Source organism: Pseudoalteromonas sp. MTN2-4 (genome assembly GCF_042848605.1).
GTDB lineage: Bacteria > Pseudomonadota > Gammaproteobacteria > Enterobacterales > Alteromonadaceae > Pseudoalteromonas.
Genome location: NZ_BTGK01000015.1, coordinates 1 through 49,229, shown reverse-complemented (window position 1 = coordinate 49,229; position 49,229 = coordinate 1). Strand labels below are relative to the sequence as shown.

At 41.8% G+C, this 49,229-nt stretch carries 37 protein-coding genes and 3 tRNA genes; 18 read left to right on the top strand and 22 right to left on the bottom strand.

From position 1 onward, the window contains the following. Positions 1 to 136 precede the first annotated feature (136 nt). On the bottom strand, positions 137 to 1,000 hold the full coding sequence (gene tesB, locus ACGHEH_RS21140; protein ID WP_390449590.1) for an acyl-CoA thioesterase II: 864 nt from the start codon (positions 998 to 1,000) through the stop codon (positions 137 to 139). 124 nt (positions 1,001 to 1,124) lie between these two features. Between tesB and ACGHEH_RS21135 the strand changes: the two genes are divergently transcribed. Continuing rightward, positions 1,125 to 1,589 (top strand): EVE domain-containing protein, encoded by a 465-nt coding sequence (locus ACGHEH_RS21135; protein ID WP_390449587.1) that lies wholly within the window; start codon positions 1,125 to 1,127, stop codon positions 1,587 to 1,589. Positions 1,590 to 1,646: 57 nt separating this feature from the next. On the opposite strand, the gene ACGHEH_RS21130 is transcribed toward ACGHEH_RS21135, so the two are convergent. Then, positions 1,647 to 2,711, bottom strand: a complete 1,065-nt coding sequence (locus ACGHEH_RS21130; RefSeq protein ID WP_390449584.1) for a potassium channel family protein — start codon at positions 2,709 to 2,711, stop codon at positions 1,647 to 1,649. Positions 2,712 to 2,885: 174 nt separating this feature from the next. Here ACGHEH_RS21130 and ACGHEH_RS21125 point away from each other — a divergent pair, with 174 nt between their 5' ends. The 5 genes from ACGHEH_RS21125 (at position 2,886) to ACGHEH_RS21105 (ending at position 10,168) form a co-directional block, all read left to right on the top strand. After that, a complete protein-coding gene (locus tag ACGHEH_RS21125) occupies positions 2,886 to 3,830 on the top strand; it encodes a chemotaxis protein CheV (protein ID WP_390449581.1) in 945 nt (314 codons plus the stop codon). A 149-nt stretch (positions 3,831 to 3,979) separates the two neighbouring features. Beyond that, a complete protein-coding gene (gene uvrD, locus ACGHEH_RS21120) occupies positions 3,980 to 6,145 on the top strand; it encodes a DNA helicase II (RefSeq protein ID WP_390449578.1) in 2,166 nt (721 codons plus the stop codon). Further along, positions 6,123 to 8,189 carry a GNAT family N-acetyltransferase gene (locus ACGHEH_RS21115; RefSeq protein ID WP_390449575.1) on the top strand — a complete coding sequence of 689 codons (2,067 nt, stop codon included), beginning with the start codon at positions 6,123 to 6,125 and terminating at the stop codon, positions 8,187 to 8,189. The genes uvrD and ACGHEH_RS21115 overlap by 23 nt, the downstream gene beginning before the upstream one ends. A gap of 46 nt (positions 8,190 to 8,235) precedes the next feature. Next, a complete protein-coding gene (locus tag ACGHEH_RS21110; RefSeq protein WP_390449572.1) occupies positions 8,236 to 9,276 on the top strand; it encodes an ABC transporter substrate-binding protein in 1,041 nt (346 codons plus the stop codon). Positions 9,277 to 9,319: 43 nt separating this feature from the next. Beyond that, complete coding sequence (locus ACGHEH_RS21105) at positions 9,320 to 10,168, top strand: CZB domain-containing protein (protein WP_390449569.1); 849 nt, start codon at positions 9,320 to 9,322, stop codon at positions 10,166 to 10,168. Positions 10,169 to 10,262: 94 nt separating this feature from the next. Here the strand turns inward: ACGHEH_RS21105 and typA are convergent, their stop codons facing one another. Further along, positions 10,263 to 12,086, bottom strand: coding sequence for a translational GTPase TypA (gene typA, locus ACGHEH_RS21100; RefSeq protein ID WP_058031200.1), 1,824 nt, complete (start codon positions 12,084 to 12,086; stop codon positions 10,263 to 10,265). 278 nt (positions 12,087 to 12,364) lie between these two features. On the opposite strand from typA, the gene ACGHEH_RS21095 reads away from it, so the two are divergent. The 11 genes from ACGHEH_RS21095 to ACGHEH_RS21045 all read left to right on the top strand — a co-directional run bounded on the left by ACGHEH_RS21095 (position 12,365) and on the right by ACGHEH_RS21045 (position 25,517). After that, positions 12,365 to 13,723 carry a sigma-54-dependent transcriptional regulator gene (locus tag ACGHEH_RS21095; protein ID WP_390449565.1) on the top strand — a complete coding sequence of 453 codons (1,359 nt, stop codon included), beginning with the start codon at positions 12,365 to 12,367 and terminating at the stop codon, positions 13,721 to 13,723. Next, positions 13,710 to 14,993 carry a sensor histidine kinase gene (locus ACGHEH_RS21090; RefSeq protein ID WP_390449562.1) on the top strand — a complete coding sequence of 428 codons (1,284 nt, stop codon included), beginning with the start codon at positions 13,710 to 13,712 and terminating at the stop codon, positions 14,991 to 14,993. The genes ACGHEH_RS21095 and ACGHEH_RS21090 overlap by 14 nt, the downstream gene beginning before the upstream one ends. A gap of 135 nt (positions 14,994 to 15,128) precedes the next feature. Further along, entirely contained in the window at positions 15,129 to 16,370 is a 1,242-nt protein-coding gene (locus ACGHEH_RS21085; RefSeq protein ID WP_390449559.1) for an HlyD family secretion protein, read from the top strand. A gap of 21 nt (positions 16,371 to 16,391) precedes the next feature. After that, complete coding sequence (locus ACGHEH_RS21080) at positions 16,392 to 17,120, top strand: ABC transporter ATP-binding protein (RefSeq protein WP_390449556.1); 729 nt, start codon at positions 16,392 to 16,394, stop codon at positions 17,118 to 17,120. 8 nt (positions 17,121 to 17,128) lie between these two features. Then, positions 17,129 to 19,564: an ABC transporter permease gene (locus ACGHEH_RS21075; RefSeq protein WP_390449553.1), complete on the top strand. Its 2,436-nt coding sequence runs from the start codon at positions 17,129 to 17,131 to the stop codon at positions 19,562 to 19,564. A gap of 537 nt (positions 19,565 to 20,101) precedes the next feature. After that, the gene (gene glnA, locus ACGHEH_RS21070) at positions 20,102 to 21,508 is read left to right on the top strand and encodes a glutamate--ammonia ligase (protein ID WP_058031201.1); all 1,407 of its coding nucleotides are present in this window, start codon (positions 20,102 to 20,104) and stop codon (positions 21,506 to 21,508) included. 203 nt (positions 21,509 to 21,711) lie between these two features. Then, positions 21,712 to 22,221, top strand: a complete 510-nt coding sequence (locus tag ACGHEH_RS21065) for a DUF4124 domain-containing protein (RefSeq protein ID WP_390449550.1) — start codon at positions 21,712 to 21,714, stop codon at positions 22,219 to 22,221. A gap of 68 nt (positions 22,222 to 22,289) precedes the next feature. After that, complete coding sequence (gene glnL, locus ACGHEH_RS21060; RefSeq protein ID WP_390449547.1) at positions 22,290 to 23,372, top strand: nitrogen regulation protein NR(II); 1,083 nt, start codon at positions 22,290 to 22,292, stop codon at positions 23,370 to 23,372. Next, positions 23,369 to 24,769, top strand: coding sequence for a nitrogen regulation protein NR(I) (gene ntrC, locus ACGHEH_RS21055; protein WP_390449544.1), 1,401 nt, complete (start codon positions 23,369 to 23,371; stop codon positions 24,767 to 24,769). The genes glnL and ntrC overlap by 4 nt, the downstream gene beginning before the upstream one ends. A gap of 20 nt (positions 24,770 to 24,789) precedes the next feature. Then, the gene (locus tag ACGHEH_RS21050) at positions 24,790 to 25,248 is read left to right on the top strand and encodes a cyclic nucleotide-binding domain-containing protein (protein ID WP_390449541.1); all 459 of its coding nucleotides are present in this window, start codon (positions 24,790 to 24,792) and stop codon (positions 25,246 to 25,248) included. 98 nt (positions 25,249 to 25,346) lie between these two features. Further along, positions 25,347 to 25,517: a hypothetical protein gene (locus ACGHEH_RS21045; protein ID WP_390449538.1), complete on the top strand. Its 171-nt coding sequence runs from the start codon at positions 25,347 to 25,349 to the stop codon at positions 25,515 to 25,517. A 56-nt stretch (positions 25,518 to 25,573) separates the two neighbouring features. On the opposite strand, the gene ACGHEH_RS21040 is transcribed toward ACGHEH_RS21045, so the two are convergent. The 7 genes from ACGHEH_RS21040 to nudE all read right to left on the bottom strand — a co-directional run bounded on the left by ACGHEH_RS21040 (position 25,574) and on the right by nudE (position 30,395). Then, positions 25,574 to 26,812 (bottom strand): cysteine desulfurase-like protein, encoded by a 1,239-nt coding sequence (locus ACGHEH_RS21040; protein ID WP_390449535.1) that lies wholly within the window; start codon positions 26,810 to 26,812, stop codon positions 25,574 to 25,576. A 9-nt stretch (positions 26,813 to 26,821) separates the two neighbouring features. Further along, positions 26,822 to 27,454 (bottom strand): 2OG-Fe dioxygenase family protein, encoded by a 633-nt coding sequence (locus ACGHEH_RS21035; RefSeq protein ID WP_390449532.1) that lies wholly within the window; start codon positions 27,452 to 27,454, stop codon positions 26,822 to 26,824. A gap of 841 nt (positions 27,455 to 28,295) precedes the next feature. Then, positions 28,296 to 28,372 (bottom strand) — tRNA-Met (locus ACGHEH_RS21030). Positions 28,373 to 28,429: 57 nt separating this feature from the next. Continuing rightward, positions 28,430 to 28,506: transfer RNA gene (locus tag ACGHEH_RS21025), tRNA-Met, on the bottom strand. Positions 28,507 to 28,564: 58 nt separating this feature from the next. Beyond that, positions 28,565 to 28,641 (bottom strand) — tRNA-Met (locus tag ACGHEH_RS21020). Positions 28,642 to 29,027: 386 nt separating this feature from the next. Further along, positions 29,028 to 29,828, bottom strand: coding sequence for a 3'(2'),5'-bisphosphate nucleotidase CysQ (gene cysQ, locus ACGHEH_RS21015; protein WP_390449529.1), 801 nt, complete (start codon positions 29,826 to 29,828; stop codon positions 29,028 to 29,030). A 3-nt stretch (positions 29,829 to 29,831) separates the two neighbouring features. Further along, complete coding sequence (gene nudE / locus ACGHEH_RS21010) at positions 29,832 to 30,395, bottom strand: ADP compounds hydrolase NudE (protein ID WP_390449526.1); 564 nt, start codon at positions 30,393 to 30,395, stop codon at positions 29,832 to 29,834. Between the two features lie 61 nt (positions 30,396 to 30,456). Between nudE and yrfG the strand changes: the two genes are divergently transcribed. Further along, positions 30,457 to 31,113, top strand: coding sequence for a GMP/IMP nucleotidase (yrfG, locus tag ACGHEH_RS21005; protein WP_390449523.1), 657 nt, complete (start codon positions 30,457 to 30,459; stop codon positions 31,111 to 31,113). A gap of 8 nt (positions 31,114 to 31,121) precedes the next feature. Here the strand turns inward: yrfG and ACGHEH_RS21000 are convergent, their stop codons facing one another. From ACGHEH_RS21000 to ACGHEH_RS20945, 12 genes are all read right to left on the bottom strand, one after another. After that, entirely contained in the window at positions 31,122 to 31,742 is a 621-nt protein-coding gene (locus tag ACGHEH_RS21000) for a dUTP diphosphatase (RefSeq protein WP_390449520.1), read from the bottom strand. Positions 31,743 to 31,794: 52 nt separating this feature from the next. Beyond that, positions 31,795 to 34,137 carry a fatty acid cis/trans isomerase gene (locus ACGHEH_RS20995; protein ID WP_390449517.1) on the bottom strand — a complete coding sequence of 781 codons (2,343 nt, stop codon included), beginning with the start codon at positions 34,135 to 34,137 and terminating at the stop codon, positions 31,795 to 31,797. After that, entirely contained in the window at positions 34,137 to 34,502 is a 366-nt protein-coding gene (locus ACGHEH_RS20990) for a hypothetical protein (protein WP_390449514.1), read from the bottom strand. Before ACGHEH_RS20990 ends, ACGHEH_RS20995 begins: the two co-directional genes overlap by 1 nt. A gap of 107 nt (positions 34,503 to 34,609) precedes the next feature. Beyond that, positions 34,610 to 35,275 (bottom strand): SDR family oxidoreductase, encoded by a 666-nt coding sequence (locus ACGHEH_RS20985; RefSeq protein ID WP_390449511.1) that lies wholly within the window; start codon positions 35,273 to 35,275, stop codon positions 34,610 to 34,612. Between the two features lie 56 nt (positions 35,276 to 35,331). Continuing rightward, on the bottom strand, positions 35,332 to 36,135 hold the full coding sequence (locus tag ACGHEH_RS20980) for a VOC family protein (RefSeq protein WP_390449508.1): 804 nt from the start codon (positions 36,133 to 36,135) through the stop codon (positions 35,332 to 35,334). A 112-nt stretch (positions 36,136 to 36,247) separates the two neighbouring features. Further along, entirely contained in the window at positions 36,248 to 40,723 is a 4,476-nt protein-coding gene (locus ACGHEH_RS20975) for a hypothetical protein (protein WP_390449505.1), read from the bottom strand. A gap of 937 nt (positions 40,724 to 41,660) precedes the next feature. Beyond that, positions 41,661 to 42,650: a hypothetical protein gene (locus ACGHEH_RS20970; protein ID WP_390449502.1), complete on the bottom strand. Its 990-nt coding sequence runs from the start codon at positions 42,648 to 42,650 to the stop codon at positions 41,661 to 41,663. Between the two features lie 2 nt (positions 42,651 to 42,652). Beyond that, complete coding sequence (locus ACGHEH_RS20965) at positions 42,653 to 43,591, bottom strand: autotransporter outer membrane beta-barrel domain-containing protein (protein ID WP_390449499.1); 939 nt, start codon at positions 43,589 to 43,591, stop codon at positions 42,653 to 42,655. Between the two features lie 387 nt (positions 43,592 to 43,978). Continuing rightward, on the bottom strand, positions 43,979 to 45,040 hold the full coding sequence (locus ACGHEH_RS20960; RefSeq protein WP_390449496.1) for an OmpA family protein: 1,062 nt from the start codon (positions 45,038 to 45,040) through the stop codon (positions 43,979 to 43,981). Between the two features lie 125 nt (positions 45,041 to 45,165). Then, entirely contained in the window at positions 45,166 to 46,956 is a 1,791-nt protein-coding gene (locus ACGHEH_RS20955) for an ABC transporter ATP-binding protein (protein WP_390449492.1), read from the bottom strand. Beyond that, positions 46,956 to 48,377 (bottom strand): YdiU family protein, encoded by a 1,422-nt coding sequence (locus tag ACGHEH_RS20950; protein WP_390449488.1) that lies wholly within the window; start codon positions 48,375 to 48,377, stop codon positions 46,956 to 46,958. Before ACGHEH_RS20950 ends, ACGHEH_RS20955 begins: the two co-directional genes overlap by 1 nt. Then, positions 48,377 to 49,075: a DNA-3-methyladenine glycosylase I gene (locus ACGHEH_RS20945; protein WP_390449485.1), complete on the bottom strand. Its 699-nt coding sequence runs from the start codon at positions 49,073 to 49,075 to the stop codon at positions 48,377 to 48,379. The genes ACGHEH_RS20950 and ACGHEH_RS20945 overlap by 1 nt, the downstream gene beginning before the upstream one ends. Between the last annotated feature and the right edge of the window lie 154 nt (positions 49,076 to 49,229).

Here is a 49,229-nt window from a genome sequence, read left to right as displayed (position 1 = left end):
TCATTTTTTTGATCAACCCCTTTTTGCAATTAATTTTAAGAAATGAGTTCAACCGCTCAAAAAGAAATCAAAACTCTGTTTTTAGTCGCTTTTTGCTAACATTTAATACAGCTTATTTGCATTTAAAGCCTAAGATCTAGTTAGATCTTAGTCTCATCACGCCTTCTTGTATGGTGGAAGCAACTAATTCACCTTTTCTATTAAAGAATTGCCCCCTTACTAAACCACGGCCACCACTCGCACTTGGACTATCGACAGTATATAGCAACCATTCATCCATTCTAAATGGACGGTGGAACCACATAGCATGATCTATCGTTGCAACTTGCATATTCGGTTGTAAGAAAGAAAGCCCGTGCGGCTGCAAAGCCGTTGGCAAAAACTCAAAGTCTGACGCATATGCTAGTAAGTAGTTATGTATACGTCTGTCATCAGGCATTGTGCCATTAGCTCTAAACCAAACATGCCTCTTAGCTTCAGTGCTTTTTGGTTTAAACGGGTTCTGAAAGTTTACCGGACGCATTTCGATAGGCATTTCGCAGGTAAATTTATTTCTCAGTTGCTCAGGAATTAGATCCGCGTGCTCTTGGTAAAACTCAAGTGAAGACTTAAGGGTTTCTGGTGCTGGCACATCAGGCATCTCTGTTTGATGAGATAATCCCTCTTCATCCCCCTGAAAAGAAGCTGTCATATAAAAGATGGGTTTACCATATTGGATTGCGCAAACACGACGTGTACTGAAACTTCTCCCATCTCTGATAATTTCAACATCATAAACAATTGGCTTGCTTGCATCGCCCGGACGTAAAAAGTATGAGTGTAAAGAATTAACATAACGATCTGCTGGCAACGTATATTTGGCTGCTGATAGGGCTTGCCCCATTACCTGGCCACCAAACACTTGCGGAAAACCTAAATCTTGGCTTTGCCCTCGATAAATCCCTTGTTCAATTTCTTCTAATGAAAGAAGTGACAGCAAATTATCTAATACCTGACTCATAGCTCATTATCCTCAAACAACATAATGCTTTAATCATACTACACGTATCTGTTTATTGTGTATTTACCTTGCTCAGCTTTGTCATTTAATCAACAATATTAAAAAACACTATCTGAAGATTTTTATGGCTTATTGGTTATTCAAAACAGAACCCGATGTATTTTCTATTGATGATTTAAAGAATGCACAAGAGCAAAGTACTTTTTGGGAAGGCGTAAGAAACTATCAGGCGCGAAACTTTTTAAGAGATGATGTCAAACTAGGTGATCAGATCTTTATTTATCACTCCAGCTGTAAAGTGCCTGCAATTGTCGGGATCGCAGAAGTGACAAAAGAAGCACACCCAGATCCCCATCAATTCGATCCGAGTAGTGACTACTTTGATGAAAAGTCTAAGCCAGACTCCCCAAAATGGTTTGGTGTCACTGTTCAGTTTAGAGAAAAGTTAAGGCCTATCTCTCTGAAACAAATTAAGGCAGACCCAAGAATTATTGATTTACCCCTCAAAAAAGCTGGCAGATTGTCTATCATGCCTGTTACAGAGGAAGAGTTCTTATTTTTAAAACATTACCATAATAGCGAGCAATGATAGTTGTTCGCTATTATCTAATGTAAAGCAATAACTATTATTACGACTTCAAAAATACTATTTGATTTCTTTCCACTTTACTTCTGACGGTAAAATACGCTCAGGTGAAATATAGTGAAGAATATCACCGCCTTTAATTTGATAATGCAGAGGTGGATTTAAGTCCATATTAAATGCATTCAGATCGTGAGCAACTCCCAAAATAATTGCATCGTGCTTTTCTTTGAAATAATGAAAGAAAGCAGAGAAAGGTAGTGCTGCAATATTCTCAGGTAACCGCACACTAAACTGAGTGTCGCCATGTAAAGTTGAAAGTAATTCCTCTTGCACTCGGCTCGAACCAGGATCTTGCATAGCGCGCACTAAGATCTCAGCTGACTTGGTACTAGAACACTCAACATTCTTACAATGAGTGCGAAGCAGGCTGACTTTACTCTCATCAATGAAATGCGCACTAATATGAGCTGCTTCTTTTATTAACGGACTTATCATTAATGCAGTGGTAAAGGTCTGATCGTCATCTTTGCCATCTATGATAATTTTATCAGCTTGAGAGATTGCAATACGCTCGAGCTCTTTTTCATCTGTAAAACTCGTCAGATGCGCAAACTCAACTTCAGAATAGTTAGCTAGAGGGTGCTCTTCAAGATCATTTACAGCGAGAATAATCTGTCGATCTTTTCTTTTATTGTCGGCCAGTATGTAATCAACAATCTTTTTTGTTCTCTGCTCATGCCAGCCAAAGATAACGATGTGATCAGTTAAGTGTGCTAAGTTTTTGTTTCCCGTCATTGCTCTTTTTACCCAAAATGTAACTAACTGCCCGACTTTACCAAGCAAGACACCAAATAATGCTAAACCAAATGGAATTTGGAATAATGCAACCACCCATCGACCCATAGGCGTTACGGCACTCATGTCGCCATATCCTACCGTTGAAGTGGTAACAACATAATAATAAAAATAGGTGTTGAGCCCTAATAGCTCGGTTTCGTTTGCAGCAAGAAGCAGTAACCAAGTCGCAGCTATGTGCAACACTGTTACTGCCATTAATAGCTGCCAACTAGCTTTGTCTATATGTGCCCTTAAGAGCATGGCTAGTTTTTTAAAATACAGAGGCATAGCTAAAACAATTGAATTTAATGATTTTTGTTCACAATACGCGATATCTATTTGCTTGCAAATACCACTTTAAATAAATCTAGGATAGACTTATAGATGACCTCATTTTAGGTTTATTAGATTTCTACCTCGTGTTAGGTATACTGAATTTATCTTCTTCTAAAGGATAACGACATGGCTGGTGTTTTAGCTTCTGTAGATCAAAGAACTCAACTGGTGGGTGAAAACCGACTTGAGTTGTTGTTATTTCATTTACATAGCCGCCATCTATTTGCTTTAAATGTCTTCAAAGTAAAAGAAGTTGTAAAGCTACCACACCTAAACATCATGCCAAACGCGCATCCGAAAGTATGTGGTGTAACTAGCATTCGTGGAGAGTCCATCCCAGTTATCGACCTTCGTAGAGCAATCAATTTGCCAGAATGTCAGCGTGATGAAGACTGCAATCTCGTTATTACTGAATACAACCGCACTGTTCAAGCTTTTCTAGTCGGTAAAGTTGACCAAATCGTCAATACCACTTGGTCGGATATTATGCCTCCACCAAGTTCTGTGGGTAAAAACCATTATCTTACTGCCTTCACAAAACTAAAGCGTGACGGCCAAGAGCACCTCGTTGAAATTATCGACGTAGAGAAGGTATTGGCTGAGATTATTAGCTACGACATACAAATATCAGACGATGTACTAGATGAATCAATCCTGCCTGAATTTCAAGGTAAGAAAATTCTTCATGCGGATGATTCACCAACTGCACGTCGCCAAGTGTCAGACACGCTTGCACAATTGGGGATTGAAATTATTCCGGCAACTGACGGGCAAGCCGCGCTTGATATACTCAAGCTATGGGCTGATGAGGGTAAAGATGTTACACAAGAAATTCTTGCTGTAATAACTGATGCTGAAATGCCAGTGATGGACGGATACCGCTTAACCTATGAAATTAGGAATGATCCTCGCCTTAAAGATCTTTATGTCATTTTGAATACGTCTTTGAGTGGCAGTTTTAACCAAGCTATGGTTGAAAAAGTGGGCTGTAATGCGTTTCTATCTAAATTCCAACCTGACTTATTAGTTGAAGAAGTTCAAAATCGCTTAAAAGAATACATCGGCCAGTAAACTGGTTATTTATACAGTTCAATTTATTTTCATTCTTCATATATTTCAAAAAGTTAAGTTTTTACGCATAGTAAAAATGTGTGTCTTGCTGGGAAATAGACGCTAGCCTAGGTATACTTTGCTGCATTCTGATTTGGCAAGGTAACCTAATGGACGTTTCTGATTTAATTGACGGCTTAAACGATAAACAACGCGAAGCTGTAGCTGCTCCTTTGCAGAACATGCTGGTGCTGGCTGGCGCAGGCTCAGGTAAAACGCGAGTACTTGTTCATCGTATTGCATGGTTAATGCAGGTAGAGCACGCCTCTCCTTATAGTATTTTTGCTGTGACCTTTACCAATAAAGCCGCCAAAGAAATGCGTACCCGTGTTGAAGAAACACTCAAATCACCTGTCGGCGGTATGTGGATCGGCACTTTTCACGGTTTATCTCACCGAATCCTTCGCGCTCATCACCGTGAAGCTAACTTACCCGAAGCGTTTCAAATCTTAGACACTGACGACCAAGTACGTATGATCCGCCGTCTATTGAAAGCCATGAATATTGATGAAAAGAAGTGGCCGCCAAAGCAGATAGCCTGGTATATCAGCGCTCGTAAAGATGAAGGTCAACGTCCAAAAGATATTCAAGCTTATGATGTAAACGAACAACTGATGTTGCGCGTTTATACGGCTTATCAAGAAGCCTGTGATAGGGCGGGTTTGGTCGACTTTGCTGAAATCTTATTACGCTGCTTTGAATTGCTACAACAGCAGCCGACATTACTACGCCATTATCAACAGCGTTTCCGTCATATGCTGGTAGACGAATTCCAAGATACCAACAACATTCAATATCGCTGGTTAAAACTACTTGCTGGCGGTGACAGCAATATCATGATCGTAGGCGACGATGACCAAAGCATTTACGGCTGGCGTGGTGCTAAAATCGAAAACATCAAACGCTTTTTAGATGACTTTGATGCAGAGACTATTCGCCTTGAACAAAACTATCGTTCTACGGCAACCATTCTAAAAGCATCTAACGCGCTGATTGAAAACAACGCCGAGCGAATGGGAAAAAGCCTTTGGACCGATGGCAACCAAGGCGAGCCTATTTCGATTTATGCTGCCTTTAATGAGTTAGATGAAGCCCGTTTTGTAGTAGGTAAAATCAAAACTTGGCTGAATGGGGGTAATGCTTTACAAGATTGCGCCATTCTTTATCGTAACAACGCCCAGTCGCGTATTCTTGAAGAGGCAATGTTACAAGAAGGCTTAAAGTATCGCATTTATGGCGGTATGCGCTTCTTCGAACGCCAAGAGATCAAAGATGCTTTATGTTACCTACGCCTGATATGCAACCGTCAGGATGATGCTGCATTTGAACGAGTTATTAATACCCCAGCGCGTGGTATTGGTGACAAAACCTTAAGCCATATCCGTGACTGTGCACGCAATGAATCAATGCCATTGTGGTACGCCGCAAAAGCGATTCTAGAGCAAAAGCATTTAGCAGGTAGAGCAGCAACTGCCGTCACTAAATTCGTTGAACTTATCGAGCATCTCAGCGATAAAATCGATGAGCTAGAATTGAGCGAACAAGCTAAACAAACCATTGAAGTATCTGGCCTAATGGCAATGTACCAAGCCGAAAAAGGCGAAAAAGGCCGCGCTCGAGTAGAAAACTTAGAAGAATTAATCAGTGCTTGTGGTCAATATGAACCGCCTATTGATGAAGACTTTAGTTCACCACTACAAGGTTTTTTAGCCTACACGTCACTTGAAGCTGGTGAAGGCCAAGCCGATGAGCACGAAGATGCGGTGCAAATGATGACCTTGCACTCGGCAAAAGGTCTAGAATTCCCACTTGTATTTATGGTTGGTGTAGAAGAAGGCATGTTCCCTTCACAGCAAAGCCATGAAGAGTCGGGTCGCTTAGAAGAAGAGCGCCGCTTATGTTATGTCGGTATGACTCGAGCAATGGATAAACTCTATATTAGTCATGCTGAAAGTCGTCGTTTGTATGGACAAGAAAAACATCACAGTCCTTCGCGCTTCTTACGTGAAATCCCTGAAGACTGTGTAGAAGAAATTCGCATTAAAACGCAAGTTTCACGCCCAGCAAGTACAGGCCGCTTCAGTAACACCATTACTTTGGCAACCTTTGAAGATAGCGGTTACAACCTTGGTCAACGAGTTTTGCATGCCAAGTTTGGTGCTGGTACCGTATTAAATTACGAAGGTAACGGCGCGCAATCTCGAATTCAAGTCAACTTTGACGATGTAGGTACGAAATGGCTTGTCACCGCTTATGCAAGACTTGAAAAAATATAATTTAGAGGCGCTATTTGAGCGCCTTACTTTTAATCAGCACCGTCAGTTAGTGTTGTTTTGCGGCTCACAGAAGTGGGCTGCCACCGAGTTGAATAAACTCACAAGCAAGACGACTTCTTTCTTATCACTGTCAAAAGAACCCACTTTTAATCAAGCGCAATGGCCTGAGCATCTTCATCAAATTCTTGGTCAAGAGTTCGATGTCGCAATATACGATGGCTATTCAGGGATTATCCCCAATAAACTGGCGGCACTCAGTGGCACAGTAAAAGCAGGCGGCATACTTGCGCTCGTCTTACCTGAGCTTGCGCAATTAAACTCTTGGTGTGACGAAGGGATCACAACTTGGCAAAATCATCAGCAATCGCTAACAACAAGTCCATTTTTAGCGCGTTGGCAGCGCTTATTTTCTCAGCTACCTATCTCTATTATTTCTGAAACTATTGACACAAGGCTGTCTTTACCAGATTTAAAACCTGCTTCAGAGCTTAACCATAGATTAGGTGAGCAAGATAAGGTTATTAAAACGCTCATTAGATTACTCACCAAATCGCAGCAACATATTTTGCTTACAGCCGATAGAGGCCGCGGTAAATCATCAGCTTTAGGTTTATTAGCGAGCAAAATGCCTGAGCAATCATTTGTGATATGTGCACGTCAATATCAAGCAGTAAAAAGTAGTTTTTCCCATTTGGCCAAAGCCCTCGGAATTGAATATTCAGGCAATGAGAAAACACTCGCTAATCTTCGCTTTTGTCCACCAGATAAGTTACTTCAAGAAAATATCAGCGATGACATCATTCTTATTGACGAAGCCGCAGCTTTACCCGTGCCTACCCTCATCAAAATAGCGGATAAGTTTAAGCGCTGTGTATTTGCATCGACTTTAGTAGGCTATGAAGGTAATGGTCGAGGCTATACGTTAAGGTTCAAACGTTTTTTAGCAAAACACTGTCCTACCTATCAGCAATTGACCCTCAATGCGCCGATTAGATATGAGCAGTGTGATCCGTTAGAAAGCAGCATAAACAAACTATTCGCGCTCGACGCTGAGTTTAATGCACCTAAGCAACTTGAACAGTTCGAGTTCACTCATATTACATCTGAAGATTTACTTCACGATGAGCATCTACTTAGACAAGCATTTTCATTATTGGTGCTCGCGCATTACCAAACCAGCGTTAATGACCTAAGACAGTTACTAGACCAGCCTGATAACAGACTCTTTGCAATCAAACAGCAAAACCATTTACTTGGTATTTGTCTAGTCAGTATTGAAGGCAGTTTAAATGCTGATAGTATCGCAGCGATAGCGCAACAGAACAGACGACCCAAAGGGCACTTGCTACCGCAACAGCTTTACCACTTACTACAGCAAGATGCATTTTTGCGTCATAAAGCCGCTAGAGTTGTCAGAATAGCAATCGCACCTGATTTTCAATGCCAAAAGCTGGGTCAGCAGTTATTGAACTATAGCGAACAGCAACTTCAAGATGAGGTCGATTACTTTGGTAGTAGCTTTGGCTGCACCGCACAGTTATTAAAGTTCTGGCAAGAGAACGAGTATCAAATTGTAAAGTTAGGCTTTAAACAAGACAAAGCCAGCGGCGAGTATTCTGCAATTGTATTAAAGAATAATAAAGATCTGTCTGAAGAACAGCATCAGTTGCGAGTGCGCTTTTCTCAGCAGTTTACTTATCAATTGCTCACGCAGTATCAAATGCTAGATGACACACTGGTAAGTCAGTTACTAAAACCAACAACTGGTAACTCATTCATCTCGGCTGAGCATAAACAGCAGTTAAAAATATTACTTGACCAACCTGCGCATATCGAACAAGGCTTAGCCTTGATTTGGCAAATAATGTCACAGAACCCACAACTACTATACAACCTTTCGGCTATTTCCCATCGACTACTAATTAAGCTAGTATTACAAGGTAAGAAAAAAGACGTAGTTAAGAAAGAGTTATGCATTGACTCAAAAAAACAACTAAACCTATGTTTATTTAATCTAGTTGCAGAAATTTATGCCCAAATTTAAGCCCTCAATTTTGCTTACTTCTTGCCTTTTTTGGGCATGTCAGCTTATGGCTTCGGGGTCACAACTCAATATAAAATTAGGCATGTCGGTGGCTTTAACTGGGCCCGCCAGTGAAATAGGCAAACAACTTGCGCTAGGTTCTAAAATTTATTTTGAACAGATTAATAAACTGGGTGGGATCCACGGCGCGCTTATCGAACTCGATGTGAGAGATGATGGCTATGAGCCAAACCACACAGTCAACAACACACGCTTTTTTATTTACGATAAAAAAGTACATGCATTATTTGGTTACATGGGTACCCCAACCACAACTGCCATAAAATCCATGCTAGAGCACACACAAATACCTTTGCTTATGCCCTATACGGGTGCAGCATTTTTAAGGGAAAAACCCGCATTCAAAGTGTTTAACTTAAGAGCCAGCTACCTTGATGAGGCAAAAGAACAAATCAGTTACTTAGTTGATGAATTAGGCCATTCAAAAATTGCATTGCTCATACAAGCTGACGAATTTGGTATTACATTGCAAAAAAGTCTCACTGCGGCACTAAGAATGAGGGGGTTAAAACCTCAGGTAGTCGGCCGATTTCGTAGAAATACCAATGAAGTTGAGAAAGCACTCAAACTAATTGGCAACAGTGAAGCCACTGCCGTTGCTATGGTAGGCACTTATGAGCCGTTATCACACTTCATCCTGTTATCACAAAAGCAAAATAAGCAATTCGCTTTCACCACTGTATCATTTGTCTCCAGCGAAGATCTATTGAACAAGCTGACTCAACCAAGCCAATTAATGGTCACAGAAGTGGTGCCAAATCCAGTCTCTTGTGAGGGTAAAATTTGTGAGCAATTCAGAGCAACGTTAAACACACATTCTTTACCTATTACGCACGCCATCTTTGAAGGGTATCTTAACGCATTAGTGTTTAGTCTTGGCGCAAAAATGTGTCCTTTACCATTTAATTCTAGCTGTGTCCTCAATGCCTTAAGCAATGTGATCAACCAAGATGATGAATTACGTCATTTATTTAAGATCAAATCAAAGCAAAAGAAATTACCAATTTTCCGTTCATATCATTCATAATTGATCTATCATTAGTCATACTTATAAGCATGATGAGGCAGACATGGATTTAATTAACTTTCGTGTTGGGCAAAAAACAATTTCTTTAAAGATCTTAGACATATTGCTGACCGAGCGCTATGAAGGAAACCTAACCTCATTGCCAAACGGCAACCCAAGCTTCTTGGGGGTCAAAGATTACATGGGCACCCCAACGCCTATTTTTGATCTTGGCTTAATCTTAAATAACCAATCTTCCTCAGAAGTAAATCAAGCACTCGTAAAACTACTACATGATCGTGAACAAGATCATAAAGCTTGGTTAGTGGCACTTGAACACAGTATTCACGAAGGTGTCGCTTTCACCAAAGCACGAGATCCTCGACAATGTGAATTTGGTAAGTGGTTTTATAGTTTCAAAACTGATAATGAAGATTTAAAAGCTTTACTTGCACGCTTTGAAGAACCTCATACAAAATTACACAATCTTTCAAGCACCTTATTAGATATGTGTGCCAAAGGCGAAAAAGAACAAGCAGTAAGAATGCTCGAGAAAGAGCGTACTACAACTTACCAAAAACTGATCCGATTATTTGAGTCAGCAAGAGATCAAATCACGCTCGATCACAAACCTATTATTGTTTTTACAACCTTAGATGGTCAAAAACCACATATTGGTTTGTTGGTCGATCAAGTACAAGACAATATTCATTGCGATGAGAGTGAGATCAAACCACTCAATGAGATCACCAATATCGGTTTTGATATCGATCCACAAACTAAGCAAATGATGAAAGGTTTAATTAAACGTGATGATACACATAGCGTATTAATCGATCCTAGTGCGATTTTTAGACCCGAACATTTACAAAGCTATGACCCTGAAGAAACCGAAAGCTATGGTTTGTTTTAATTCAAAGCCAAAAAGTAATACTTCTAAATAGTTTGCTTTATTTAGCTACAAAAAAACCGCTCAGTTGAGCGGTTTTTTTACATCTCGTAAGAGATTATTTCTTAGCTTCACGGCTCGCGCGCTTACGCTCGCTTTCAGTAAGTAGTTTCTTACGGATACGGATGCTTTCTGGTGTTACTTCTACTAGCTCATCATCATCAATGAATTCAAGTGCTTGCTCAAGTGTCATAACGATTGGTGGCACAAGGTTTTGCGCTTCATCAGTACCAGATGCACGAACGTTAGTAAGCTGCTTACCTTTAAGCGCGTTCACAGTTAGGTCGTTATCACGCGCGTGAATACCGATGATCATACCTTCGTAAACTTCAACACCGTGACCGATGAATAGCTTACCACGGTCTTGTAGGTTGAATAGTGCGTTAGTTAGTGCTTTACCTGCAGCATTTGCGATAAGAACACCGTTCTTACGTTGACCAATGTTACCGCCTTTGTGTGGGCCGTAGTGATCGAACGTGTGGTACATAAGACCTGAACCAGATGTTAGTGTCATGAAGTCAGTTTGGAAACCGATTAGGCCACGTGAAGGCATCATGAAGTCCATACGAATACGGCCTTTACCATCTGGTGCCATATCAGTCATTTCAGCTTTACGAAGACCAAGCTGTTCCATGATAGAACCTTGGTGCTCTTCTTCAACGTCAACAGTTACTGTTTCATATGGTTCTTCTAACTGACCATCTACTTCACGAAGAATTACTTCTGGACGAGATACAGCTAGTTCGTAACCTTCACGACGCATGTTTTCGATTAGGATACCTAGGTGAAGTTCACCACGACCTGACACGCGGAAACTATCTGGGTTATCAGTTTCTTCAACACGTAGTGCTACGTTGTGTACAAGCTCAGCTTGAAGACGCTCAAGAATATTACGTGAAGTTACGAATTTACCTTCTTGGCCAGAGAACGGAGACGTATTTACAGAGAACGTCATTGTTACTGTCGGTTCATCAACAGAAAGCGCTGGAAGTGCTTCAACTGCGTTTACATCACATACAGTATCAGAGATCTTAAGTTCACCTAGACCGGTAATTGCAATGATGTCGCCCGCTTGCGCTTCTTGTGCTTCGTGACGGTCAAGACCTAAGTAAGTCAGTACTTGGCCAACTTTACCGTTGCGAGTAGAACCGTCAGCACCAACAATTGTTACTTGTTGGTTTACTTTAACAGTACCACGCTTGATACGACCAACACCGATTACACCGATGTATGAGTTGTAGTCTAGCTGTGAAATCTGCATTTGGAATGCCCCTGCAGGATCTGCATCTGGCTTTTCTACTTGCTCAACGATCGCTTCAAACATTGGTTGCATGTTGTCTGAAGGCTCGTCTAGGTCAAGCGTTGCCCAACCGTTAATTGCTGAAGCGTAGATAACTTGGAAATCAAGCTGCTCGTCAGTTGCACCTAGGTTATCGAATAGATCGAATACTTGGTCCATTACCCAATCAGGGCGTGCACCTGGCTTGTCGATTTTGTTGATAACAACGATTGGCTTAAGACCTAGTGCGAATGCTTTTTGCGTTACGAAACGCGTTTGCGGCATTGGACCTTCTTGCGCATCAACTAGAAGTAATACTGAGTCAACCATTGAAAGAACACGTTCTACTTCACCACCGAAGTCAGCGTGTCCCGGAGTGTCTACGATGTTGATGTGGTAATCGTTCCACTCAATCGCGGTGTTTTTAGCTAGGATGGTAATACCACGCTCTTTTTCGATGTCGTTGGAATCCATCACGCGTTCTTCATTACCGCCACGTGTTTCTAACGTGCCCGATTGCTCTAGTAGCTTGTCTACTAGGGTCGTTTTACCGTGGTCAACGTGCGCGATAATCGCGATATTACGTAATTTTTCAATGCTCATGTTTATAACTCAGATAATTACTCGAAAGAGTGGGTTAATCCTATACACAAAAATTGTGTAAAACAGCCGTAAAAGTGACCGCTAGAATTTAAAAGGGGCGTATTATCCCCTAATAACGGCATAGATGAAAGTTTATGCAGGATAATTTTTACGATAATCGCCTTAATCGTTCAAATAAAAGCTGCAACAGACTCTATTTTATAAATTCGTTTGCCATTTCATCTACTCGCCTATTATAGTCACTGCTATTAAAAGGATATGACAATTAGCGGTAAAAAATGTCTAGCTCACCAAAACGCATCCTCATTATAGAAGATAATCGCGAAGTACGTTTAGCAGCTTTATTTGTTTTAGAGGCGTTTGGTTATCGCGTCTGTGAAGTTGAAAACCCAGTTCAAGCAAAGCAATGGTTAGAAGCAAACCAAGCCGACATCATACTGCTTGATATGAACTTTGACTTAGATTCCACATCGGGCGAAGAAGGATTAGGCTTTTTACGCTGGAAGCAACAACAAGCAATCGCAACCCCCATTATCGCGATGACCGCTTGGTCAAACACACAATTAGTGGTTGATGCCATGCAACTTGGCGCCAACGACTTTATTGAAAAGCCTTGGGATAATTTACGCTTAAAAGAAGTGATTGAGCAGCAGCTCGATGTACATACACTGCAAGCTAATGCGCAGTCTAAACCTGATACACCTGTTAAACTGCAATCCGATCTAATTTATCACAGTGAACAAATGCAAAAACTGCTACAACAGTTACAAGCTGTCGCACAGAGTGATGCCAACATTTTACTACTTGGCGAAAACGGCACAGGCAAGAGCCAACTCGCGCATTGGATCCACCAGCAATCGAGTGTCGCCCAAGGCCCATTTGTAACCACCAATATGGCAGCCATCCCTGAGCAGTTATTTGAAAGTGAGTTATTTGGCCATAAGAAAGGCGCGTTTACCGATGCCAAAACAAACCGAGAGGGTCGCTTTGAACAGGCGCAACATGGCACATTATTTTTAGATGAATTGGCCTGCCTTCCGGCAAACCAACAGGCTAAATTATTAAGGGTGTTAGAATCTGGCGAATACGAAGCGGTAGGAGCTGAACATACTCAGGCCTCGAATGCGCGTATTATCAGCGCCTCTAATGGGGATTTTGCTGAATTGATCCGCAGTGGTGCATTTCGCCAAGATTTATTTTTCCGCCTTAATACCCTGACCTTCACCATCCCCCCACTGCGTGAACGCCGGACAGACATTTTACCGCAAGCGCGCCACTTTATCGCCAAACACTGCCAACGCTACAACAAACCAATAGCGAATCTATCTGATTGTGCCGAACAAAAGTTACATGATTATCATTGGCCTGGTAACAGTCGTGAACTCAACCATTGTCTCGAGCGCGCGGTATTATTATCACTCGGCGACACGCTAAAAGCAGAAGACATTCAAGTTGCCGAATTAGCGGATATGAACAACGCCGGATATGGCCCAGAATTGACACTGGCTCAAGTTGAAAAGCAGCATATTATGCAAGCCCTCGCGCACAGTAATCAAAATAAAGCCCAAGCCGCCCAATTACTCGGCATCACAAAACAATCTTTATATCGCCGGCTAGAAAAATATGAGTTGGTTTAATCTTAGCTTTGAGCGGATGCTGCTTAGCACAATGTATTTAATTGGCAGCATCCCCGTCATTGTATTGGGGTTACTGAGTCAATACGGCGTATTGTCTTTTTCACTTCCGATTACGACACTGAGTATCGTCATTTGGTGTGCTAGCTTATTTTTTGCCTATCGAACTTTGTTATCTCGCTACACACTTATAATGTCGCGCGCGCAGCGACAAACCCAAAGTTTACTCTCTCAAGATTACGGCCTGCTCATAAAGGCCCCTTGCCAAGTCGGAGAAAGCGCGCAGTTACAAAGTGCATTAAAATTACTCAGTGAGCAGCTGCAAGAGCAAAAAGAGCAAGTCGATGAGCAAGCTTTTGTGTTATATCGACTCATACAACAGCTCAACACGCCAATCTTGGTATTTGATCATCGCCAACAGCTCAGCCAAGGTAATGGGGCATGCACACAATTATTAGGACAACCATGGCAAACATTACGCTTTAGCTCCCCCAAACGATTGGGCTTTCAGGCAACGCCTGATTGGCAGTTTATCGACCCCTATAAGCGTAAGCGCTGGCAAGTTCGCCACAGTGTCTTTTTAGATAGAGGCAAGCAGTATCAATTACTTGTGTGTATTGATATTCAATCGGCATTGCGTGAAAGAGAAATAAAAGCGTGGCAACAAATGACCCGAGTCTTAAACCACGAAATTAAAAACTCTTTAACGCCCATTTCTGCATTGGCGCAAAGCTTATCTCAGATGCTTGATCAACCCCGTCAAGTTGAAGCCATGGAAATAATCATGGAGCGTGCAAAGCATTTACAACACTTTGTATCCCAGTTTGCAAAGCTCAACCAGCCTATCAAAGTCAGCCCCAGAGAGGTGGTTGCCAAAACACTCTTTCAAGCTCTTTGCCATTTATATCCCGGACAAAAACTAACGGCACAAGGACTCGAACTGGTTCTCGAAGTCGATGAGACATTGCTGCAGCAAGTGCTAATCAATTTAATTAAAAATGCAATAGAAGCAGAGAGTATCAATATACAATTGAGCTTTAAAATTGACGGCCCTACTTTGCATATCCAATTACGCGATGATGGACATGGCATATTGAATCCAGACAATTTATTCGTACCCTTTTACACCACCAAACCTGACGGACAAGGTATTGGGTTGAGCTTATGCCAACACTTAATAGAACAAATGGGTGGAGAGCTCAGTTTAAAAAATAACACAACAAAAGGGGCCTGCGCGCACATTACTTTGCCAGCAAGCATACGCTATCAATAGTCCGATTTTGTACTCAATATAAGTCCGGAATCGGACTCAAATTGAGAGAGGGAAAATAAAAACAATATATTTCAACAACTTAAAACTGGAGCATCCCTTGCTCATAAACTCTGTATAGCAATAAGGAGTTTATGAGTGGATATTAAAAAAACCAAACAAGGCATTTCCAAAAAGTATTTAATCGCGCTTTGCTGCGCGGCCGTGGCTATCCTATTGATAGTCATGAATACACTACAACCTAATGACCTCACTATTGAGCGTAGCAGCTTAGTAATAGGTGAAGTAAAACAAGGCAATTTAGCGGTCAGTGTATCGGGCTATGGGGTATTAAGGTCAAATAAGCAAACACTACTTACGGCAAAAAGTAACGCCGTGGTCACTGAAATATTCTTACGACCTGGTGCAGAAGTTGACCCTGACTCAATCATTCTTACGTTGGACGACCCTGATCTGTTGCAAGAAATTGAAAGTCAGCAAATGTTGGTTAACCAGCAACAAGCGGCGATACGTCGACAAGCTTTGGCAAACCAGAGAGAGTTGCTACAAGAAGAAGCGCAACTTGCTCAGATCGACAGCGAATATCAAACCTTAAAGTTTCGACGTATTGCCGAACAAGCATTGCATGAACAAGGCGTTATCGCTGAAATTGATGTTAAAACCGCCCGCTTAAGAGAAGATCAACTCGCGCAACGTGTGGCATTGCAACGCACTCGTATAAAGCAATTAAAAGCACTACACCAAGAAGATATTAAAATCTCTCAAGAGCAACTGGGGCAAGCAAGCTCGCGCTTAACTAGGTTGAGCCAACGCCAAAATGAACTCACGGTAAGAGCAGGAATGAGTGGCGTACTACAGCAGCTTCCTATCACCCTTGGACAAAGCGTACTGCCCGGGCAAGAGCTTGCGCAAATAGGCAGTAGCCAAGATTTACAAGCCTTGATCAGAGTCGCGCAAAGTAAAGTAGACCAGCTTCAAGTTAGGCAAAAAGCCATTGTAGATACACGTAGAGAAAAAGTCCCAGCAGAGGTCACACGTATTACCCCACAGGTGCAAGATGGGACTGTTGAAGTTGAGCTCAGCTTTACTCAAGGTGTGCCGCAATCAGCCCGTGCAGAGCTTAATGTACTAGCAGATATTCAAACCCAAGCGCTGAGTAATGTGCTTTATGTTGAAAAGCCAAATAACGTCAACGCACATCAAAGCGCCGAACTCTTTACCTTGGCACAAGCCACACTGGCAACACCGACCAATATCCGCTTTGGCGAAGAAAACGACCAATTTATTCAAATCATCAGTGGTGCTAACATGGCAGATCGCATTATCCTCTCGGATATGTCTCTGTACCGTGATCACGCCCGTATTCAAATCATACAATAATTAATAATAAGGAATATCACCATGCAAGATGTTGTACTTTCAATGCACGCCATCACTAAGGTTTACAGTACAGACGAAATGGAGACCCACGCCCTGCGTGGGGTCGACTTGACCATTTACCAAGGTGACTTTGTTTCTATCTGCGGCCCATCAGGTTGCGGTAAGTCGACCTTATTGTCGATTATGGGTCTACTCGACATGCCCACAACGGGCACATATCACATTGACGACAAAGATGTCAGCTCACTGAATTTAAGTGAAGCCGCCTTTGTCAGAAACGAAAAAATTGGTTTTATCTTTCAATCATTTAACCTGATTGATGACCTGACTGTGTTCGAGAATGTGGCACTGCCTTTGCGTTACAGCCAACAGTCTAATAATGAAAGCGATATTGAACAGCAAGTCAGTCATGTATTAGCGCAAGTTGATATGAGTCACAGAGCCCAGCACCGTCCAAATCAATTATCTGGTGGACAACAACAAAGGGTCGCCATAGCCCGTGCTTTAATTGGTAACCCAAGCTTACTGCTGGTAGATGAACCCACAGGTAACTTGGATTCACGTAATGGTGATGCCGTGATGGATATGCTTAGACTGCTCAATCAACAAGGTACCACCATTTGCATGGTAACCCACGATCCTAGATATGCCGATATGGCCTCACGAAAATTGCACTTATTAGATGGCAAGATCATCAGTGCCGAGCATGTCGTTGACACGCCTGCCACAGTGCAATCAATCAGCGAGTAGGAGGAAGTATGCAACTGCAAAAGCAATTATCACAAGCCATATATAACCTCGCTCGCGTAAAAGGATACAGCCTCACGATTATTCTCACGCTGGGGATCACCTTAGGGGCATTCATTGCTATGTTTAATCTGAACTATCAGATATTAGCTAAGCCTTTACCCTACCCTGAAGCCGACAAGCTGATGCTCGTTCGCGGCGAGCGATTTAGCCCCCAGCAACGAGTATCTGATAACTGGCTTCCTTCCAAAGGTGTCATTGAAGCGCATCAAGAATTCACACAACATATTGACCGCATTGCGCTACATAATATCAGTATTGATGTTGAGCATTCGCTCCCAACCAATCCTGTATTTAATATTGGTGCGGTCACGCCAGAGTTTTTTAACATACTCGACGCCCCCATGGCACTCGGTAGACGTTTAAACGATGATGAAACACTGAATGCCAATATTCCGGTCACCATTATTAGCTTTGACGTTTGGCAAACTCACTTTAATGGCAGTAACGATGTACTGAGCAAAAGCTTAGACTTCAAAGGCGTACAATTTCGCATCGTTGGCGTTTTAGCTGAGCACTTTGTCGAGCCAGTACTTGCCGCACCTGGCTGGCATACTGATGTATGGATTGCCTATGATTATAATGATGCTCCTACGCCGTCTTGGGGATTTTCATCTAACCAAGCACACATGTTGGTTAAGATTGACGATACAAATAACAAAGCTCGACTCGAGCTGGCACTGACGAACTGGTTTAATGAAGGCTTTGCTAATCGAGACGTTCAACAAGAAAACTTCAGGGATCACTTTTTAGAAGTAAACCTTGTACCATTTCGCAATCGGATCATTGGTGAAGCAGAAACCACCAGTTTACTCATGCTACTGGGCAGCATCACATTATTGCTTATTGCCCTCTCAAATATTGGTAACTTAGTCATTTCACGTGCCGTAAACCGTCAACGCACCATGGCCATTCATGTTGCTATGGGTGCGCAACCTAGAGATTTGTTCAAACATGTATTTATTGAGCTTTTTTGCCTATTTTGCGCCGCTGTCTTACTCGCCCTAGGTGTGGTTAGTATCATCATTGAAGTTTTAAAAAGTGGTGCGTTTGGCCCGCTTGCACGCCTTGATGAGCTGAGTATTACCCCCGTTACCTTCATGTTTTCACTGTTCAGCGCATTGGTACTAAATACTGTGCTCGCGCTGTCGGTCAGTCGTTTATTAAACTATCGCGCCATTAATCAAGTATTACAGCAAAGTGGTAAAGGCACTGGCACGCAAGTCTCTGCAAGCTCACGTAACTTATTTATCAGTGTGCAAATTGCCTTGTGTTTGGCACTGCTCATTGCCTGTATTTATATTTTCCAAAATAGTTTAAAAATTCTCACGCAGCCGTCAGGGCTCGATCATCAAAACACCTATCAGGTTGCTCTCAACTTAGGCGATTTACTCAGCACGCCTCGTGCTGAACGCCAGGCACTGATGCTCAATTTGGTCGACTCACTACGTGAAGAACAAGACATTGTCGATGTAGGCATTGGTGGCTACCCGCCGATTAATTACTGGGTTGAAGGCTTTAACCCTGGCGAAGTTCGCACCGGACCTGACCCCTCTGACCCAAGCTTTAAGGTAACTTCTACTGTTGGCAGCACCGAATACCTCAATTTATTGGGTATTACCCTAAGCAGCGGACGCTTTTTTACTGAGCAAGAGATCCATGCCGGCGATAGAGTCATGTTAATTAACCAAACCCTTGCATCTCAATTTGAAACTTATGGGCCTGTGTTAGGGAGACAGATTTACCCGCCTTATGACACTCACCCTCATACTGTCATAGGCATTGTTGATGATTTGACCTTACCTCATATTGCTAAAATGGGTCGCCTATATAGTCCTATGATCCCATCTGGTTACCCGTTTTTAATTGTTAAAACGCCAGAGGGAAAGCCAATGACAGCTACAACACTCAATCAGTTAATGGGCAAGGTTCATAACCAAATTAAGGTCTACAACTTTGCCACTACAGACGAGATATTCGCAGCGCACACGCAGCAAGATAAAGTCGCAAGCTTGTTCACTTTAGGGCTGGCAGGCCTCGCCACTTGTTTAGCCTTTATAGGTATTTATGGTGTCCTTGTTTACAACGTTGCAGTACGTAAAACAGAACTTGGGATCCGCATGTCTTTAGGCGCAGCACCTGCAACCATTTTGGCGCTTGTTTTAAAAGATAACTTCAAACCGGTTTTGATGGGGGCCATTATTTCACTGTTAGGTATACAACTGACACAATACTTGGCAGTTAATAGCCAATATCAATTTAACTTGTCGCTACTGGATTATGTATTACCAACATCAGCCATTGCTTTACTTGTAAGCGTTGCAACGACCCTATCAATAGCCAAACTCATTCGACAGCCCGCTATTTACGCTTTAAAAGACAATTAGGGCGTGTTTATCTTTGAGGTGCGAATTTTGTTCAAATCAAAGGCTTTCAATACGCGAAATGAGCTACGTAGCAAAGGTTGCCCCGCATAATGGGTTATGTGAGTGGCGAATGAAAAAGTAGTGGAAGCCTTTGGTTGAACTCTTCGAGCAGCGCGAGTTGAACATTTATTCGTCGTTATCGGCTGACTTACATAGAATAACTATGCTACGCAGCCTCTGCCTAGTCTAAATATCCAACTCACCGCTGCAAAAGCACACAACAAAGGTCAACACGCCCTAATCCCACTCACAAAACTTAAGTATTTTCCCAGTAAAAACACTGGGAAAATACCAGGTCTGCACTATACTAGGGCTGCACCAACTGCGTGCAATGGCGGATCATTGTGGTGCACTATTTAGGTGCATCAGCATGATGAAAAACAAAAAACCCATGCTTTTCAACAAAGTATAAAGTTGGCATATTATCCGCTTACTAGTGAGCAATCGTAATGAAAGTTACAACAAAATAAATAACCCAACGAGTTTTGGAGGACACACATGTCTCATACTGTTTTACAATTTATCAAGGAAAACGACGTTAAGTTTGTTGACCTACGTTTCACTGACACTAAGGGTAAAGAGCAGCACGTTTCTATCCCTCATCACCAAGCTGACGAAGATTTCTTTGAAGATGGTAAAATGTTTGATGGTTCTTCAATCGCTGGTTGGAAAGGCATCAATGAATCTGACATGGTGTTAATGCCTGATGCTGACTCAGCAAAGCTAGACCCATTTGCAGAAGAAACAACACTAATCGTACGTTGTGATGTTGTTGAGCCATCAACACTTCAAGGTTACGAGCGTGACCCACGTTCTGTTGCTAAGCGCGCAGAAGAGTACATGCGTTCAACTGGTATTGCAGACACTGTTTTATTCGGTCCAGAGCCAGAATTCTTCCTATTTGACGATGTTAAGTACAAAACTGACATGTCTGGTTCTATGTACAAAATTGATGCTCAAGAAGCATGTTGGAACTCTGACAAAGATTACGAAGGTGGTAACACGGGTCACCGTCCAGGCGTAAAAGGCGGTTACTTCCCAGTAGCACCGGTTGATTCTTCACAAGATTGGCGCTCTGCAACGTGTTTAGTTCTAGAAGAATTAGGCCAAGTTGTTGAAGCACACCACCACGAAGTAGCTACAGCGGGTCAAAACGAAATCGCAACTCGCTTTAATACCATGGTATTGAAGGCAGACGAAATTCAAGAAATGAAATACGTTATCCACAACATGGCGCACCTATATGGTAAAACGGCAACTTTCATGCCTAAGCCAATCGTAGGCGATAATGGTTCAGGCATGCACTGTCACCAATCACTAGGTAAAGATGGCCAGAACATCTTCGCTGGTGACAAGTACGGCGGTCTTTCTGAAGAAGCACTATACTACATCGGTGGTATCATTAAGCACGCTAAAGCAATCAACGCATTCGCTAACGCGTCTACTAACTCATACAAACGTTTAGTACCAGGCTTCGAAGCACCAGTAATGCTTGCATACTCTGCACGTAACCGCTCTGCTTCAATCCGTATTCCAGTTGTTCCTTCTGAGAAAGCACGTCGTATCGAAGTACGTTTCCCAGATCCAACAGCAAACCCTTACCTAGCGTTCTCAGCAATGCTTATGGCTGGTCTTGACGGTATCAAGAACAAGATCCACCCTGGCGATGCAATGGACAAAGATTTATATGACCTACCTGCAGAAGAAGCGGCTGAAATCCCAACAGTTGCAGCTTCACTAGAAGAAGCGCTTTCAGCACTTGATGCTGACCGTGAATTCCTTATCCAAGGTGGCGTATTCACTGATGACTTAATTGATGCATACATCAAACTTAAGTCACAAGAAGTGGAAAAACTGAACATGACGACTCACCCAGTTGAGTTCGAAATGTACTACAGCGTTTAATTGCTTAATTAGCAGTTAAATTCTAGAGGACATGACAACTCACACTACAAGTGACGAGTTTAAAATGCACTCAAGCGTGTAACTGACACGCACCTAAATCATATGTGTTCTCAAGCCCGCGAAAGCGGGCTTTTTTATGGTAAAGCAGTTCATAAACAACTAAAGTATTTATTGCATTGTGTGATAAGAGTTAGGGCAAAAAAATGAAATGGACGGTAAAAGGGTTATGTATTTTAATGACACTGATTTCGCTGCCAAGTGACGCTAAAATTTATCGTTGGAAAGATAAAAATGGCAATTGGGTCTACTCAGACACCCCCAGAAAAGGCGCGCAAGAAGTAAAGTTAAATAAGCCATTGGTCATGCCAAGTACCAATACCAATGTTCTGCAATCATCAAACACCCAAAAGCAAATCTCTTATCAAGCAAATATCACTTCACCAAACCATGAGCAAACCATTAGAGAAAACACCGGTACCGTTTATGTCAGTGGACAAGTGCTGCCTAGGTTTCATAAAGGCTTTACCGTCCAGCTCTTCCATAACGGCAGTACTGTAGGTGCAAAGCAGTCTTCCACTTCATTTGTGCTTAAATCACTCTCACGAGGTGAACATAAGATAAAAATGGCTGTTTTCAACCCTCAAGGCACACAAATTGTGACAAGCAAAGAGCACACATTTTACCTTCATAAAGCCAGTGTCAGTAATCGTTGATGCAAGTCAAATGTAGGCGTATGATAAAACGCACCAAATTGGTGCATAACAATGAAAGCTGATCCATCATGGTACACTCCTTAACGTCTTTTGCCGAAAACGTTTGGCAAAATCTATCAACTTGCATCTTAGTCATTGATGATGCTTACACTATTCAATTTGCCAACAATTCTTGTAGTGAACTGTTTGGCTTGGGCCTAAAACGCCTACTCAATCAACCCCTACTCAGTATTTTTAACCATCATAGTATCGACCTTGAAAAACTCTCTCAATACGTGCTAGATGAAGGCGTTGATTGCCAGCAACACAGAGTAGACGTGGTGTTCATCGATAATCGCTCCGCCACGCTGAACATTTATAGTCGCAAAATTGTGCATCAGCACCAAGCTTACATCTTGCTTGAATGTCGCAAAATTGATGACGAAGTAAAATTTGATCAAGCCTCTAAGCAAATGCACCAATATCATGCCGCACGCACACTGATCCGCGGTCTTGCCCATGAAATAAAAAATCCATTAGGTGGAATTCGTGGAGCGGCGCAATTATTGCAGTATGAGACTTGCCAGCAAGAGCGCGAGCAATGTGCACAACTTATCATAGAGCAAGCAGATAGGCTGACTGAATTGGTAGATAAATTATTAGGCCCTAACCAGCTCCCTAATAAAACATCGTGCAATATCCACCAACTGTTAGAGTCTGTTATCAAACTATGTAGCTTTGAACAGGGTCAACACATCAGCTTAAAGAAAGATTACGATCCGAGTATTCCTGATGTGGTTATTGACCAAGCTAAGATCCAACAAGTGATCTTAAACATCGTGCGTAACGCACAGCAAGCGCTCAAACAAGGTGGAGAGATAACCTTAAAAACCCGATTCAGACATCGTGTTCGTCAAGGGGATCATGTCGTTAAAAAAGCACTGCTTATTCAAATCAGCGACAATGGACCAGGTATAGACGAACAATTAAAAGACACCTTATTTTACCCTATGGTAACCAATAAAGAGGGTGGCTCTGGTCTCGGGCTCTCTATTGCACAAACACTGATAGAACAACATGGTGGCAGTATTGAATGTGATAGCTGGCCGGGTCATACCGAGTTCAATATATATTTGCCATTTACATCACAACCATCGGGGAATCACGAATGAAATCAGTCTGGTTAGTTGACGATGATGCATCTATTCGATTCGTTTTAGATAAGGCTTTGTCTCGTGCAGGTTTTGCCACAGAAAGCTTTACAAATGGCCAAGATGTACTGACTGCGCTTGAATACAACCAACCGGCAGTGCTTGTGTCTGATGTGCGTATGCCGGGTATCGATGGCATGGCACTACTCGAACAGATTAATAGTCAGCATCCGAATCTGCCTGTGATCATTATGACAGCACACTCAGACTTAGATTCTGCGGTCAATGCATTTCAAAAAGGGGCATTTGAATATCTGGCAAAGCCCTTTGACCTGAACGAAGCAACCCAACTAGTTGAACGTGCTTACGAGACTCAGCAACAAAACCGTAAAACCAAAGCGCAACCGAGCACACCACAAAACAGCCCAGATATCATAGGCGAAGCCCCTGCAATGCAGGAAGTATTTCGCGCCATCGGTAAATTATCCGCTTCAAGTATGAGTGTTTTGATCAATGGCGAATCAGGTACTGGTAAAGAGCTTGTTGCAGGCGCATTACATAATCACAGCCCGCGTAAAGCCAATACTTTCATCGCACTCAACATGGCGGCTATTCCAAAAGATCTTGTAGAGTCAGAGTTGTTTGGTCATGAAAAAGGCGCCTTCACTGGCGCTGATAGCATACGTCGCGGCCGCTTTGAGCAGGCAGACGGTGGTACGTTATTTTTAGATGAAATCGGTGATATGCCACTCGACGTGCAAACTCGTTTATTGCGCGTGTTAGCCGATGGAGAGTTCTACCGTGTTGGTGGGCATCAAAGCATTAAGGTTGATGTAAGAATTATCGCGGCCACACACCAAGATCTCGAAACCTTAGTGCAAAAAGGTAAATTCCGTGAAGACTTATTCCATCGCCTCAATGTAGTGCGTTTGAAGATCCCTGCCTTACGAGAGCGCCCAGAAGACATTGAACGTTTAGCCGTTCACTTTTTAGCAAAGAGCGCGAAAGAATTACAGGTCGAAAGTAAAACGCTTTCTGCTGAAGCGATCAAGACCATGCAGTTGTATCACTGGCCGGGGAATGTACGTCAATTAGAAAACACCTGCCGCTGGTTAACTGTTATGGCACCTGGCGAACTAGTTGGTGATATCGACTTACCCGACGAGTTACAACACACGCAAGTACAACCAGAAGCGCAAGGCGATTGGCTCGATGCCTTTCAAGTTTGGCTTAACCAAGAGCTTAAAAACGGCAAAGAGAATATTTGGCCGGCAGTTCAAGCGCAACTTGAAACCCGTCTGATCAAAACCGCTTTAAATGCCTGCCACGGTCATAAACAAGATGCTGCACTTCGTATAGGTTGGGGCCGCAATACATTGACCCGAAAACTAAAAGAGCGCAATATTCAGGATAGTTAAAACTATTCTGAATATTATCTATGAAGTTACTAGAACATGTACCGCTGATTAAACAGCTAGAAATAATCAATCGCCTGCCTTTTTTTAGTGACTTCACTTTAGCTGAAAGACAAGTATTGCTTGAGTCTTTCAGCCATTTATATCTCGTGCAAAAAGACAAGCATGCCTTCAAACGCTTCGATCAAGATAACCGTTTATTTATTATCCTAAGCGGTGAACTCGCTATATTTAAAAAAGAAGAACTCAGTCAGCTCGGCAAGGTAGGTCCGGGTGAATTCATAGGTGAAGGCGCATTTATTTGTAAACGTGAACACAGTACCAATGCCAAAGCACTCAGCGACAGTATTTTACTGACCATTACACCAGAAGCATTAACTCGCCTACCAAGTGTGATCAGAGAAAAAATTAAAGATAGAATTATTGAAGGTATGGGCCAACGAATCGCAAAGCTAAATAATTATATTGAAGAAAATATTTAGCCTATTTTTCATACATTAATATATTTCATTTTACTTCTAGTGTAATTGCAGCGATTATTTTTCAATCAAACAAGCTGACTTTAATTAAGGAGAATAATATGAAGTTGCAATTAAACAAAAAGAAAATGAAAAGCCTGTCAAAAAACAGCAGCGATTTACCACAAGCTGTTACCCCAAAAGTAGCCGGAGGTTGGGATCCTAATTGGACACAGCCTGCTTGGCGTTGTATGAGCTACTTAGGTTGCTTTAGCAATAAAGATTACTGCTAAGACTACCGTTAGAAATAAAAAAGGCACTTAATAGCGCCTTTTTTATTCAAGCAAAATTAGCGATTCAGTAACGCTTCAAATGCACTGAATAATTTTTCTAGCTCTTCAATGGTGTTGTAGTGCATACAACCAATACGAACAACACCCCCTTTATCCATTACACCAAGCTGCTCACATAAGCCTTGCGCATAGAAGTTACCATCCCATACACACATGTGTTGTTTGCCTAAGAACTCAGACACTTCACGCGGTGCTAAGCCTTCAAATGTTAGAGCAAAAGTTGGTGTACGCTCAGCAAGACGAGATTCATCTTCGATACCGTACAAACGGATCTGAGGAAAATCAGCAAGGCGCTTTAGGAAATACGCACTCAATGCCATTTCATGCTCTTTGGTGTTTGCAAATGCTTGCGCTAAACGCTCACGACGCGGTGTGCTTTCTGGTAGGTCGCTTAAGCTTGCGATATAGTCAATGGCCGCAATCACACCAGCCAAACCTTCAAAGCTTTGTGTGCCCGTTTCCCAACGACTTGGGATCACATCTTTTGCAGGTTCCACTTTGTATGGCGTAAAACCTTCTAAATGTTCACGCTTACCATAAACAATCCCTACGTGCGGGCCAAAAAACTTGTAAGCCGAACACGCTAAGAAGTCACAGTTAAGTGCCTGAACATCGATAAGCTCATGAGGCGCATAGTGAACCGCATCCACATACACCAACGCACCAACTTGGTGCGCAAGTTCTACGATCTGTTTAATGTCGTTAATAGAACCCGTCGTGTTCGACGCATAAGTCACAGCAACTAGCTTAGTCTTGTGATTTAACAGTGACTTGTAGTGTGCTAAATCTAGAGCGCAATCCGCTTCATTGATTTTTACAGCGTGTACAAGTGCGCCTTTATCTTCAGCAGCCTGACGCCAAGAAGACACATTTGAGAAGTGATCGGCATTGGTCACAATCACCTCATCACCCGCTTGCCAGTCACGTGACACCGCACGGCTAAAGCTAAAGGTTAAGCTCGTCATGTTCGCACCGAACACGATTTGCTCTTTGCTTGGCGCATTTAATAAATCAGCAACTGCTTGACGTGCATTGTCCATTAAACTGACAGTTTTATCGCTTGAGAAGAATGCACCACCTAAATTTGAGTTGTAGTAACCCAAATAAGCCGACATTGCGCTCAACACCGACTGAGGTACTTGCGAGCCACCCGGACCATCTAAGAAGATAGGAGATTGACCATTCACCTGCTGCATAAGTGCAGGGAACTGACGACGCAATTTTTGTAGTTCCATCCTGGCCTCTTACGCTGTAAACACGAAGCAATCTAAATAACCAATTTCATCGGCATTTAATTTATTCATCGGTGTGGCGTTGTGCCAAACTTCACGGTCATTTACAAGTGCAAACAAACCGTCTTTGATTTCCATCTTGAAGCAAGGCTCAGCTTCTTTGTGCTCGTATACCAGCAGCTCACCGCCTGCGATATTTTCATGCGATACGCCACACACACACACATGGTCAAAACCATCTTGGTGAACGCCTTCTGGTGCCGGTGGTGTGTCGCTTTCAATCGCTAGCATTCTGAACTGATGAACTTCGATGTCACGGCTCTCTTCAATGCCTGTCATCGCTCTGAATTCAGTCAGTAAGTGCTTAAATGCATCGCTATTAATTAAATCGGTTTCTAAATTCTCATAAACACGCTCAATGTTACCCTGAAAGTTGTTAATTGAGTCGTCTTGAACAAACGCTTTAGTTGGCTGAAGGCTTACTTCATTATCGACAAACTTCAATACCGAATAACGACGTTTACGGAAAGCACCGTCTGCATACGGGTTATCAGGTAGATGATCAAAGAATGGTTTTACACCATCAATATGAGGCTGTTGAATAAAACGTAATTGAAGCAAATTCTGGTTGTTTACTGCTGTCATGTTGCTCTCGTTTATGATTATAGAATTGGCGCAGATCTTAATCTATTTCGAGCAGTTAATTGATTTAAATTACACACGCAAACATCAATAATTACATTGATAATGCATTTTATAAATTTTTAAGGCTAAATTTTCTAATTTTTAAAAGGCTAAAAATTTTGTAATCAAACTGGTCGGTCCAGAATAAAAATAGCTCAGTTAAAGCGATAAGCGATAAGCGATAAGCGATAAGCGATAAGCGATAAGCGATAAGCGAAATTAATTATTAATCACTTCGGAAGTCAAATAAGGATTTATATTAGCGAACCCGACGATACAGACGAAAGTTAAAAATTATATTTGAGTTAAAAACTAATCTAATAAGGGGATTTGATAAAAAGATTTTTAAGGCAAAAAAGTTGGTTGCGGGAGCCGGATTTGTACCTACGACCTTTGTGAATAATAAGAGCGAGCCCGACAAAACAGACGAAAGTTAAAAATTATATTTGAACCAAAAAACTAATCTAATAAGGGGGATTTGATAAAAAGATTTTTGAGGTAAAAAAGTTGGTTGCGGGAGCCGGATTTGAACCGACGACCTTTGTGAATAATAAGAGCGAGCCCGACAAAACTGACGAAAGTTAAAAATTGTATTTGAACCAAAGAACTAATGTAATAAGAGGATTTGATAAAAAGATTTTTAAGGTAAAAAAGTTGGTTGCGGGAGCCGGATTTGAACCGACGACCTTTGTGAATAATAAGAGCGAGCCCGACAAAACTGACGAAAGTTAAAAATTGTATTTGAACCAAAGAACTAATGTAATAAGAGGATTTGATAAAAAGATTTTTAAGGTAAAAAAGTTGGTTGCGGGAGCCGGATTTGAACCGACGACCTTCGGGTTATGAGCCCGACGAGCTACCAGGCTGCTCCATCCCGCGTCAGATGGTTTGCATAAGCAAACGAGCCCTAGAGTTTTAGATTCACTCTAGAAGAATTGGTTGCGGGAGCCGGATTTGAACCGACGACCTTCGGGTTATGAGCCCGACGAGCTACCAGGCTGCTCCATCCCGCGTCCGAATGGTTTGCATAAGCAAACAAGCCTTAGAGGTTTTAATTCTCTCTAAAAGAATTGGTTGCGGGAGCCGGATTTGAACCGACGACCTTCGGGTTATGAGCCCGACGAGCTACCAGGCTGCTCCATCCCGCGCCTGTAACACTAAAATAAACAGCGTTATTTTAATGAGTTTTGAAAGGTCTTCCTCTCAAGAGGTCGCTATAATAATGGATTAAATTTTTATTGCAAGGCATAAAACACGAAATCGCGTTCAAATGGATAAAAATAAAACAAAAGTCTAGCAAAGTACCGAAAAAGCTAGCAATGAATGCTAGCTTTGAACAATTAACGACAGTCCCAAAGGCCTGATAAACACTACCAAGTTACCCAACCACCTGCAATTTGCTTTGTTTGGGCTTTATCTAAGTTTTTGCTCTCTTTGTTTAATTGCTTAAGTTTTTTACTATTAAGTTTTAGTTTCATCATCTTCTCCTTGTTTGAAACATGTCCAAGATAACAATGAGATAAAAACATACAAGTTAATCTATAGCTCTTTGATGTGGCGTGATCAATTTCTGGAACTGCCAATCAGGGTGACCCATTACAATAAAATCTGGGTTTTCTGTGGTTTCGCGCTGATTATAAGTTAAAGGGTTAAACTCAGAATCAGTGATACAGCCACCGGCCTCTTCGACAATTACCTGTGAAGCGCCCGTATCCCACTCGCCTGTTGGGCCAATTCTTAAAAAGCAATCGGCTTTGCCTTCAGCAATAATACATGCCTTGAGTGAACATGAACCAAGCGCAACGGTATCAAATTGGCTATTCAGATATTGACTTACTGCTTCGAGTTTTTGTCTGCGACTCACCGCCAAAGTTAAGTTATCAGGCGAGGCAACGCTAATTTTCTGCTGTTCTTCACCCACACGTTTGAATGCACCTAAACCTGCATAAGCAAAGTATGTGGTATTTTTAGCAGGCCAGAAAATGACCCCCAAAACAGGCTTGTTGTTTTCTATTAATGCAATATTTACCGCAAAGTCACCACTTTGCAGAATAAACTCGCCTGTACCATCCATAGGATCTAACAACCAATAACGCTGCCACTCGCGGCGTTTTTCAAGGGCTGGAATAGGCGTTTCTTCAGACATAATCGGAATATCGGGTGCCATAGCCTGCAAACCTGCCATCAGCACTTCGTTAGAGGCCAAATCAGCTTTGGTGACTGGTGTATGATCTGACTTTTCTTGCTGCCCAATGTCATCTTGTTTATAGATATCCATAATCGCTTGCCCTGCTTTTTGGGCAAGCTCAATACAAGGCTCTAATAATGACTGCATATGCTACTCCTTTGCTGCTAGGAAGGTTTGTAACAACATAAGCGCTGCCACACTGCGTGCTTCAGTAAAGTCTTCTTGCTCAAGTAATGACTGCCACTGAGCTAACGGCCATTTTACAACCACCAGCGGCTCTGGCTCATCACCCTCTAAACTTTCTGGGTAAAGATTTTGCGCGACCAAAATGTGCATGCGAGCATTAAAATAACTCGGCGCCAGTGACAGTGTTTTTAGCTCATCAAACTGCTCTGCGCCCATGCCAACTTCTTCTTTTAGCTCGCGATTGCCCGCTTGCTTTGCAGTTTCACCTGGGTCAATTAAGCCTTTAGGAAAGCCTAGTTGATAGTTATGCGTACCGGCACAATATTCTCTGACCAATAGAAGCTCATTTTCAGCAGTGATTGGAACCACCATCACAGCACCTCGGCCACCGCCTCGAATACGTTCATATTGACGCTGTTCACCATTTGAAAAGTTTAAATCTAAGGCTTCAACGGTAAATAGTTTACTTTTGGCCACTACATCGCAGTGGATAATTTCGGGTGGGTTAGGATGCTTTTTCTGTGACATAGGCGTTTATTTGCTAATATGGCAGTTAACTTAATCATAAAGCCTTTAACGACAAATGCCTATGTTAAATTGGTCAAAAATCGATACCGTTTTATTAGATATGGACGGTACACTGCTCGATCTGCATTTTGATAACCATTTTTGGTTAAATGTGATCCCCGAACAGCTCGCAAGAAAACACAAAATCAGTGTCGCAGAAGCTTTTGCTGATATAGAAAAACGCTACCAAGCTGTAGAAGGAAAAATACAGTGGTACTGCTTAGATTATTGGCAAAAAGAACTCGAACTGCCCATCATGGAACTGAAACGTGAGATACAACATTTGATCACTATACGTGACGACGTGCCGGAGTTTTTAAAGGCGTTAAAAGCCGCAGGAAAAGAGTTAATTCTCCTCACCAATGCGCACCCAGATAGCTTGAGCTTAAAAGTCGAACGCACGCAGTTTGATCAATACCTCGATAAGCTGATTTCAACCCATGAGTATGGCGTGAGTAAAGAAAGCCAAAGCTTATGGCAACAAGTCCAAGCCGACTTAGGGTTTGATAAAAGCAGAACTCTGTTTGTCGATGACAGTTTAAGCGTATTAGCTTCAGCTAAACAATATGGTATTGAGCACTTATTGGCAGTTGCTAACCCTGATAGCAAACAGCCAGTGAAAGACATCACTGGCTATTTATCAATTACTGACTATCGCACTTTATTACCGATAGCTTAGAGCAAATATTATGCAGGGTAACGCGCTTCAAGCCCTGCATAAACTTGCTTAGCAAAGTCCGCATGCTCTGTGTCTAAACTTTTCACAACTTCAACTAGATGCTCATTGTCTTCTTGCCCGTTCCATACTTTGATATAAGAACCGTCTTTATAACCATGATCTTGACGAAAGAAGTTCAGGGTATTTTTGCCAACATAACCACGATATAAATCATCAATGCTCATACCGATTTGCTGCATGCAACCAGCGAATGCTTGTGCGTTGAAAGACTTATCAGCCACCGCACTTGCCGCTAGCTGCTCAAGAGTTTGTTTAAAGTCTTCAGCAAGTTGCGGCTCGCTTAACTCTTTTTCCAGTTCAGTTGCTAGCTGCTCATAACTTTTAACGCCATCAATACGTAGCGATAGGCCGAAGTGGAAAATATCCACCAGCTCTAAAATCACTTGCTCAGTATCTGGCGTTTGCTTTTTCCACCACTTCCAACCGTAGTGGTCTAGCATTTCAGCACACTCAACCCAAATAGCGCGATACCATTCAAACCCTTGGTTAAACCATTGCTCATGAACCTTAGTGTTCATGGCGTTTTGCATTTCTAGCATAACAACTAGCTTTGTTGTGTTCGCAGACATGGTGCGCTTCCTAATTTCGTTTTTTAATTAACGACTATCATACCCAACAGAGTTATCTGTTCTCAAGTCGATTGTAATCAAACACCCCATATTCGATGCCCTTGTACTGCTTAGCAACCTCATGCAACAGGTCGCTGTATTGCCAAAATTGCGGATGGCTTCGACGTATTGCGAATTGCTCTTTTAGAGCTCTGTAGTCGGCCTCACTTTGCATGCTATGCAAATTTTCAACAAAGCTATGAACATGCTCCGAATTAGGTAAATACCATATGGCAGCAGGGTAATCTCCAATAAACCCCGGCACTAAGGTCGCAGTATCTTCATTGTAAGCACGCTGACCTTCTTCGTTTAATAAACTAGAAATATTGTAGTGCGCGTTATGATGAATAAGCGTATACGCTTTATGCTGCTCGCCGTGTTTGACCAAAATAAATGACACTTGAGGCAGTAAATTAATGGCTTTGCTCGGTAACAAATTTAATTTTGCCAATGGCTTAGGTACCAAGTTATAGGCATAACGCTCACTTAAAATAGGCTGCAAATGCTGTTTAAACTTGCTGTATAGCTCTAACTTAGGCTCAGAGGTGGTAAATTGCATCCCCGTTGGGGCAGCTAAAATGGTCTTACGATTTATAAACTCACTTAAGCTTAAATGCGACTTACGATACCAGTGGTTTTTGACTTTTTGTCTTTCAGCTTGCGGCAATAAATTTATAAAGTTTTGCTCACCCTCAAGACGTAAAAAGTCCATATATAAACGGGTAATGAGTTGATGCCCTACATTGCCATACACGTCAAAGCCGGCCACCAGCAAGTAATGAATACGCTCAAACAACGCATAGTCTAATAGCCACATGGTTTTTGGTGGCTGGCCAACAAAACCTTTTACCACAGTGGCACTGTCGAAGTGGCGAAATACTGTGAGTGCTGCATTACGGTTATGTCCTTCACCCTGCCAAATTAAGTCTGTGGTTAAATTGCTGCCATCGGCAAACACTTGATTCGCTAATTTCGTTTTAGCATTTAAATACTCATGCTGGCGTTTGGCATATTTAGCCCAACTTGAAAGAGGTAAGGCATTGCTTTGCTCTGCAGCAGGCAGCGCAAGTTCATCGTCATTTTGAATTAAGAACTCGGCCATTTTTGGTGAGCTATTTTTTTCAGGATCGACAAAGGCAACCCAAAAGTGATCGTTAATCACATTCAATGCAATTTGACCACGGCAAACTGGCCCTTTGATAAAGCCACTGATGATCAAATGCGCTTCGTCTAGCATAAACTGATATTTAGACTTAACGGGTAGCTGCGCAAAGCTCTTAAACGGATTCGAAGCGACCTCAGGCTCATAGCCTGGCAGGCTCGAAACCTGATAACCCGCTTCGATAAACTGTGCTTTTAAACGCGCTAACTTTCGATCATTAATTGCCAACGGCATATGGGTTTTCGACAATACTGTGCTGCGCTGATGTTGAAAACGGTAATATACGCGCTCAACGTTTGGCTCATCAAAAGGTCGGCGCGTCGCGATAATTTCAATCGTCTGCCCCGGTGGCGTTTTTGAGCGCACTAATTTAAAAAAGCTCGGCGAGTCTGATTTATTGGCTTCATCAAAGTAAATGTTCGCTAAATACCAATGCTCATAGATATAACGCGCTGACAAACGCGCCTTAAGGTTATCTTGGTTTAGAAACGCTTCCCAGATTTCAATTTGCGCAAGCTCAATTAAGGTCGGCGGGGAAATTTGGGCCATTTTAGCACCGCTTTTTAACCAGTCGTGCAGTACAACAAATTCACTTTGCTCTAACGCTGGCAAACCATAAGGCATACCCGCATGAGGCTGGTTTTGCGCATAACTGTCGAACTCTTCAATGCTCGGGCAAGTGGCCGTTCTGTCTAGGCTAAAATCAAATTCATCACCTAGCACTTGCTGTTTGGGCAATTCAGTATTTTGTTTTAATAATAATGAACGATACATCACAGAAGCTGCTAAGTTTGCATCTGCACTTTGCTGATGTTCGTTAAGCACCGCAGTAAAGCCTTTATCGCGCCATTGTTGTGTAGATGTGGCATCTATCAGTAAACGTGACGGTGTTTGCGCCAATAAACGTGTCCCGTCATACACAGGCTCCTTACTCAAGCCGCGATCAATACCTTCAGGAGAAGAGAGCTTTAGCTGGCAAGGTGCATCGTAACAACCGTGACACACCACACAGCGCTGCTCAATAATCGGCTTTACGTCATTTAGATAGTGCGTTGCATGAGGCGTATTTGCAACGACTTGACGTTGTTGTGTTTGCGCTGGCCCAAACAAAGTCTCGTAGTGGTTGGCTGCCAATGCAACACAACCACTTAGAAAAAGTAGGCAAGTAATAACAAGCCCTTTTTTAAAAGGCATTACGCCTCCTCTTCTTCGTCACCTAAATCAAATGTCGGCATCATTTCTACTGGAGGAGAAATAAAGACTTGCTCTCCACTACTGACGACAGCACTTAACACCGGACCTCGGTTAAGTAGTAACTGAGCTTGATGTGCTTCACTGATCACAGGTTTGAAATCTCTATTATCTGCAAATAGTTGATAGGTTTCTAAATTAATGCTGATGCTTTGATCTTCTGCAGGGTTTTGACAGAGGTTAGCTAGTAAGGTTTCGTCTAAGATCACACTCAAAGTTAAGTCAGAGGCTTCTAGGTCGCGCTGCTCAATGTGCTCATCGAGTAAAAAAAGCGGCAGTGTGAGTGGTGTGTTTTGTTCTAATTCCATGATAATTGTTCAGGATAAATGTTCATTGCCACAAGTTTAGCAAACCTAACCTGAACACGCGACGAACAGAAAGCATTGCCTGCCATCTGCTCGTAAATCATATGCTCTTACCAGGGTAAAATATCACCGTTTGAGTGCCAGAAGCTACCTGTATTGTCTAAGTTCAGCTCTTCTATGCGTTGCATTAATCGCTCTGCAGCAACTTGAGGGGAGATATCACCGGCAAAATTAACCATCTGAGTTTGCACAAAACCCGGGTGTAATAAGGCAACTGCGACACCCTTAGGCTTTAGTTCGTGCGCTAAACTAACACCGGCTGCATTGAGTGCCGCCTTTGACATACGATAGCCTATATAAGCACCTGAGCCATTATCAGCGATTGAGCCCATACGACTGGTGATCATCGCCACTTTACTGCCACTGTCTAAGTTAGCTTGCAAAGCGTGTGTGACTCGCACAGGCGCAACTGCATTGATCTGAAGCTGCGCATTAATGGCCTCAAAGTCCATACTGGCGAGGCTTTCGTTTTCAAAAATACCTGCGTTGTTAATAAGCACATCAATAGACTTACCGCTAAGCGCTGATGCTAATCGAGCAACATCATCACTTTTGCTTACATCAATACCTTCGATGATGTTAACCGATAACTCTTGTAGCTCAGTTGATGGCTTACGAACAACTGCGGTTACTTCATAACCTTGTGCTAAATACTGCATTGCGAATTCAAGGCCGATACCGCGATTTGCCCCTGTAATCACCACATGTTTTGTCATTGTATTCTCCTAGCATCTTTTAATGCTTACTGAACTTGGGGCAAATACTTTTAATATCAAGCATCCAAATCAATATCGTCATTACAAGACTGCATAATTGAGAAAACTGCGCCTTGCGGATCTGTGATGACGGCAAAACGCCCTATATTTGGAATATCGGTGGGTGGTACGCAAACCTGGCCACCTAGAGACGCCGCCTTCTCTGACATCGCATCACAATCAGCCACAGCAAAATAGATCATCCAATGGGGTGCAATACCCACCCACTCTTCAGTCATTTCTAGCATGCCAGCAATAGGCCCCTGTTCATTACAAAACAAGGTGTAATCCATGTTCTCCATTTTTTCGACTTGGACCTGCCAACCTAACAGCTCACTATAAAACTGCCCGATTTTTTCACTACCTCGACAAGCCAATTCATGCCAATAAGGGGTATTCTTCTCTAATGTTCTTTGTGTGCCAATATGCTCATTGGCTTGCCAAAATGCCACAAACGCACCGCCAGGGTCGCTAATCATTACCATACGGCCTGCGTTCATTACATCACAAGGACCATGAATGACGGTTGCCCTTAGCTGCTTTGCTTTATCGGCGATGGCATCAACATTTTCGACTGCAATATAGCCTAGCCAATGACTGGGAATATTCGCCTCTTTTTGCTCAGGCATCATTTGATACATGGCCGCGACATCATCAGCTTGCTTCTTTAGCATAGTGTAATAACAATCTTCACCGATAGGTTGATCATCAAACTGCCAGTCAAAGAGTTGTGTATAGAACTGTTTTCCGCCCGCCCAATCTGATGAACATAACTCAGCCCAACAAAATGCTGAAATGGGAGATGAAGTGACTTTGGCCATAGTTAATTCCTTGTTGTTGTTTGCATTTACTTATTAGTTGAACAGAGCTAAATTAGCAAGCAACAATAAAAAAGGCCCTCAATGGGCCTTTTAAATACTTAAAGATTAGCGATTAGTTCGGTGGACTAAAAAGTAGAGGCACGTGATCTTGTGCTGTACAAGTATTCCCTTTTAGGTACTTACACAAGGTTAAACCGTCTTTATTGTTACTGCCTGGGACTAGTTCAATAATAGTGCTGTTCCCACCCATAACTAATTCAAGTTTACCATCCAGGAAAGTAAACGGCACTGGATTACCGTCCCCGACAGTTAAGTCTCCCGTAGTTTCATCACTTTCATTTGTTGAATAGGTCATAGACCATGCTACGTAGCTACTACCCTCAGCTTGATACATAGTGAACCATAAGTGATAAGTTTCTAGCTTTTCAATATCCGTTGATTCGTTACGCTCACCAACGAATATGACGCCAGAATTAGGATACTCTTTTCCGTCAGCATCAAAGCTGCTGAATTCTCTTGCCCAGAAGTAACGCCCTTCATGCTCTGCTAACATTTGATAACGCATTTCAGCTTCGAGCACGCAGGTAGGTGACGGTTCACAGAGTCGTGTTCTTTCTTTTGTCTCAGGATTTAGATAGCGCGCTCGGACAACTTGACCATCCTCATAACGGCCTTGATAAGAGCTTTTGCCTGTACCAAATACAAACGTCAGATATGAATCATCCTCATCTTCAGGGTAGATTTCAGTACCATTTTGGCCACTGACCTGCTCTGCACCATCAAAGTAAATCCAGCGCCCTTGGTAGTCTTCTTTACTGAGTTCTGGTGCCATATCTTTGACAAGTATGCCTGAAACAATCTGACTTGAATAAATATCTGTCAAATCATCAAAGTTATCAACAAACTGGTAGCCTACTGATAAATCTTTAGTCATGTGCAAGTTATCAAACTCAGTATCCTCAAAGCTTAATTGTAATGCTCGCCCCATTACAGACCATGTAAAGTCACCATTTTCATCTGGTTCATCGAATGTCGATTTCACAGTGCCAGTGCCATCAGCCATAAATTCGACATGACTGATTTGGTGGCCGTCAACTCTATCATAAGCAACCCACTTACCAACAAAGTCGACCTCTGATAAATCTATGAAATCTCTTTCATAGTAAAGCTTACCCATAAAGTCATGATTAACGTCTCCGGTCATATAACCATCTGTGTAAACATCAACTCGTTCAGTGACTGCTACTTTCATTCCATCCATAGCGTCGAGCTGTACCGTATAACCATTGAGTTTATGTTCAGTCATCATGCTATCATCGGTATTGCTATAGATAACTGTTGGGTAAGTTAAATTAAGTTCAATCATACCTTCAGATGCGACATACCAGTTTACATCGTACTCACCCATTGGTGTTTTAACTTTACCATTACCCCATCTATCTAAACTTAAACCCAGTGTTTCGCCAAGGTAGAGATCTGAGTTATTGATAATAGAATTGCCCATTAGTGGCATCTGCTTCCAAATCTTCACCATGGAATCATCGGTGCAGCCCGATGGTAAAGAATAATTAAATGTGACGCCCGAACACGTAACATCCGAAGCAGCATCGCATACTAGGGCTTCGCCATCATTATTTTGCAACGTATCAAATATTATTTGCGTATCAGTTGTTTGGTAGTTCCCGCGCTCAAAACCAATGTAACCATTTTCTTCTGCCCACTGAATAGCAAAGTAGCGACTCTCAGGTAACAGCATAAGTAAAGCCGAATCATCTAATAGCCCCCATGTACCTTCAACACCTTCAGACGCAAAACTTACTTTACTAAAAGAGATTGACCCCTCATCAGTGCCCCCCAACACAAACTCAGTGTCAGATACGCTGTATTCAAAAGAAACACCTGAGCAACCTTGCCCCGCTGGTGCATCACATACTAAAGCTTCACCATCATGGTTTTGCTCTGTTTCAAATGTAATGCTGTTACCGTTAGTTGTATAAGCACCTCTTTCAAAACCTATAAAGCCATTTTCTTCTGTCCATTGAATGGCAAAATATCTGCTGTCAGGCAAGAACATGAAGATGACATTGTCATTCGCCAGTTCCCAAACACCTTCTAAACCCGAAGTCGCAAAACCAACTTTGTGGAATCCAACAGAACCTTCTCCCTCAATCTCGAATGACAGCCCCGAAGAAGGGTATAAGCAGGCCTGAATGTATTCCTGAGAACTATCTATTATCTCTAGGGTATACTTAGCTCCATCAACAAAGTAAACAATATTGCCGCCTTCAAAGTTAAAGTTGTAACTTTGCTCTCCAAAGGTAATGACACCGTCAAATTCTTCACTATCACGATTCATCTTCACCATCATCAAGTTACCCATGACATCTTGTACCCACACATAGGTATCGCCATAATTTGGTAATGTTTGATCAAAGGCTGTGATACTTAAATCACTGTCATATTCAAAGATAAACAGTGCAGATTCGCTGACCTCCATCATGCCTTGCTCATTCATCCATAAGAACGTACGTTTTAGGTAATAACGATCATTCACCATAGCGAGAATTTCATGATTAGTAATGCCAATCAAAGCACAATCGTCACGCGCTTCTAGACAACTTTCAACGCGATTACCATTTTGCATATAGACTTTACGCACCATGGTATTGCCATCAATATCCCATACATAATCACTGCGCTCTAAACCAAAATAGATTGACCCATCAGGATATAAATCCATGTAGTAACTTTGATTCAAGCCATAGAAACCATGCCAACGGCCAGACATTGTGCTTTCATTTACCGTGACATCTGAAGGCTTGATAAGTAAACCATATTCAGTATTTGGCCACTCATCGTCAGTCGTATCTAGCGTAACGACTTGATATCCCGCATCCAGTACTTTGGTTAACCAAATTGAAGCCGAGCCTTCATATTCAAGTGTTTGTTTGGTGTCATCGGTAAAGTCTTTATAGTCGACAATAATAGCGCGCCCATCAATGCGCCATGTCACTTCTTCATCAGAGAATTCAGTGGTGATTGTGCCATCTGCATTAAAAATAAGTTTTGACACTTGCTCTTCAGGTTCGTCATTAAGTGTGAAATCTCTATCATCTAAGTCCAAATACCAGAGACCACCGTCTGAAGTGAGTATCTCAGTAGTGGGGGCTGAGGTTTGACTCTTGCTAATAAGATTACTGATATAGGTGACTGTCTCTGAATCTTGAGCAGCGCCATCCAATGTTTGGAAAACCGTTTCAGTGACTTCAACGGTTCTAAATACCTCATTTTCACCAAGTACCAGTATACTCATGCCGGTAACAAACGTTTCAACTCGCTGCTTAGTTTCATCTTCAAGGGTATTTTCAGATACAGACTTTTTCAAAGGCTCTGCAAATGTCAGTGCTAACTTGTTGCCATCTAGCGCCCAGCTACTTATCGCTTGCTGATCTATGCCATGAATAACCCCAGTGTTATCTTCTTTTAAACTGACATGGTAAGCGATATTGTTGTAATAACGAGGTGACTGAAGTATGTACTCACCCACTAAGCTACCCGATGGACCCGTTACCAGATCAGTATCTTCTTTAATTTCAGTTTTCGTTTTCTCGATTATAGTTGGATCTTTCTCATTTACCTCAGCCTCAAACGCTTCTGCAATTTCAGTCGATGAGACGAGTTCAAGGGTATTCTCTACTCCCTCTGGCAAATCAAAGTCTGGGTTATCAACAACCACTTTGATTAAGGTTGCAAGCTGTAACTTTTCATCAGCATCCACGTTCAAGAGTGCTGATTTAAGTGCTTCATCATCTTTCGGGGTTTCGCCATCACGCGTCATGATGGCATATTCTGCGGTTGTGACATTAGTGACATTCACTGAGAAGTTTTCGTCCTTTTGTAGTACACCGTCTTCACCAGCTTGCTCGATTACTGTCTCTACTGAATTAAGCAATGACCAAAACTCAACCTTGCTTTGCTCACCGGTTCCTCGTGCTTTAATTTGCACCAGATCTTTAACCTCAGACTCATCCACAATCAATTCAAGTGAATAACTACCATCATTGCCTGCTTGAACTTGTGCTGAAGAGCCACCTGCAGAAATAGTGACATTGGCATTAGGAATAGGTTCGTCTGTCACAATACCGGTAATAGAAACTGATGATACTTTGCGCTTTATCATAACAGTATGTTGCGCTTGTGCAGTTTTGGCCGTCGAGCCGTTATCAGTTACGGTGATAGTAAAAGTAACTTCAATGTCTTCAGAGATATCTGGACTCGTTACTGTTAACGTACTTGTATCTTGCCCACTGAGCGTTAAATCAAGATTAGAGCTAGTTGACCAAGCATATGTACTAATTTCACCATCTTCATCAGAAGCTGCTGCTGTGAGCGAGAATTCAGTTTGCTCTTTAGCTTCAGCGACTGCGTCAATAGATACGGTTGGTGCTTTATTCTCTGGCGTTGGGGTTGGATCTGGTGTTGGTGTCGGTGCTGGGTCATCTGATCCCCCACCGCATGCTGTTAAGAGAAGACTAAAAGCTATTGGCGCAAGTAGCGAGCGCCTGTCTTTGTATAATCCTGTTTTCATGACTTATCCTGTGCAGTTTTTATCGCGCTAAAGCCTCAGCGAAAGCACTTTATTCAAAATGACGGCAAAATAAGCGTAGGTTAAGTTTTAAGCGAACAGTTGTTTATTTCTGTCTATAGAATAAAAAAATCTAAAAATAGAATTTAATATCCATTTTATTAATTAAGAGGGTTATTTAGGGCGAAAAAGCGCGCCTCGAAAGGCACGTTTTCAATTCTTAATTAAGAATTGTGGTTATTAGAGCAACGCTTATTACTGTGCTACAAACCCAGCCTTAATTTCACATATATCAGTTACTGGTCCAACTTAAGCGTCGTGCCCTGAAAAGAGAACTCACCAAGGCAGCCAGCTATACTCTTCTTTGTCATCGTGTAATTAGTGTAAGGATATAGTTCAACCATATAGATGCTCTCATGGCTAATGAAGAAACCACTCCAACCTACCCATCACTCGATAATGTAATCAACACTGAATAGGCGTTGCTGTAATGAAGGTTATAATAGCCAAGTTCATTTTTAAGCTTCTCAAACTCGGCTACTACCTCATCTGAAAAAGGTGTTAAATAAAAGTGCAGCCATGCTACCCGTATCATCAATAGCTTCAATACCTGTTGCTGAATGTAAATGTGTATTTGCTACATCAACAGGTGTCAGTAGTGGATTTGCATCTATTACTAAACCCGTAAAACAACAAGTTCTGCATTTTGACTTTCATCAATGCGTGAATGCAACTTGTGCTTTGGCCTCTGTCAGCACCTCTATAATTACTATTGTTTTTTATTTTCAGGGGAATGTAAACTTTCTTGGTAAATGCATACAAGTTATGGTTTCCATTTCCAAATATGTATGCAAGGGCAAACTCCATATCAATAGAATTAATAAGTCCATTTGCGAATATATTTTATATCGCTATGAAATGACTGAAATATTTTTGATTATTATAATGCGTTTTTCAGTTCATTTAGTTGATCTAAAAAGCTTAAATGCCTCAAGTCTCCCAACCCTGCTTTTTGAGTTAGTTGGAATAATTGTGTTTCAAGTGCTAAAAGTTGTGCCTCTACACTTTCGTTCTTAAGTGCCAGCTCTCGTAGTTTATGCTCAGAGAAAAGACTGTTTATACGCTGTATTTGTAGCTCAGCAAGTCGCGTTTTATTTTTAATACTGTCATAGTCTCGAACATTATTTCTTGCAAAAATTTGGGCTGCTTCAGCTGTGCCTTTTACATTGGCATATACTGATGGCAAAACTTCTGACTTTTCTGAATTTGCTAATGACTTTAGCTGTGAAAACACTTCACCTAAGTAAAACTGTTCCACAGCGTCTTGTTCGAGATTATGTAAGCGCTGACTAAATTCAGGCAAATACCCTTCAACTTTGGCTTGCTCACCCTCAATTAAAAGCGATTTTAATTCATCATGACGCTCAACTAATTGTGCGTATTGTTTTGAGAAGCTCTTTTGCGTTTCAATATTATCTAAAACTAAAAAATGTGCCCTGATCGGTTCTAGAACTGCAACAATGGCATTTTTTGAGTTCTCAGCATTTGTGATCAGCGCAATAATATTTTGTGACTGCTCCATGACTTCATCAGCAATCGTATTAGAAGAAAATAAAGATGCTTTATCTAAAGCCCTCTCAGGCTTAGCCTGAAGCTCGGCAAACTCATCTTGTAAATCACTCCAAACTTTATTGGCATCTTGCACACGATCTGGATCATAATCAATTAATGATTGAGAAGAAGCTGTTTGCATCGCTGTTTGTGCTAATGTGTAAGCCTCCTGGGCTTTGCTATAAGCCGCTTGAACTTGTGCTTGATCAACTTGTTTACTTCCGACTAAACCACCTAACCCTCCAGGTACGGCATCGAGTGTTTTACAACCTGATAGGGATAAAGCGGTTATCGCTACAACGATCGCTGTTTTTCTCATTTTTAGTAGCTCCATTGCACACCGGCTGAAATTGATACATTCTCAAACTTAATATTAGGCACTGTTCTACGACGACCATCTACTTCTTCTGAAATTTTATCGCGCTCTTTATATTGCGCATCTACGCCGACCATCAATGCGATGTGATCCATAAGTTGGTAGCGTAAACCTGCTCTGCCCATTACTCCCCAACCATTAAAGCTATCTGTTAGTGTCACAGATTCAATACTGGTATTTTGAGTTCGAGAATAAAATGGCGTACTGATCTCTGTTTCTGCATACCAACTCACATTATTAAAAGTGTCAGCCAAGCGACTATCGTAACGAATACCAACGGCGCCTAAAATGCCCATTTGGTCTTCGGTAATCGAAATAACCGGTGTTAAATAACTCGGATTGTTAGCGAGAATATCTGTAGCCTCTTTACGCTGACCAGGTAAATCGAACCTTGGCAAGTCATCTCCTTCACCTAGCGCTTTTAAAGCTTCATCAAAACTATTTGCACCAGCCCCTAGTTTGAAGCTTGAACGCGTAAAGCTAGACGTATGAATGCGTGTTCCAAAAGTAAGTTGCACAGATTTGGTTAAGTTATATGCCATAGACAAAGCTATTTCATTCGCTTTAATTTTAAAGTCATTTTGCTGAACATCACCAAACTTTTCAGCCGTCCATACTTCAGTATCAATAGACGTTGCAATAGTTGCTGCACTGGCAATATAAAACCCCCAGTCATCATCAATACCAGTATAAGAAAGCTGACGAATGGCAGGGTTAGTAACAGAAGCCTTTTGTTTTAAATCCGTAATGCTCGCAACATTATTTAATTGCTCACTATAGTCAATGGACTCGAAGCCCAAACGCACTTCACTAAAAGACGGATTCGGAGCAGCTGTGGCAATAGTTGAAAGTAGAATACTAGAAAGGAAAAAAACCTTTTTCATAATTAAACCTTGAGCTAAAAGTGAGTAATTCAAGGTTAAGTGTAGCTCAATCCCTGATTACAACTTATTCATTGATTGTACAATTTTAATACAGGTCAATGCTTAGTCAAGAAAGATGATTAACAGAAGCTTAATAGCTCAAATACACTTTCAGCAATAATAAAGTTAGTGATAGTAATTTAATGAAGTCGAACTCAGAACTATTCCAAAGCCCTCTATATCTTTTTACATTAAGGGCCCCCTTGATGATGGTATTGTTTATAGCCACTTTTACTTAAGTTCCTTACTCGAACAAGTTTGCTTTTTAAGAGTTTTGAGCTCAAACAATCAACAGATAAACAATAAGCCAGCATAAGCTGACTTGTTATTTATCTGTGCACTTTACTTTTAGCGCTTCACTTTTACACGTTTAACCGAAATCAATTTCGCTTCTACACGTCTATTTTGTGCATGTGCTTCTTCAGTGTTAGCTGTGTTCTTTAAACGCTCCTCACCGTAACCGATTGCGCTCACTCGACTCGCGTCAATACCTTCTGAGATTAATTGCTTCGCAACTGAATCTGCACGCTTTTGAGATAGCCATTTATTATATTCTGCCTTACCAACTGCCGATGTGTGCCCTTCTAAACGTACGGTTGTTTCAGGGAATTCATTCAAGAATTTCACTACTGCATCAATGTCATTTAAATATTGCTGAGAAACAGCTGAGTTATTATTTGGGAAGCGAACTAATAAACTTACTGTCACTTCTTCATCTTTATAAAGCGTACAACCACTTGCATCTACCGCTTCTGACATTGGCGTATTAGCACAGCGGTCTTCAGCATCAATGATACCATCTTTGTCGGCATCTTTAGGTGCTTGAACAACAGGTTTTGGTTCAGGCTTAGCAATTGGTGCTGGTGCAGGGGCTGCTTTAACAGGTTTTGAAGAAGTAGCACCAAATGCATAGTTAATACCCAACTTTGCACCTACATCGGTGTAGCCACGATCAAGACCTTGATAAAGTGCTGTTTCAGCATTTACAAATAAGTTATCTGTTAAATGGTGGCGATAGCCGGCACCCACATTAGCAAATGTATTTGATGTAAAAGCATCGATTGATTTAATGCCAAACAATGCATAGAAAGGGCCACCATCAAAGTGATAAAGTCCATCAACACCAAAACGATCACCGCTTAAAGAACCAGTTCTTGAACCTGACAAATCAAAGTCCATATCGGCGTATTCTAAACGTGCACTCCAGTAGTCGTTAAAACGATAGCCTAACTCAGCGCCCCATGATGTTGAGTCGTCGACATTAACACCAGCTACATCGCGTACTTGTTGCCACTTAGCTTTATAATAGTCGCCAAATACACCAAGGTATACACCTTCCTTTTGCTCTTTAGCATTAACTGCCGATGTAGCTAGAATAGCTACTGCAAGGCTTAGCACTTTTAATTTCATTGTCATTCCCCATTTATAATCAAAATAAGCGATTCTATCCATCGCTTGTGTGTGATTATAATAGAAGAACAAAACTTAATCTTCACTTAATACTTTAATATTAAGTTGTTCATTTAATATTCATATTACAATTGGTGAGAAAATAGCGTCTGATATAAGCCTTCTTTGCTTATCAGTGTTTTATGCTCACCAAATGCAGAGACCTTCCCATCATCCAGTACATAGATTAAATCAGCTTGAGAAATTGCACTCAGCCTATGAGCAATAATCAGAGTTGTTCGATTTTTTAAAAATTGAGTTAAGTTACGATGAATTCTGGCTTCAGTTTCTATGTCTAATGCTGATGTCGCTTCATCTAAAATAACCACTTTAGGATCTGCCAATACCATTCTAGCGATTGCCAAACGTTGCTTTTGTCCACCAGACAAACGCACTCCATTACGGCCAATTAAAGCATCTAGTTGTTCATCTAGTTTTTCTATGGTGTCTGTTAGCTCTGCAATGGCCAAAGCATGCCATAATTGCTCATCAGTAAACTGGCCACCCATTGATAGGTTTTCTCTCACTGAGGCATTGAGCATAACGGGCTGTTGAAGTACGGTCGCAACGTGCTCTCTTACTTGCGGGTAGCCAACCTGCTCAATTTGTTTATCATCAATAAAAATACGACCAGATTGCTTCTCATATAGACCGAGTAACAGCTGCACTAACGTTGATTTACCACCACCTGAAACAGCTACAATCGCCACTTTCTTACCAGCTGGAATGTGCATGGAAACATTTTTGAGCACCGGCTGCTCGCTGTGATAACCAAAGTTAACCTGTTCAAAGCGAATATCCACTTGCGGATTTTTAAATGCTTGAACACTTGGAGAAGTTGCCGGTTTCTCCGTTTCAAAGGCAAATACTTGGTTCAAACGCTGCAATGCAGCGGATGCACCATAATAGGCATACTGCATGCCTAATAGCTCTTGTACTGGTCCCATCATAAACCAGAGATAGCCAAACACAGCGAAAATTTGCCCTACAGTTAGGTCTGCAAATACCACCATGATCATCGCGATAGCTCTAAAAACTTCGAAACCTAACAAGAAAATAGTAAAACTAAGACGACTTACAGCATCAGTCTTCCATTGTGATTGAACAGAATAATACTTTAGGTCTTTGGCTGTTACTTTCACTTGCTCGAAATATTTACCTTCACGGCGAATTGCTTTTAGCTGTGCAATCGCATCTAAAGTTTCTACCAGCGAAGACTGAAATGCCTCAAATGCGCCATTTTCTTTTTTCTTGAGATCTTTTACCCGCTTTCCAAACTGTCTTGAGAAATAAATAACAGCAGGGTTCAACAGTAGAATAATAGCCCCTAATGTTAGGTCTATCCAAAGCAAAATAACTGCGGTGCCTATAATAGTTAACAAGCTAATTAGAAACCGTGACAAGGTTTGGCTAATAAAGTTATCGAGTGTTTCAACGTCAGTAATACAGCGAGAGCTGATCGCGCCACCACCTTGCGTTTCATATTCCTTAAGCTGTACGAGTGGCAAATGATTTAACAACAAGCTGCGAACTTGAAAACTGATGTCTTTCCCAATGATGGTAAACTGTCGAGATTGCAAAACGCCTAATACCAATGCCGTTAAACGCATCAGCACAACACTCAATAAGACAAACAGAATATAGCCAACTGCATTATGTGCAGAATCTGGCAAAAGTGTATTCATAAACTCAATGGCTGTGCCTGGCTTTTCGAGTAAAACTTCGTCGACTAATAAAGGCATCATTAAGGGGATAGGCACACTGACCAGCGCGGCCAATAGTGCAATAATATGGGCATAGATAAGCGACTTACGATGTGCCAGCACACTCTGTTTGATTGTTTGCCAAGTTAGTGGCTCGCCAAAACTTATTTGCATTATGTACCACAGAAAGTTTGATAGGTTTCAGGTTTAGAATGACGCGCGGTAAATACTGGGTCATATTCTTGATAATCATATGGGTTATTTAACATGGGTAGCCACTTTTCAAGTAAAGGGCTGTGTCCTTTTTCATAAAATTCCTCTATGACTTGTTCGACTAATTCATTGCGAGGAACTATGGCTGGGTTTGCCTTTGACATCAGAGTAGCCACCTCGGCAGCATCAAACAATGAGATCCTTGTCTGCCATTTTATTAACCATTCGTTTAATTCTGCAGGAAGCGTAAACAGCTCTTCTTTGTTTATTGCCAATGAGGTCAGTGCAGCAAAAGTATTGGTGTAATCTAGTTGATGAGTCTTCATTAACACCAACAATTCCGAGAGTAGCTCATTATCTGAATCTTGCCACTCTCGTAACCCGAGCTTCTGTGCCCACATAGTATGATAGGCTGCGTTGAAAGACTTAGAGAAATCACTCAGCACACCAGTCAGCTTTTCGAGCGCTTGTTCTTCATCACAGGCCATAATTAACATCAGTGATTCAGCTAAACGTGCGCAATTCCAGTGCGCGATATTTGGTTGCTGACCAAATGCATAGCGACCTTGCTTATCTATAGAGCTAAATACAGCATTGAAATCGAAAGCCTCAAGCATAGCGCACGGTCCAAAGTCGATGGTCTCGCCAGACACCAAACAATTGTCGGTATTCATAACACCATGAATAAAGCCCACTCTTAACCAGTCAATAATCAATGAGATTTGGTTGTTACAAACATGCTTTAAGAAATCACATACTCTATCATCGCCTTCTGATTGAATTTGTGGGTAATGCCGCTTAATCGCAAGTTCTAATAATCGTTCCATACCCGCTTTTTCTTGCTTTAAGGCTAAATACTGAAAAGAACCAACCCGTATATGGCTAGATGCCACGCGGCAAACGACCGCACCGGGCACATAGCCCTGCCTAAAAACATCATTACCTGTTGTGATTACAGACAAACATTCTGTCGTCTTAACCCCAAGGGACTGAATAGCTTGGCTCATCACAAACTCTCGTACTGCTGGGCCAAGTGCACAAAGGCCATCACCACCACGAGAAAATGGTGTAGCTCCAGAGCCTTTTAATTGCAAATCAGAGGGACTGTTACCTTGAGTAGTTCCTAAATAATGTGCCCTACCATCTCCAAGTGTTGGATTGAAATGACCAAATTGATGACCTGAATAGGCAAGTGCAGATGCTGAGATGCCTTCAACATAGCTTGAACCAGAAAGGTAAGAAACTGTTTCTTCTTCTGTCCAATTTAGCTCTAATCTTTCAAACAGTTCTTTGTTGAATAAAACCAGTTTGACTGAACTTGGTTGAGCCATAGGGTAATCAACAGCAAAGCCTTCTGTAATTTTCGCATAATCATTCTGCATTACTCACCCCCATCTACATTAACGTAGCTATCACCAACACTATAAGCAATAACCTGGCTTAGCGCAGTTAAAGACCACCCGCTTTCTTCTACTAGCTTATTAAAAAAAGACTGAATTGCCGTAAGAGATTTCTTTGTTTGCAAACCACCGTCAATTATTTTGTGTGCTCTAAGATAAGACTCTACATCTCGTGACAAAATAAATGTGTCTTTACCCATCGCACGTAATGCATAAGGCCCTGTGTTACCGCCTAATCGCGCCCCCTGTTTTTTTAGCTCTGCCCAAAGGCCAATAATGTTCTCTTCAGGCCAGTCGGCGATAAACTTAGCAAATGAGCCGTGTTTTTGTGCAATTTCATAGATCATGTAGCAATTATGTGGAATCGTTTGTACTTTCTTGAAGTTACGGATGATACGTTCATCCTGTGACTTGTCCTCTAGTTGCTCAGGCGACATCATCAGTAGTGCATCAATATCAAACTGCCAAAAAACCTCTTTAAAACCAGGCCACTTTGCATTGATCACTGACCAATAAAAACCACTTTGAAATACTTTCTTGGTAAACGCTTCGAGCCAAAGCGAATCTGAGTGTGCTAATAACGCTTGTTTAGTGAGTGGTGAGGATATTAACAGCTTCAGATTTTGCTCACCTAACTTTCTTTCACATGCTCTTTGATAAATCTCTTTGAAGGATTCCAAACCAATACCTGTCAATTAATTAAAACACTTAATACGCTGAGGATATCTAATGTGTTTAATGATAAAGGAATTTAGTGAAATAGTGCAAAGTTAATGACAGCGAGCAAGGCGAGTACATTTGCTTTGCGCAAGAAAGGTGTAAAAAGCTAGCGAC

Bases quoted from the DNA above. Each gene is read 5' to 3' on its own strand.
- tesB (WP_390449590.1), bottom strand. From the start codon at position 1,000: ATGAGTCAGGTATTAGATAATTTGCTGTCACTTCTTTCATTAGAAGAA.
- ACGHEH_RS21135 (WP_390449587.1), top strand. From the start codon at position 1,125: ATGGCTTATTGGTTATTCAAAACAGAACCCGATGTATTTTCTATTGAT.
- ACGHEH_RS21130 (WP_390449584.1), bottom strand. From the start codon at position 2,711: ATGCCTCTGTATTTTAAAAAACTAGCCATGCTCTTAAGGGCACATATA.
- ACGHEH_RS21125 (WP_390449581.1), top strand. From the start codon at position 2,886: ATGGCTGGTGTTTTAGCTTCTGTAGATCAAAGAACTCAACTGGTGGGT.
- uvrD (WP_390449578.1), top strand. From the start codon at position 3,980: ATGGACGTTTCTGATTTAATTGACGGCTTAAACGATAAACAACGCGAA.
- ACGHEH_RS21115 (WP_390449575.1), top strand. From the start codon at position 6,123: ATGCAAGACTTGAAAAAATATAATTTAGAGGCGCTATTTGAGCGCCTT.
- ACGHEH_RS21110 (WP_390449572.1), top strand. From the start codon at position 8,236: ATGGCTTCGGGGTCACAACTCAATATAAAATTAGGCATGTCGGTGGCT.
- ACGHEH_RS21105 (WP_390449569.1), top strand. From the start codon at position 9,320: ATGGATTTAATTAACTTTCGTGTTGGGCAAAAAACAATTTCTTTAAAG.
- typA (WP_058031200.1), bottom strand. From the start codon at position 12,086: ATGAGCATTGAAAAATTACGTAATATCGCGATTATCGCGCACGTTGAC.
- ACGHEH_RS21095 (WP_390449565.1), top strand. From the start codon at position 12,365: ATGTCTAGCTCACCAAAACGCATCCTCATTATAGAAGATAATCGCGAA.
- ACGHEH_RS21090 (WP_390449562.1), top strand. From the start codon at position 13,710: ATGAGTTGGTTTAATCTTAGCTTTGAGCGGATGCTGCTTAGCACAATG.
- ACGHEH_RS21080 (WP_390449556.1), top strand. From the start codon at position 16,392: ATGCAAGATGTTGTACTTTCAATGCACGCCATCACTAAGGTTTACAGT.
- ACGHEH_RS21075 (WP_390449553.1), top strand. From the start codon at position 17,129: ATGCAACTGCAAAAGCAATTATCACAAGCCATATATAACCTCGCTCGC.
- glnA (WP_058031201.1), top strand. From the start codon at position 20,102: ATGTCTCATACTGTTTTACAATTTATCAAGGAAAACGACGTTAAGTTT.
- ACGHEH_RS21065 (WP_390449550.1), top strand. From the start codon at position 21,712: ATGAAATGGACGGTAAAAGGGTTATGTATTTTAATGACACTGATTTCG.
- glnL (WP_390449547.1), top strand. From the start codon at position 22,290: ATGGTACACTCCTTAACGTCTTTTGCCGAAAACGTTTGGCAAAATCTA.
- ntrC (WP_390449544.1), top strand. From the start codon at position 23,369: ATGAAATCAGTCTGGTTAGTTGACGATGATGCATCTATTCGATTCGTT.
- ACGHEH_RS21050 (WP_390449541.1), top strand. From the start codon at position 24,790: ATGAAGTTACTAGAACATGTACCGCTGATTAAACAGCTAGAAATAATC.
- ACGHEH_RS21045 (WP_390449538.1), top strand. From the start codon at position 25,347: ATGAAGTTGCAATTAAACAAAAAGAAAATGAAAAGCCTGTCAAAAAAC.
- ACGHEH_RS21040 (WP_390449535.1), bottom strand. From the start codon at position 26,812: ATGGAACTACAAAAATTGCGTCGTCAGTTCCCTGCACTTATGCAGCAG.
- ACGHEH_RS21035 (WP_390449532.1), bottom strand. From the start codon at position 27,454: ATGACAGCAGTAAACAACCAGAATTTGCTTCAATTACGTTTTATTCAA.
- cysQ (WP_390449529.1), bottom strand. From the start codon at position 29,828: ATGCAGTCATTATTAGAGCCTTGTATTGAGCTTGCCCAAAAAGCAGGG.
- nudE (WP_390449526.1), bottom strand. From the start codon at position 30,395: ATGTCACAGAAAAAGCATCCTAACCCACCCGAAATTATCCACTGCGAT.
- yrfG (WP_390449523.1), top strand. From the start codon at position 30,457: ATGTTAAATTGGTCAAAAATCGATACCGTTTTATTAGATATGGACGGT.
- ACGHEH_RS21000 (WP_390449520.1), bottom strand. From the start codon at position 31,742: ATGTCTGCGAACACAACAAAGCTAGTTGTTATGCTAGAAATGCAAAAC.
- ACGHEH_RS20995 (WP_390449517.1), bottom strand. From the start codon at position 34,137: ATGCCTTTTAAAAAAGGGCTTGTTATTACTTGCCTACTTTTTCTAAGT.
- ACGHEH_RS20990 (WP_390449514.1), bottom strand. From the start codon at position 34,502: ATGGAATTAGAACAAAACACACCACTCACACTGCCGCTTTTTTTACTC.
- ACGHEH_RS20985 (WP_390449511.1), bottom strand. From the start codon at position 35,275: ATGACAAAACATGTGGTGATTACAGGGGCAAATCGCGGTATCGGCCTT.
- ACGHEH_RS20980 (WP_390449508.1), bottom strand. From the start codon at position 36,135: ATGGCCAAAGTCACTTCATCTCCCATTTCAGCATTTTGTTGGGCTGAG.
- ACGHEH_RS20975 (WP_390449505.1), bottom strand. From the start codon at position 40,723: ATGAAAACAGGATTATACAAAGACAGGCGCTCGCTACTTGCGCCAATA.
- ACGHEH_RS20970 (WP_390449502.1), bottom strand. From the start codon at position 42,650: ATGAGAAAAACAGCGATCGTTGTAGCGATAACCGCTTTATCCCTATCA.
- ACGHEH_RS20965 (WP_390449499.1), bottom strand. From the start codon at position 43,591: ATGAAAAAGGTTTTTTTCCTTTCTAGTATTCTACTTTCAACTATTGCC.
- ACGHEH_RS20960 (WP_390449496.1), bottom strand. From the start codon at position 45,040: ATGAAATTAAAAGTGCTAAGCCTTGCAGTAGCTATTCTAGCTACATCG.
- ACGHEH_RS20955 (WP_390449492.1), bottom strand. From the start codon at position 46,956: ATGCAAATAAGTTTTGGCGAGCCACTAACTTGGCAAACAATCAAACAG.
- ACGHEH_RS20950 (WP_390449488.1), bottom strand. From the start codon at position 48,377: ATGCAGAATGATTATGCGAAAATTACAGAAGGCTTTGCTGTTGATTAC.